At 74.1% G+C, this 57,671-nt stretch carries 43 protein-coding genes (1 of these 43 running past the window's edge); 23 read left to right on the forward strand and 20 right to left on the reverse strand.

The window, feature by feature from the left end; genetic code table 11:
* Window positions 1-122: 122 nt before the first annotated feature.
* Window positions 123-530: a hypothetical protein gene (locus ABZ806_RS15825; RefSeq protein ID WP_500218087.1), complete on the forward strand. Its 408-nt coding sequence runs from the start codon at window positions 123-125 to the stop codon at window positions 528-530.
* A gap of 41 nt (window positions 531-571) precedes the next feature.
* On the opposite strand, the gene ABZ806_RS15830 is transcribed toward ABZ806_RS15825, so the two are convergent.
* Complete coding sequence (locus tag ABZ806_RS15830; RefSeq protein ID WP_500218004.1) at window positions 572-1,159, reverse strand: nuclease-related domain-containing protein; 588 nt, start codon at window positions 1,157-1,159, stop codon at window positions 572-574.
* A 454-nt stretch (window positions 1,160-1,613) separates the two neighbouring features.
* Here ABZ806_RS15830 and hrpB point away from each other — a divergent pair, with 454 nt between their 5' ends.
* Window positions 1,614-4,148 (forward strand): ATP-dependent helicase HrpB, encoded by a 2,535-nt coding sequence (gene hrpB, locus ABZ806_RS15835; protein ID WP_500218005.1) that lies wholly within the window; start codon window positions 1,614-1,616, stop codon window positions 4,146-4,148.
* Here hrpB and ABZ806_RS15840 read toward each other — a convergent pair.
* Window positions 4,135-4,884: a TetR/AcrR family transcriptional regulator gene (locus tag ABZ806_RS15840; protein WP_500218006.1), complete on the reverse strand. Its 750-nt coding sequence runs from the start codon at window positions 4,882-4,884 to the stop codon at window positions 4,135-4,137. The two genes, hrpB and ABZ806_RS15840, sit on opposite strands and share 14 nt — an antisense overlap.
* Window positions 4,885-4,976: 92 nt before the next feature.
* On the opposite strand from ABZ806_RS15840, the gene ABZ806_RS15845 reads away from it, so the two are divergent.
* Window positions 4,977-5,942, forward strand: a complete 966-nt coding sequence (locus tag ABZ806_RS15845; RefSeq protein ID WP_500218007.1) for an ATP-binding cassette domain-containing protein — start codon at window positions 4,977-4,979, stop codon at window positions 5,940-5,942.
* Entirely contained in the window at window positions 5,939-6,733 is a 795-nt protein-coding gene (locus ABZ806_RS15850; protein ID WP_500218008.1) for an ABC transporter permease, read from the forward strand. Before ABZ806_RS15845 ends, ABZ806_RS15850 begins: the two co-directional genes overlap by 4 nt.
* A 3-nt stretch (window positions 6,734-6,736) precedes the next feature.
* On the opposite strand, the gene ABZ806_RS15855 is transcribed toward ABZ806_RS15850, so the two are convergent.
* From ABZ806_RS15855 to ABZ806_RS15865, 3 genes are all read right to left on the reverse strand, one after another.
* The gene (locus tag ABZ806_RS15855) at window positions 6,737-7,486 is read right to left on the reverse strand and encodes a hypothetical protein (RefSeq protein ID WP_500218009.1); all 750 of its coding nucleotides are present in this window, start codon (window positions 7,484-7,486) and stop codon (window positions 6,737-6,739) included.
* A gap of 125 nt (window positions 7,487-7,611) precedes the next feature.
* Window positions 7,612-8,343, reverse strand: coding sequence for an anti-sigma factor family protein (locus ABZ806_RS15860; RefSeq protein ID WP_500218010.1), 732 nt, complete (start codon window positions 8,341-8,343; stop codon window positions 7,612-7,614).
* Entirely contained in the window at window positions 8,340-8,936 is a 597-nt protein-coding gene (locus tag ABZ806_RS15865; RefSeq protein ID WP_443098412.1) for a sigma-70 family RNA polymerase sigma factor, read from the reverse strand. The genes ABZ806_RS15860 and ABZ806_RS15865 overlap by 4 nt, the downstream gene beginning before the upstream one ends.
* Window positions 8,937-9,272: 336 nt before the next feature.
* On the opposite strand from ABZ806_RS15865, the gene ABZ806_RS15870 reads away from it, so the two are divergent.
* The 3 genes from ABZ806_RS15870 to ABZ806_RS15880 all read left to right on the forward strand — a co-directional run bounded on the left by ABZ806_RS15870 (window position 9,273) and on the right by ABZ806_RS15880 (window position 11,002).
* Window positions 9,273-9,977 (forward strand): hypothetical protein, encoded by a 705-nt coding sequence (locus tag ABZ806_RS15870; RefSeq protein WP_500218011.1) that lies wholly within the window; start codon window positions 9,273-9,275, stop codon window positions 9,975-9,977.
* Between the two features lie 67 nt (window positions 9,978-10,044).
* A complete protein-coding gene (locus ABZ806_RS15875; RefSeq protein WP_500218012.1) occupies window positions 10,045-10,470 on the forward strand; it encodes a PPOX class F420-dependent oxidoreductase in 426 nt (141 codons plus the stop codon).
* A gap of 82 nt (window positions 10,471-10,552) precedes the next feature.
* A complete protein-coding gene (locus ABZ806_RS15880) occupies window positions 10,553-11,002 on the forward strand; it encodes an SRPBCC family protein (protein ID WP_500218013.1) in 450 nt (149 codons plus the stop codon).
* Window positions 11,003-11,133: 131 nt separating this feature from the next.
* Here ABZ806_RS15880 and ABZ806_RS15885 read toward each other — a convergent pair whose 3' ends face one another.
* The 8 genes from ABZ806_RS15885 to ABZ806_RS15920 form a co-directional block, all read right to left on the reverse strand.
* Window positions 11,134-13,602, reverse strand: coding sequence for a GMC oxidoreductase (locus ABZ806_RS15885; protein WP_500218014.1), 2,469 nt, complete (start codon window positions 13,600-13,602; stop codon window positions 11,134-11,136).
* Between the two features lie 5 nt (window positions 13,603-13,607).
* The gene (locus ABZ806_RS15890; protein WP_500218015.1) at window positions 13,608-14,711 is read right to left on the reverse strand and encodes an alpha/beta fold hydrolase; all 1,104 of its coding nucleotides are present in this window, start codon (window positions 14,709-14,711) and stop codon (window positions 13,608-13,610) included.
* Between the two features lie 134 nt (window positions 14,712-14,845).
* Window positions 14,846-17,773 (reverse strand): ATP-binding protein, encoded by a 2,928-nt coding sequence (locus ABZ806_RS15895; protein ID WP_500218016.1) that lies wholly within the window; start codon window positions 17,771-17,773, stop codon window positions 14,846-14,848.
* Window positions 17,774-18,024: 251 nt separating this feature from the next.
* Window positions 18,025-19,458 carry a rhamnulokinase gene (locus ABZ806_RS15900; RefSeq protein WP_500218017.1) on the reverse strand — a complete coding sequence of 478 codons (1,434 nt, stop codon included), beginning with the start codon at window positions 19,456-19,458 and terminating at the stop codon, window positions 18,025-18,027.
* Window positions 19,455-20,075: a LutC/YkgG family protein gene (locus ABZ806_RS15905; RefSeq protein WP_500218018.1), complete on the reverse strand. Its 621-nt coding sequence runs from the start codon at window positions 20,073-20,075 to the stop codon at window positions 19,455-19,457. Before ABZ806_RS15905 ends, ABZ806_RS15900 begins: the two co-directional genes overlap by 4 nt.
* Window positions 20,072-21,544 (reverse strand): LutB/LldF family L-lactate oxidation iron-sulfur protein, encoded by a 1,473-nt coding sequence (locus ABZ806_RS15910; protein ID WP_500218019.1) that lies wholly within the window; start codon window positions 21,542-21,544, stop codon window positions 20,072-20,074. The genes ABZ806_RS15905 and ABZ806_RS15910 overlap by 4 nt, the downstream gene beginning before the upstream one ends.
* Window positions 21,541-22,254 carry a (Fe-S)-binding protein gene (locus tag ABZ806_RS15915; protein WP_500218020.1) on the reverse strand — a complete coding sequence of 238 codons (714 nt, stop codon included), beginning with the start codon at window positions 22,252-22,254 and terminating at the stop codon, window positions 21,541-21,543. Before ABZ806_RS15915 ends, ABZ806_RS15910 begins: the two co-directional genes overlap by 4 nt.
* A complete protein-coding gene (locus ABZ806_RS15920; protein ID WP_500218021.1) occupies window positions 22,251-23,318 on the reverse strand; it encodes a LacI family DNA-binding transcriptional regulator in 1,068 nt (355 codons plus the stop codon). The genes ABZ806_RS15915 and ABZ806_RS15920 overlap by 4 nt, the downstream gene beginning before the upstream one ends.
* Window positions 23,319-23,620: 302 nt before the next feature.
* Here ABZ806_RS15920 and ABZ806_RS15925 point away from each other — a divergent pair, with 302 nt between their 5' ends.
* The 13 genes from ABZ806_RS15925 (at window position 23,621) to ABZ806_RS15985 (ending at window position 45,194) form a co-directional block, all read left to right on the forward strand.
* Window positions 23,621-25,168 (forward strand): sugar ABC transporter ATP-binding protein, encoded by a 1,548-nt coding sequence (locus tag ABZ806_RS15925; RefSeq protein WP_500218022.1) that lies wholly within the window; start codon window positions 23,621-23,623, stop codon window positions 25,166-25,168.
* Window positions 25,168-26,259, forward strand: coding sequence for an ABC transporter permease (locus ABZ806_RS15930; protein ID WP_500218023.1), 1,092 nt, complete (start codon window positions 25,168-25,170; stop codon window positions 26,257-26,259). Before ABZ806_RS15925 ends, ABZ806_RS15930 begins: the two co-directional genes overlap by 1 nt.
* Window positions 26,256-27,251 carry an ABC transporter permease gene (locus tag ABZ806_RS15935; RefSeq protein ID WP_500218024.1) on the forward strand — a complete coding sequence of 332 codons (996 nt, stop codon included), beginning with the start codon at window positions 26,256-26,258 and terminating at the stop codon, window positions 27,249-27,251. Before ABZ806_RS15930 ends, ABZ806_RS15935 begins: the two co-directional genes overlap by 4 nt.
* A 49-nt stretch (window positions 27,252-27,300) precedes the next feature.
* Complete coding sequence (gene rhaS, locus ABZ806_RS15940; protein WP_500218025.1) at window positions 27,301-28,386, forward strand: rhamnose ABC transporter substrate-binding protein; 1,086 nt, start codon at window positions 27,301-27,303, stop codon at window positions 28,384-28,386.
* Between the two features lie 4 nt (window positions 28,387-28,390).
* The gene (locus tag ABZ806_RS15945) at window positions 28,391-28,708 is read left to right on the forward strand and encodes an L-rhamnose mutarotase (RefSeq protein ID WP_500218026.1); all 318 of its coding nucleotides are present in this window, start codon (window positions 28,391-28,393) and stop codon (window positions 28,706-28,708) included.
* 11 nt (window positions 28,709-28,719) lie between these two features.
* Window positions 28,720-29,886, forward strand: coding sequence for an L-rhamnose isomerase (gene rhaI, locus ABZ806_RS15950; protein WP_500218027.1), 1,167 nt, complete (start codon window positions 28,720-28,722; stop codon window positions 29,884-29,886).
* 23 nt (window positions 29,887-29,909) lie between these two features.
* Complete coding sequence (locus ABZ806_RS15955; protein WP_500218028.1) at window positions 29,910-31,961, forward strand: bifunctional aldolase/short-chain dehydrogenase; 2,052 nt, start codon at window positions 29,910-29,912, stop codon at window positions 31,959-31,961.
* A gap of 136 nt (window positions 31,962-32,097) precedes the next feature.
* A complete protein-coding gene (locus ABZ806_RS15960) occupies window positions 32,098-34,629 on the forward strand; it encodes an alpha-L-rhamnosidase-related protein (RefSeq protein WP_500218029.1) in 2,532 nt (843 codons plus the stop codon).
* Window positions 34,630-34,638: 9 nt separating this feature from the next.
* Window positions 34,639-36,849 carry an alpha-L-rhamnosidase C-terminal domain-containing protein gene (locus ABZ806_RS15965; RefSeq protein ID WP_500218030.1) on the forward strand — a complete coding sequence of 737 codons (2,211 nt, stop codon included), beginning with the start codon at window positions 34,639-34,641 and terminating at the stop codon, window positions 36,847-36,849.
* 18 nt (window positions 36,850-36,867) lie between these two features.
* Window positions 36,868-38,295, forward strand: a complete 1,428-nt coding sequence (locus ABZ806_RS15970; RefSeq protein ID WP_500218031.1) for an arabinose isomerase — start codon at window positions 36,868-36,870, stop codon at window positions 38,293-38,295.
* 10 nt (window positions 38,296-38,305) lie between these two features.
* Window positions 38,306-41,500 carry a family 78 glycoside hydrolase catalytic domain gene (locus tag ABZ806_RS15975; protein ID WP_500218032.1) on the forward strand — a complete coding sequence of 1,065 codons (3,195 nt, stop codon included), beginning with the start codon at window positions 38,306-38,308 and terminating at the stop codon, window positions 41,498-41,500.
* A 5-nt stretch (window positions 41,501-41,505) separates the two neighbouring features.
* Window positions 41,506-44,673, forward strand: coding sequence for a family 78 glycoside hydrolase catalytic domain (locus ABZ806_RS15980; protein WP_500218033.1), 3,168 nt, complete (start codon window positions 41,506-41,508; stop codon window positions 44,671-44,673).
* A gap of 53 nt (window positions 44,674-44,726) precedes the next feature.
* The gene (locus ABZ806_RS15985; RefSeq protein WP_500218034.1) at window positions 44,727-45,194 is read left to right on the forward strand and encodes a MarR family winged helix-turn-helix transcriptional regulator; all 468 of its coding nucleotides are present in this window, start codon (window positions 44,727-44,729) and stop codon (window positions 45,192-45,194) included.
* A 344-nt stretch (window positions 45,195-45,538) separates the two neighbouring features.
* Here ABZ806_RS15985 and ABZ806_RS15990 read toward each other — a convergent pair whose 3' ends face one another.
* The gene (locus ABZ806_RS15990) at window positions 45,539-46,375 is read right to left on the reverse strand and encodes an SAM-dependent methyltransferase (RefSeq protein WP_500218035.1); all 837 of its coding nucleotides are present in this window, start codon (window positions 46,373-46,375) and stop codon (window positions 45,539-45,541) included.
* 92 nt (window positions 46,376-46,467) lie between these two features.
* On the opposite strand from ABZ806_RS15990, the gene ABZ806_RS15995 reads away from it, so the two are divergent.
* Both ABZ806_RS15995 and ABZ806_RS16000 read left to right on the forward strand, forming a co-directional pair.
* Entirely contained in the window at window positions 46,468-46,686 is a 219-nt protein-coding gene (locus tag ABZ806_RS15995; RefSeq protein ID WP_500218036.1) for a hypothetical protein, read from the forward strand.
* 48 nt (window positions 46,687-46,734) lie between these two features.
* The gene (locus tag ABZ806_RS16000; protein ID WP_500218037.1) at window positions 46,735-47,676 is read left to right on the forward strand and encodes a ribokinase; all 942 of its coding nucleotides are present in this window, start codon (window positions 46,735-46,737) and stop codon (window positions 47,674-47,676) included.
* Here the strand turns inward: ABZ806_RS16000 and ABZ806_RS16005 are convergent.
* Window positions 47,673-48,101, reverse strand: coding sequence for a PH domain-containing protein (locus ABZ806_RS16005; RefSeq protein ID WP_500218038.1), 429 nt, complete (start codon window positions 48,099-48,101; stop codon window positions 47,673-47,675). The two genes, ABZ806_RS16000 and ABZ806_RS16005, sit on opposite strands and share 4 nt — an antisense overlap.
* 75 nt (window positions 48,102-48,176) lie before the next feature.
* Here ABZ806_RS16005 and ABZ806_RS16010 point away from each other — a divergent pair, with 75 nt between their 5' ends.
* Window positions 48,177-49,106, forward strand: a complete 930-nt coding sequence (locus tag ABZ806_RS16010; protein ID WP_500218039.1) for a Ppx/GppA family phosphatase — start codon at window positions 48,177-48,179, stop codon at window positions 49,104-49,106.
* A gap of 36 nt (window positions 49,107-49,142) precedes the next feature.
* Here ABZ806_RS16010 and ABZ806_RS16015 read toward each other — a convergent pair whose 3' ends face one another.
* The 5 genes from ABZ806_RS16015 to ABZ806_RS16035 all read right to left on the reverse strand — a co-directional run.
* Window positions 49,143-51,218, reverse strand: coding sequence for a protein kinase domain-containing protein (locus tag ABZ806_RS16015; RefSeq protein WP_500218040.1), 2,076 nt, complete (start codon window positions 51,216-51,218; stop codon window positions 49,143-49,145).
* Between the two features lie 161 nt (window positions 51,219-51,379).
* The gene (locus ABZ806_RS16020) at window positions 51,380-52,396 is read right to left on the reverse strand and encodes an RNA-guided endonuclease InsQ/TnpB family protein (protein ID WP_500218041.1); all 1,017 of its coding nucleotides are present in this window, start codon (window positions 52,394-52,396) and stop codon (window positions 51,380-51,382) included.
* A complete protein-coding gene (gene tnpA, locus ABZ806_RS16025; RefSeq protein WP_500218042.1) occupies window positions 52,380-52,829 on the reverse strand; it encodes an IS200/IS605 family transposase in 450 nt (149 codons plus the stop codon). The genes ABZ806_RS16020 and tnpA overlap by 17 nt, the downstream gene beginning before the upstream one ends.
* 97 nt (window positions 52,830-52,926) lie before the next feature.
* Window positions 52,927-56,214 carry an error-prone DNA polymerase gene (locus ABZ806_RS16030; RefSeq protein ID WP_500218043.1) on the reverse strand — a complete coding sequence of 1,096 codons (3,288 nt, stop codon included), beginning with the start codon at window positions 56,212-56,214 and terminating at the stop codon, window positions 52,927-52,929.
* Window positions 56,207-57,671, reverse strand: the 3' portion of a protein-coding gene (locus ABZ806_RS16035; protein ID WP_500218044.1) for a DNA polymerase Y family protein. Its footprint extends 47 nt past the window's final position; the window shows 1,465 of its 1,512 coding nt (coding positions 48-1,512); its start codon lies off the right edge, out of view; the stop codon is at window positions 56,207-56,209. Before ABZ806_RS16035 ends, ABZ806_RS16030 begins: the two co-directional genes overlap by 8 nt.

A 57,671-nucleotide genomic window follows, 5' to 3' on the forward strand; every position in this document is an offset into this window, starting at 1 on the left:
CGTCCCGGGCTCGGTCGTGGCCCCCGGCGCCGGGGCCCGCTGGGGCGGCGGGCCCCGGCCGCCCCGCCGGCGTCCGCACGGGCGGCGGGACCCGCCCCGGCACCGCCGCCGGGCCGGGACGGCTGCTGGTCGCCGTCTACGCGATCTTCGCGCTCGCGGCCGGTGCGCGGGCGGCGGTGCAGATCGCCACCCAGTACTCCGAGGCGCCGCTCGCCTACGTCCTGTCGGCGTTCGCCGCGGCCGTCTACGTCCTGGCGACGGTCGCGCTGGCGCGCGGCGGCCGGACCTCGTTCCGGGTCGCGGTCGCCGCCTGCTCCACCGAACTGGCGGGGGTGCTGGTCGTGGGCGCGCTCAGCGTCGCCGACTCCGCGGCGTTCCCCGACGAGACCGTCTGGTCCATGTTCGGGCGCGGCTACGGCTTCGTCCCGCTGGTGCTGCCGGTCGTGGGACTGCTGTGGCTGCGCCGCACCGCCCGCGCGGCCGGCGGGAGCGCGGCGGGCGGTGGGCGCCCTGTGAGCGGCGGTGCGTGAGCCCTCCGGCCACAGGTGTCTCATGGTGGTGCCGTCCCCGGTCATGCGGCCGCGGACAGCGATCGGCCGCCGATCGGGAGGGCGTGCACGGCGGCCCGCGTGACCGCCTCGACCTCGTCCGGCGACAGGTCGGCGGTGGGGTTGCGGCGCATCCAGCGGATCAGCTTCAGCGGCGGCGCGAAGACGATGCCGTCGGCGGCGAACGGGGTGCGGACGAGTTCACCGCCGTGCACCGCCAGCACGGGCGTCACCCGCACCGGCACCTCGGCGACGCCGGAGATCGCCAGCGCGGCGGCCTCGGCCCGCGCGGTCAGCGCCCCCACCAGCTTGGACTGGGTGCGGCCGTCGATGAACAGCCTGCCGCCGTGGTGGGAGATCTCCGCGTCCGGGGGCCACGCCTCGTTGTGGACGAGCCACACCCCGCCGGGCCCGATCACGATCTCGTCGGCGATGCCGTGGCCGGGGACCGTCCGCGCGTACAGCACCCGGTGCCCGCGCCGCTCCAGCGTGTGGCGCAGCAGCCGGTTCGTGCGCTGCTCGCCGCGCAGCCCGAGCCGCCACACCCGGGTCGAGTGGTAGACGCGCCAATGGACGAACACGTCCGCCGCCGCCACCAGAATGCCCATCATGATTCCGAAAACGGCGTTGACGAGCAGCCCGCACAGTATGACCGTCGCCGTCGTGAGAAATATGCGGGTCCGCAATCTCCCTTTTCGGCCACGCTGCCAGAGCTCCTCGTACACCGCCTGAGGCGAACCGCCGGTGAACGCGGCCCTGTCCCTGAGGTAGATGGAGCTGCCGAACATGCCGAACCTCCCAGCACCTGCGATGACGCCATCATTATGGGGATACCCAAGGCATTGCCGCTACAGTTGCAAGGGTGACTTAAATCAAACTCCCAGGTCACTTCCTGGGCTTGAAATCATTGCTCACCTGGTCTTTCGCCGGGATTGGCGTAGGCTGTTCCGGGATGAAACGGGAACGCCGAATGAAAGGCTCGATGCAACTTCCACGGCAACATTCGAAGCCTTTTTCAGTGCAATGGATTTCCGTCGCGGCGGGCGGGCGCGGCAGACTGGGGCGATGCACCTCAGCGCCGCCGAGAACCTGCCCGTCCGCAGCGCCGTCCCCGCACTGCGCGCGGCCCTGGCCGGCGGCGGCGCGGACGGCGGGAGCGGCGGCGCGGCGGTGCTGGCGGCGCCGCCCGGCACCGGCAAGACCACGCTCGTGCCGCTCGCCCTCGCCGGGCTGGCCCTCGGCGGCCCGCCCGCCGCCGGGAAGGTCCTCGTGCTGGAGCCCCGCCGCCTCGCCGCCCGCGCCGCGGCCCGCCGCATGGCCTGGCTGCTCGGCGAGCGCGTCGGGGGGCGGGTCGGTGTCACCGTCCGGGGAGAGAACCGCCCCGGCACCCGCGTGGACGTCGTGACCACCGGGGTCGTCCTGCAGCGCCTGCAGTCCGACCCGGAACTGGCGGACGTCGGCACGGTGATCCTGGACGAATGCCACGAGCGGCACCTGGACGCCGACACCGCGCTGGCGTTCCTGCTGGACGTCCGCGCCGCGCTCCGCCCGGACCTGCGCCTCGTCGCGGCGTCGGCGACCGCCGACACCGGCCCGTGGGCCCGCCTCCTCGGGGACGCGCCCGTCGTGGAGACCGCGGCGGCGCTGCACCCGGTGGAGACGGTCTGGGCGCCGCCGGACCGTCCCGTCCCGCCGCCGCACGGCCTGCGCGTCGACCCGGCGTTCCTCGCGCACGTCGCGGCGACCGTGCGCCGCGCGGTGGCCGAACGCGACGGCGACGTCCTGTGCTTCCTGCCGGGCGTCGGCGAGATCTCTCGCGTCGCCGGGATGCTCGCTGGCCTGCCCGCCGACGTCCTGCAGATCCACGGCCAGGCGCCCCGCGCCGTGCAGGACGAGGTGCTCGCGCCGTCCTCCCGCCGCCGGATCGTCCTCGCCACGTCGGTCGCCGAGTCGAGCCTCACCGTGCCGGGCGTCCGCGCGGTCGTGGACTGCGGCCTCGCCCGCGAGCCGCGCACCGACCACGCCCGCGGGCTGGGGTCGCTCACCACCGTCCGCGCGTCCCGCGCCACCGCCGAGCAGCGCGCCGGGCGCGCCGGGCGCGAGGCGCCCGGCACCGTCTACCGCTGCTGGACGCAGGCCGAGCACGACCGCCTCCCCGCCCGTCCCCGCCCCGAGATCGAGCTGGCCGACCTGACCGGCTTCGCCCTCCAGGCGGCCTGCTGGGGCGACCCCGGCGCGACCGGCCTCGCCCTGCCCGACCCGCCCCCGCCCGCCGCGCTGGACGCCGCCCGCGCCACCCTGCGCGCCCTCGGCGCCGTCGCGGACGGCCGGGTCACCGGCCGGGGCCGCCGGCTGGCCGGCATCGGCCTGCACCCCCGGCTCGCGCGCGCCCTGCTCGACGGCGCCGCCGAGGTGGGCGCCCGCGCGGCGGCCGAGGTCGTCGCGCTGGTGTCGGAGCCCCCGCCCCGCGCCGCCGGCGACGACCTGACCGCCACCTGGCGCGCCCTCCGCCGCCAGAACCGCCCCGCCGACGCCCACGCCGCGCGCTGGCGCGACGAGGCCGCCCGCCTCCGCAGGTCCCTGGCCGCCCCGCCCGCCGCCGCCCGCCCGGCGGGTGGTGCGGGCGGGCGGGGGGACGACCGTGTGGCGGGGCTGGTGGTGGCGCTGGCGTTCCCGGAGCGGGTGGCGCGGGCCCGGCGGGGGAGCGGGTACCTGATGGCGTCGGGGACGGGGGCGGTGCTCGCGGACGGGTCGGCGCTGGCCGGGGCGCGGCCCGGGTGGCTGGCGGTCGCGGCGGCGGACCGTCCGGCCGGGTCGGCGTCGGCGCGGGTGCGGCAGGCCGTGGTGATCGACGAGGACGTGGCGCGGGCCGCGGCGGCGCCGCTGCTGGAGACGGCCGAGGAGGTCGCCTGGCGGGACGGGGACGTGGTGGCGCGCCGGGTCGAGCGGCTCGGCGCGATCGAGCTGGGCGCCCGCCCGCTGCGCGATCCCGACCCGGAGCTCGTGCGGGCCGCGCTGCTGGACGGGGTGCGCGCCGAGGGGCTGGGCCTGCTCGCCTGGACGCCCGGCGCGGTCGCGCTGCGGCGCCGGCTGGCGTTCCTGTGCGGCGCGCTCGGCGAGCCGTGGCCGGCCGTCGACGACGCGGCGCTGCTGGAGCGGGTTCCGGAGTGGCTGGCGGGCGCGCGGCGGCGCGCCGACCTCGCGAAGGTGGACGTGGCGGGGATGCTGCGCGGGCTGCTGCCCTGGGAGCAGGCCGAGCGGCTGGACGAGTACGCGCCCGAGCGGGTCGAGGTCCCGTCCGGGTCGCGGATCCGGGTCGACTACTCGGGGGAGCGGCCCGTCCTCGCGGTGAAGCTGCAGGAGCTGTTCGGGTGGGAGGCCGCGCCCCCGCTCGCGGGCGGCCGGGTGCCGCTGGTGGTGCATCTGCTGTCCCCGGCGGGGCGTCCCGCCGCCGTCACCGCCGACCTGGCCTCGTTCTGGCGGGAGGGCTACAAGGCGGTGCGGGCCGAGCTGCGCGGACGCTACCCCAGGCACCCCTGGCCGGAGGATCCCGCCACGGCCGTCCCGACGAAGCGGACCAAGCGGGCTAGCGGGAGCTGATCAGGACCTCGATGCCGTCCAGGACGCGGGCGAGGCCGAACTCGAACGCGCGGCTCGGCGCGGCGGGGGCGCCGTACTCCTGCCCGGCGGCGGTCCCGACCCGCGTCCCGAGCGGGTAGTCGGCCTCGTCCACGAGCGTGCCGAGCAGGGGGGCGACCGACTCCCACCACTGCTCGTCGCTCACGCCGGTGCGGCGCTCGGCCTCGGCGGCGTTGACCGAGACGCGGGCGGCGCTCTCGGCGAAGCCGGTGACGAGCGCGACGACCGAGTCCATCTCCAGGTCGGTGAGGCCGAGGCCGTCCACGGCGCGCAGCTCGTACTCGTACTTGCCGAGCGTGCTCGGGCCCATCGGCGGGCGCGCCATGGTGATCTGCAGCAGCCACGGGTGCCGGTGGAACAGGGCCCAGTTGTCGCGCGCGATGTGCTCCAGCCGCGCCCGCCAGTCCGCGTCGCCGGGCGGGGTCAGCTCGCCGAAGGCGCGGTCGACCATGACATCGATCAGCTCGGCCTTGCCGGGGACGTAGGTGTAGATCGACATCGGCGAGACGCCGAGCCCGTCGGCGATGCTGCGCATGGACAGCCCGTCCAGGCCCTCGGCGTCGGCCAGCGCGATCGCGGCGCGGACGATCTCCTCGGCGGTCAGCCGCGGCTTCGGCCCCCGCTTCGGCCGCTCCTGGACGCCCCACAGCAGCTCCAGGCTGCGCTTCGGGTCACCGCTCCCGCTGTACTCGGTCACCGCCCGATCCTCTCAGGGATGAAACTCTGTACGACGTACGTTATAGTGCCCGCGATGGAAAATCCGTACGACGTACATAGTTTGGAGGGCGCATGACCGAACCACGGCCGGCGGTCGTCGCCGAGGGGCTGCGCAAGCGCTACGGCGGCACCGAGGCCCTCGCCGGGCTCGACCTGCGCGTGCCCGCCGGCACCGTGCACGGGCTGCTCGGCCCGAACGGCGCCGGCAAGACCACCGCCGTCCGGGTCCTGACCACGCTGGCCAGGCCGGACGGCGGCACCGCCCGCGTCGCGGGGCACGACGTCGTCCGCGAGGCGGCGCGGGTGCGGCGGAGCATCGGGCTCGTCGGGCAGCACGCGGCGGTCGACGAGATCCTCGGCGGGCGGCAGAACCTCGTCATGTTCGGCCGCCTCTACCACCTCGGCGCCCGGGAGGCGCGGCGGCGGGCGGACGAGCTGCTGGAGCGCTTCGCCCTCACCGACGCGGCGGACCGGGCCGCGGGGGAGTACTCCGGCGGGATGCGGCGGCGGCTCGACCTGGCCGCGTCGATGATCCTCGCGCCGCCGGTGCTGTTCCTGGACGAGCCGACCACCGGCCTCGACCCGCGCAGCCGGGGCGAGGTCTGGGACGCGGTCCGCGCGCTGGTGGCCGGCGGCACGACCGTCCTGCTGACCACCCAGTACCTGGAGGAGGCCGACCGGCTCGCGGCGGGCGTCTCGGTGGTCGACCGCGGCCGCGTCATCGCCGAGGGCACCCCCGACCAGCTGAAGGAGCGGCTCGGCGGGGACCGGATCGAGGTCGTGGTGGACGATCCCGCCGCCCTCGCCGGCGCCGCCCGGATCGTCGGCCGGGTCGCGGCCGGGGAGGTCGACGTGGACGCCGACGCCCTGCGCGTCGGGGCGCCGGTGGCCGAGCGGGCCGCCGCCCTGACCGAGACCGTCCGCGCCCTGGACGAGGCGGGCCTCAAGGTCGCCGACATCGGCCTGCGCAGACCCACGCTGGACGAGGTGTTCCTGCACCTCACCGAGAAGAAGAAGAAGGAGGAGGTGCCCTCATGAGCGTCCAGGCGCTCCGCTGGGCGGTCGCCGACGGGCGGACGCTGACCGGCCGGGCCCTCGCGCACTGGGTGCGGCAGCCCGGCCAGATCGCCCTGGGGCTGCTGTTCCCCGTGATGGTCGTGCTGATGATGGGCTACCTGTTCGGCGGCCAGATGGACGTCCCCGGCGGGGGCGGCTACCGGGCGTTCATCGTCCCCGGCATGTTCGCGCTGACGATGGCGTTCGGCGTCGAGGAGACGTTCGTGCGCGTCGCGGGCGACGCGGCCAAGGGCGTGACCGACCGGTTCCGCACGATGCCGATGTCGCCGTCCGCCGTGGTCGTCGGGCGGGTCACCGCCGACATGATCCACTCGGTGGCCGGGCTGGCGGTGATGGCGGCCTGCGGCGTGCTGATCGGCTGGCGCGTCGAGGACGGCGCCGCCGGGGCCCTCGCCGGGTTCGGGCTCCTGCTGCTCCTGCGGTTCGCGCTCATCTGGATGGGCGTCTACCTCGGGCTGATGGCCAAGGGGCCCGAATCGGTGGCGGCCGTGCAGATCCTGGTGTGGCCGATCGGGTTCCTGTCCAGCGCGCTCGTCGCGCCGAGCACGATGCCCGGCTGGCTCGGCGCCATCGCCGAATGGAACCCGATGTCGGCGACGGTCACGGCGTGCCGCGAGCTGTTCGGCTCACCCGTCACCGGCGATTCGTGGGCGGCGCAGCACAGCCTGCTGATGGCCGTCGGGTGGCCGCTGGTGATCGCGGCGGTGTTCGTCCCGCTGTCGGTCCGCCGCTACCGCGCGATGGGCCGCTAGCCGCTAGAGGAGCGCGGCGCGGTGCCGGGCCAGCGGCAGCGCCGGGTAGCACGCCTCCGGGAGGGGCTCCGCGCCGTGCTCCCCGTGGGGGGACGACCCCCCGCGCCCCCCGGGAACCGCGCCGTTGAGCGCGGTGCGGAGCCGCGCCCCTACGGCCGAGGCGTCGTAGGGCTGGACGACGCACAGCTCGGCCTGCATCGCCTGCCGCGCCGCCGTCATCAGCGCCGCGACGTCCCCGACGATCACGACCTCGGACGGGGCGCCGCCGTAGGTCAGCCGGACGGCGAGGGCGTGCATCCCGGCGGTGCCGGCGCCCGCGTAGCGGAACTCGCAGACCAGGCGGTCGCCGTCCAGCGGCCCCTCCTGGATCAGCCACGCCTGGCCCGGCACGACCCGCCCGAGCGCCCCCTCGAAGGACGCCGCCGGGACGTCGCCGAGCGCGTCGGCCGCGCGCCCCGCCGCCGCACGACCCTTCACCGGCCCGATCGCGGCGATCGCCCGCAGGAACGCCCGCGCGCCCGGGGTCGCCGCCGCGCGCAGGCAGCCGATCAGGTCGCCGAGCGCGGCGAGCCTCCCCTGTTCGTGCGGGGCCGCCGCCTCCAGCGCGCCGAGCTGCGCCGACGCCCACACCTCCGCCTGCAGCGGGCCGGGCAGCGCCGGCAGGGCGTCCGCCTCCCGGACGTAGGCGGCGTACACCTCGCGGAGCCCCGGCAGCATCAGCTCGGGGCCTGTGGAAGACCGGCGCGCACTCACCCCTCCAGGGTAGGAGACCCCCAGACCCGCAGCGCACGGGGAGCACGGGGGAACGGCGCGTCCTGGGCGGCCGGTGTGCGGCCGGGCCGGCCAGGACGCGCCGGGGGCACTGCGCGGCGCGGGTCCTAGGCGGGGAGGGTCAGGAGTGTGCGGGACGTGCCGATCGTGCGTACCTCGAAGCGGCTGATCTCCCCGGGGCGCAGCGCCGTGCCGCCCTGCAGCGCCAGCGCCGGCTGCGGCGACCCCGGCAGTCCGTAGCCCTTGGCGGGGACGGACCAGCCGACGACGGTGTGCGCGTCGCCCCGCTCGTCCACCGCGACCAGCTCGCACTCCAGCGGCCCGCGGACCCGGCCGAGCTCCATCCCGATCCGGCTGCCCCACGCCTTCTGCTGCACGGCGACCGTGCCGGTGACGCCGGTGCCCGCGTCGGTGGCCGAGACCCGCTGCCCGTCCCGCAGCAGCGCGGCCGTGCCGTCGTCCTGGCGGGCGGGCGGGGACGCCGGCGCGCCGCGGTCGGCGCCGAGCGTGAACCCGGTGCCGAGCGCCCCGCCGAGCAGCACGACCCCGGCGGCGGCCGCGGCCAGCGCCCGCGCCGCCCGGTGCCGCCGCTCCCGGCCGGCCCGGTGCCGCAGCAGGTCCGACACCACGGCGGGCTCGGGCGGGACCGGCATCGCGTCGGCCGGCTCGGCGATCGGCGCGATGCCGTCCAGCGTCCGGGCGAGCCCGCGCAGCGTGCCGAGCTCGTCGTGGCAGGACGGGCACGCCGGCAGGTGCGCCTCGAACGCCCGGCGGTCGGGCTCCTCCAGCAGGCCGAGGGCGTAGGCGCCGACGTCGATGTGCGGCGGATCCGCGATCACGGCGTCACGCCCCTCTCCTCCAGGGCGACGCGCAGCGCCCTGAGCGCGTAGTAGACCCGGGACTTCACGGTGCCCACGGGGATGCCGAGGTGCCGGGCCGCCTCGTTGACCGAGCGGTCCCGGAAGAAGGTCTCGTTGAGGACCTCGCGGTGGGCGGGGGACAGCGCGAGGAGGGCCTCGGACACGACGACGGAGCGCAGCAGATCCTCCAACCCGTCGGGCACGCGCATCTTCTCCAGCGGGCCCTCGCCCGCCTCCTGCGGCCGTGCGTTCTTGCGGCGCTGGTCGTCGATGACGATCCGGCGGGCGACGGTCGCGAGCCACGGCAGTAGCGAGGCCGCGTTCTCGTCGAGCTGGTGCGCGCTGCGCCACGCGCGGATCATGGTCTCCTGCACCACGTCCTCGGCCCAGTGCCGGTCGCCGCCGGTGAGGCGCAGGACGAACGACAGCAGCGGGCGCCCGTACACCCGGTACAGCTCGGTCACGATCACCTGGTCGTCCACGCCGCCGGCGGGCTGCGGGCCGCGGAACCAGCTCCACGGTCCGGGCGGGCGTTCGCGGGTGGCCGAGGCGGCCGGTGATCTGTGGGCCATCGGGGTCTCCGGGCGGGTGCGGGGGCGGTGCGGGGCGGGACGACGCGGTGACCGTGTGTCGGGTGTCACGCTGGGAGGCAGTACGCGACGCCGGGGCCGCCCGGTTCAACCACGACCGGTTCGTGGTGGATTTTCCAGTTGAGTCCTTACTAGTTCGCCATGTTTTACTTACGTTCGGCGCGGACGGTCGCCGCGGCGCGTCCAAGGGGCGTGACAGACCGCGACACGATTCCGTTAACGGAGTCCTCCGCCGGGGCAACGCTCACTCCACGCTTGGAGCGAATGCGGGCATCGGGCCCATTTGCCCACACAGGACCGAGGGGCGGGATCGGCACAGTGGAAGGACGCGGGGAAGTACAGCTCAGCTACCGCCTGCTGCTGGCGGTGGACATCCAGGGGTACAGCAAGCGCGACACGCGCGAGCAGCTGCTCGCGCAGCGGCAGCTGTCGGACGCGCTCGACCGCGCGGCGCGCGGCGTCGGCCTCGACCGGGCCGGCTGGGCCAAGCAGGTCGGCGGGGACGGCGAGCTCGCCACCCTGCCGGAGGGGGTCGACCCCGCGCAGGTGGCCGGCGACTTCGTCGTCCTCCTCGACGAGGCGCTGCGCGAGACCAACCGCGACCCCGGCCGGTTCCGGCTGCGGGTGCGGCTCGCGCTGCACCACGGCACGCTCACCGCCGGGCCGTTCGGGCCCGCCGGCGACGCGCCCATCGTCGTGCAGCGGCTGCTGGACGCGATGCCGCTGCGCCGCCTGCTGACCGACGACCCGGGCCGCGACCTGGCCTACGTCGTCTCGGACTCGCTGTTCGACGACGTCGTGCGGACCGGGTTCTGCGCGCTGCCGCCGCACGAGTTCCAGGCGGTGAAGGTGGTCGCGAAGGGCGCCGCGTTCCGCGGCCACATCCACACCGGCCGCGCCGCCCGCCGCACGGCCCGCCACCAGGCCCGCGAGGGCGACGCCGGCGGCGAGCGGGGCGGCCCGGCCTCCGGACCGCCCCCGCACGCCCGCGTCCTGACCCTCCCGACCGCCGCGGCGCGGTAGCCGGGAAGGGATCGGGGAACGGCGTGGTTGTGGCCGGGAAGGCTGATCTCTTCCAAGGAGGCCGACGATGGCGGACGACGCGGCGCTGGTGCAGCTGCTGAAGGACCGGGACCTCGGGGTGCTGGCCACGCTGAAACGCGACGGGCGGCCGCAGCTGTCCAACATCAACTACCACTTCGACGCGGACCGCCGGCTCGTCCGGATCTCGGTCACCGCCGCCCGCGCCAAGGCCCGCAACCTGGCCCGCGACCCGCGCGCCAGCCTGCACGTCAGCGCGCCGGACGGCTGGTCGTGGGCGGTCGCCGAGGGCACCGCCGAGCTGTCGGCCGTTGCCGCCGACCCCGGCGACGCGGCCGTCGAGGAGCTGATCGAGGTGTACCGCGACATCCGCGGCGAGCACCCCGACTGGGACGACTACCGGCGCGCCATGGTCGCCGAGGGCCGCGTTGTCATCCGCCTCCGCGTCGAACGCCTCTACGGCCAGGCGGGCTGAGGCCGGGCGGGCTGAAGCCGGGCGGGGGCCGCCCGGCCCGCCGGTCTTGTGAGGGTGGTGGGCGGGTGGCTACGGTTCGGTCATGATCCAGGCCACCGCCACCACCAGCGCCACACCCGAAGAGGTGTTCCGGCACCTGGCCGTCCCGGAGGCGTGGGGCGCATGGGGGAAGTTCCCCATGCCCGCCAGGCAGGCGCGCAAGGGCGACACCACCACCTACGGCGTCGGGACGGTCAAGAAGATCTGGCCCGCCAGCGAGCAGACCGTCGCCTACGACCCGTACTCGCACTTCGGCTACATCGCCCTGGCGGGGCTGCCCGTGCGCCGCTACCGCTCCGACGTGTACCTGGAGGCCCGCGACGGCGGCACCGCCATCCGCTGGGAGGCGGTGTTCGAGCCGCTGATCCCCGGCACCCGCCCGCTGCTGCGGTTCGCGCTGGGCCTGATGCTGAAGACGTTCGTCCGCTGGCTCCCCGCGCACGTCGAGCACTGCCCTGGCACCTGCCCCGCCCGCAGCGCCGGCGACATCTGACCCGCACGCGCGGGGAGAATGCGGGCCGGAGGCCGCGCGACCCCCCGCGCGACCTCCGGCGAAAAGGTGCAGGCCGAGAGCACCCCGCAGTTCCCTCGGCCTGCACGTCCTTGGCCCCCCTCGGATCCCGGTCAGACGGGATCCGGGCCGTACACCTCCCACAGCTCCCCGGCGAAGAACCGGCCGAAGTCGAGCAGCGTGCCCGCCCCGTCCGGGCCCGACGTGCGGAACGTCGTGAGCTGCCGCGCGAAGTCCGTCAGCTGGATGTGCAGCACCCCCGCCGCGACGACCTCCGCGTCGTCCTCCCCGTCCTCGCCGACGTGGCCGTCCAGCAGCCGCACGTAGAGCGTGGACGTGTCCGGCCAGATCCGCGTCGGCGGCCCGTGCAGGACGTTCTTGTGCCCGCTCAGCGTCCGCCGCCGGTCCTCGCCGTCGGTGTAGAACAGCCGGTACTTCATCAGCCGCCGGTCCTGCGCGCCGTCGGCGACGAACAGGTTGAACGAGCCCCGCTCGACCGGGCAGCGGCCCCCGTGCCCGCCGGCGTCGACCCACCCCTCGGCCTTCGCCTCGTGGTCGGGGTCGGCGAGGAACCGGTCGGCGTCGTCCGCGGTGATCGTCAGCCGGAACGCCAGGGGCCGGCGCCCCTCGGCCAGCTCGCCGATCCGCGCGTCGCCCTCCCCGTAGGTGACGAACCCCTTCATCTCCTCGGTGAACGACAGCGACGTGCGGCCCGCGGCCGCGGCGGACGGTCCCCGTGTCCCGCCGCGGCCGTCCGGAACCGGGCCGGTCCGCTGCGCGGAGGCGCCCCCCGGCGCCCCCGCGGACGGACCGCTCGCCGAGCCGTTCGCCGCCCCGCCGAGCGAGCCGGCCCCCCCGGCCGGCTCGGCCCCCGTGGCAGACGGGGCGGTGCCGGGCCCGGCCGCACGCCCCCGTGCGGACGAGCCCTCCAGCAGCCGCGTCGCCATCCGGTCGGCGTGCGCGGCGATGGTGAGCGAGGGATTCGGGCCCACCGGACCCGGCATCGCCGCCCCGTCGGCGATGTAGAGGCCCGGGAACCCGAACACCTCGCCGAAGGCGTCGCAGACGCCCTCGCCCTGATGGCCCCCCATGGGGGCGCCGCCCAGCGGGTGGACGGTGATGATGCGCTTGCGGAACCACATCGGGTTGTCGTGGTAGTCGGCGCCGAGCACGTCCGCGATGCCCTGCATCGTCTTGCGGACGCGGTTGAACAGCGCCTCGCTGGTCTCGGCGTCCCAGTCGGCGGCGAGCCGGCCGCCCTTCAGGCGCAGCCGCCCGTCGGCGCTGTCGCGGCCCATGCCGAGCAGCGGCAGCGAGCTGACCGTGAGGGCGCCGTCGCCGATCAGGTCGGCGATCTCCTTGGACAGGTTCGTGTCCGGCGCGTCCTTGAAGAACTCGGTGAACCGGTTCCACAGGAACTTCACGGCGCGCTCGAAGTCGTTGCCGAGGTCGAGGCTGTCGACGATCCAGTCGGTGAAGCCGGGGTAGCCGCCGTCCTGGATGTAGGCGCCGCGGCCCGCGCCGGGCACGCCGTCCAGCTCGTCCGGCAGCCGGATCGCGGTGGTGATCACCGGCCCGCGGCTGGCGTTCAGCGGCCGGACCCGGTTGCGGTCCTTGGCGCGCAGCAGGAACGTCAGCAGGTCGCCGTTGCCGCTGAACCGGGTGCCGAGCGCCTCCGACAGGCCCGGGAACGACTCCCGCGACTTCAGCAGCAGGAACGTGGTGCCGTAGGTGCCGGCGCCGAGGACCAGCCGGTCGCAGGAGATCGTCCGGACGGGCGGGCGGCTCTTCCTGGCCGTCAGGTCGGCGTGGTGGACGTAGTCGACCTCGTACCCGCCGCCCGGCCGCGGCCGGATCGCCTTCACCTCGTGGGAGGTGCGGATGTCGGCGCCGTGGTGCGCCGCCGCCGACAGGTAGGTGTGGTCGAGGCTGTTCTTGGCGCCCTCGTTGCAGCCGATGTCGCACTCGCCGCACAGCTTGCACGTGCGCCGCTCGGCGCCGTGGATGTTGCCGTAGCCGGCGTCGGCGATCGGCAGGCTCAGGCCGGGCGTGCCGCCGGGACGGGACGCGAAGCTGACCGCGAGCGGCGGCAGCGAGATCTCCAGCCCCAGTTCGGCCGCCGCGTCCTGCATCGCGTGCGACTTCGGGGTGTCGTCGAACGGGACCTGCTCCAGCGGGTAGGGGGTCGCGCCCAGCATCTCCTCGACCGCGTCGTAGTGCGGGTCGAGGTCGGCGCGGGTGACCGGCCACGGGTCGTGCCCGCCGTCCGGGCGGTCGTTGACGAACCACCGCTCGTCCTTGCGCAGCAGCACGTTCGCGTAGATCAGCGACCCGCCGCCGAGCCCGGACGACACGACCGAGTCGCAGCCCTTGAAGCTCCAGACGTCGAACATCCCGTACAGGCCCTCGGCCGGGTCCCAGAACGCCCGGCCCATCTCGGCGGGCGAGCGGGGGAAGTCGCCGGGCGCGTACGGCCGCCCGCGCTCCAGCAGGACGACCGACTCGCCGGCCTCCGCCAGCCGGTACGCGGCGACGGACCCGCCGAACCCGGACCCGACCACGACCACGTCCGCATGCTCCATCGGGATCAGCCCGCCTTCCGCTTGAGGAAGTCGACGACCTGAGGGAACACCTCGGTGTCGGCGTACCGGCCCATGAACGGGTCCTGGTGGCCGTAACCGGGCAGGATCGCCAGCTCGTGGCGGCCGGGTGCGGCCTCCTCGAGCGCGCGGTGGCAGACGATGTTGGAATCGGTGAACACGTGGTTGCGGTCTCCGGTGAGGAACAGGATCGGCGTCGTGACGGCGGCGGCGCGCGCGAGGTAGTCGTCGGGGAGGGCGGCGAAGCGCGGGTCGCGCCGGTCGTACTTCACCGCGCGGCCGGCCTTCACCATCGCGTGGATGTGCCGGTAGTAGTCGACGTTGCAGGCCCCGAACAGGTCGGGCAGCCGGCCGTGCGTGACCGGCGACATCTTCTCGTGCGTGAAGATCGGTTTGCCGCCGCCCCACATGAAGCTGAGCATGTGGCAGGCGGGTTCGGCGCACCCGCGGTGGAACGGCGCGACCGCCTTGGCGAGCATCCAGCCGCGCGTCATGACCGGGGCGACTCCGAACCGCGGGTCGAGGTGGCACGGTCCGACGACGTACTCCATCAGCGCCGGACCGTAGCCGAGCTTGATCCTCGACCAGGCCGGGGTCCGCGGGGTCAGCGAGACGCTGTTGCAGACCAGGCTGGTGACACCGGTGACGGTGCCGGCGGCCAGCGCCATCGAGAACGAGATCGAGCCCACGCAGTGCGCGACCACGTGGAGGCGCTTGTCGCCGATGTGGCGCCGCAGCTCGGCGATCGCCGCCGGGTGGTCCCACAGCGCGAGGGCGTCGAGGCTGTGCCGCCCCATCTCGGAGTTGTAGGGGAACCGGCCGCTGATGCGCAGGTCGACCGCCCACACGTCGCCGAAGCCGGCGTCGTGCAGGAAGTTCACCAGGTTCGTGTGCTCCGGCATGATGTACATGTCGCTGGACGTCGTCAGGCCGTGCACGAGCAGGACGGCGTCGCCGCCCCCGTCGGCCGCGGCGCGGCGGAACCGGGTCAGGTTCAGGCCCAGCCCGTCGCCGGTCGGAAAGGGATGCACGGACACCTCGGCGTCGGCGACGCCCGCGTGCGTGAAGCGCGCGATCCGCTGCTCGTCCATGTCCGTCTCCTCCGCTTCCTGACGCTCCAACCTTGCCAAACGCGGATATCGGCGCGGCATCGTGGAGAACCCGTACTTACGTGCGCGGCCCGGCCACCGGTACGTACGGGACGTACGTGAACTATGACTCGGATCTACTTGGAACGGTTCATCGCGGTCGCGACGCCGACCCGCGAGGACACGCCGATCTTGGCGAAGACGCGGGACAGGTGGGTCTCCACCGTCCGGACGCTGAGGTAGAGGCGCTCGGCGATCTGCTGGTTGGCCAGGCCCTCGGCGACCAGCAGCGCGATCTCGTGCTCGCGCGGCGACAGCGCGTACGGCAGGTCCCGCTTGCCCTTGCCGCCTCCCGCGGCGGTGCCGGCGGCGGGCACCCGCACGCCGAGGCGGCGCTGCTCGCGGGCGGCCTGGGCGTGCAGCCCCTTCATCCCGCAGGACTCGAAGATCTCCGCCGCGGCGCGCAGCCGCTCGCGGGCCGGGGTGCGGTCGCTGGCGGCGGCGTGCGCGAGCCCGGCGGCCAGTTCGGCGCGGCCCGCCTCGGGCCGCCGCCCGGCCTTGGTGAGCAGGTCGGCGGCGTCCGCCGCCAGCGCCGCCGACGCGGCGGGGTCGGCGGCCCGCAGCGCGTGCGCGCGGGTCAGCCGCGCGAGCCCGACGTCGCCGGTCAGCGCCGGGGCGGCGATCGCCTCGGCGATGTCGGCCCAGTTCGCCGCGTCGTCGTCGTCCTGCGCCGCTCGGACGCAGGCGAGCGCCTCGGCGCAGCTGCCGAGGGTGCCGAAGTCCAGGCCCTGGTCGCCGGTGCCGCACGCCGCGATCAGCGCGGTGGCGCCCTCCTCCAGCCGGCCCTCGTTGATCACGGCGATGGCGCGGGCGACGTGCGCCATGTGCGTCCACCACTCGCCCGAGCCGGTGTCGTTGGCGACGGCCTCGTCCCCGGCCCGCAGCGCCCGCTCGTGGTCGCCGGTCCAGGACGCGGTCAGGCACTGCTGGATCAGCCCGTAGGCCAGGACCTCCTGCGAGCGCAGGTCGCGGCCGACCGCGGTGGCCTCGTCGGCGACGGCGGCGGCCTCCTCCAGCCGGCCGAGCTGCGCCAGCACGCGGGACTGCCCGGCCAGCATGTAGCCGAGCACGAACGTCTGCCCGGTCGCCCGGGTGATCGCCACCAGCCGCTCGGAGTGCCGCAGCGCCTCGTCGTACATGCCGAGGAAGCACTCGGCGAACACCAGCCAGGCGAAGCAGTCCAGGCAGTCGGCGAAGTCGGTGTCGGACGCGGCCGAGAACAGCCGGTCGGCGGTCTGCGCGAAGCCGATCGCCTGCTCGACCTCGCCGCGCCCGTAGGCGACCATCGGGCGCATCGCCGCGACCGCCGCCGTCAGCCCCGGGCTCCAGCCGGGCGCGCTGTCCGGGATCGTCTGCAGGATCGCGTGCGATCCGCGCGTGTCGATCTTCTGGATGCGGTCGGCGACGAGCCGGATCCGCAGCAGCACCGCCTCGGGGGTCTGCCGGTCGGTGATGCGGCGCAGCTCGTCCAGCACCAGGGCGCGGGCCTCGTGGATGCGGCCGAGCTGCCGCTCCATGATCGCGCACATGTGCACGGTGCGGGCGCGCCGGACGATGTCGCCGGGCGGCAGCAGCCCGAGCAGCGTGCGGGCGGTCTCCCGGCCCTCCTCGGCGTGCCCGCTGACGGCCTGCACGTGGGTCAGCTCGACCAGCAGGCCGATCCGGTCGGGGTAGGCGCCGCCGTCGGTGTCGGGCATCAGGTCGAGCGCGGCGCGCAGCCAGTACGCGGCGGTGCCGGGCGCCTGCTGCGCGACGACGCGGGCGGCCTCCACCAGCGTCCGGATCGCCTCGGCGTCGCCGAACCGCGCCGACCGCACCACGTGGTGGGCGCGCACGGCCGCGGGGGCGCCGAGGTCGGCGAGCCGCGCCGCGACCCGCGAGTGCGCGGCGATCCGCCAGCCCGCCGCCGTCGAGGCGTAGGCGACGTGCCGGACGAGGGGGTGCCGGAACCGGAACCGGCCGTCCGGCGCGGACCGCACCACGTCGTGGCCGGTCAGCACGTCCAGCGTGGCGAGCGCCTCGCCGGGCTCCATCTCCGCGGCCACCGCCGCCAGCTCGGGCTCGAACACGTCGGCCGCCACCGCGGCGCCCCGCGCCATCCGCAGCGCCTGCGGCGGCAGGGCGCTCAGCTCCACCTGCAGCGCCGCGCGCACCGCCGGCGGCACCTCGGTCAGGTTCGCGACGCCCTTCTCCCAGTGCGAGGCGCTGTTCAAGGCCACCGGCGCGGCGCCGCCCGCCATCTTGGCCAGCGCCTCGAGGTAGAACGGGTTGCCGCCGCTGGCCTTGAACAGCGCCTCGCACTGGGCGTGGCTCATGTCCGGGCCGAGGAGCTCGCGGACCTCGCTCTGCGTGAGCGGGTCGACGGTGACCCGCACGCCCTGCGGGCCGGCCGCGTCCACCAGCGCCATCAGCCGCGGCGACGCCTGCGCGGGCCGGTAGGCGACCGCGACCAGCACCCGGGCGCGCGGCGGATGCCGGACGAGGTGGTCCAGCAGCTCGATCGTCGCGTCGTCGGCCCAATGCAGGTCGTCCAGGATCAGCACCAGCCCGGACGGCTCGGCCAGCTCCTCCAGCAGGTGCCGGACCGTGCGGTGCAGCTGGTACCGCGCGACATGGGAGTCGGGGGAGGCGGCGGGCGGGGCGCCGGTCAGGTCGGCGAGCGCGGGGAACACCGTGCCGAGCAGGCGCAGCGCGCCCGCCGGCAGGCCCAGGGTGTGCTCTTCGAGCCGGTCGTCGAGCGCGTCGACCACGGCGCCGAACGGCATCTCCTGCTCGAACTCGGCCGCGCGGCCCGCCACGAACGGCAGCTTGCGCGCGATCGCGCCGTCGGCCAGCTCGTTCAGCAGCCGCGTCTTGCCGGCGCCGGGCTCGCCGACCATCGCCAGGAAGCCGTAGCCGCCCGCGGCCGCGTCCAGGACGCGGCCGATCTCCTGCAGCGCGTCCCGTCGGCCGACCAGCGGAGCGTTGCCGGAGCCCCCGGCTCGGCGCGCCGCACGACCCTGCATGTCCACATCCCAACAGCGACAGGCGGTCGATACGCCGTGATCATGCTTCTCGTTGTGGTCCCGGAGAATTGCGGGATCACCTTATCGGGTGGAACGTCAATAAGGCGGGGCAACACGCCCCCGCCTGGGCGTGCCCCCCACCGGACGGCCTCCTCGTGACCGTATGTACATAGCTATGAACGGCCCTCGGGCGTCCCATGTCAACCTCGGGTGCGTAAACCGTCGCGGCGCCGTGACATCCGGAGGCCGGCTCAGGTTTCCAGGCCGAGGCGGAGCGCGGCCTCCCGCCACCGGGAGCCGTCGCCCGACGGGCTGTGGCGGCGGACGTGCTGGGTGGCGGCGACCAGGGCGCGGGCCTCGGCGAGGTCCCCGACGGCGCCGTGCGCGCGGGCCTGGGCCAGCACGTTGCCGAGGGCGGTCGCCTCGACCGGGCCCGCCAGGACCGGCAGGCCGGCGGCGTCGGCGGTCAGCCGGCACAGCAGGTCGTTGCGGCTGCCGCCGCCCACCAGGTGCACGACCTCGATGTCGACGCCGGACAGCGCCGCGGCCCGGCGCAGCGCGACGCGGTGCGCCAGGGCGAGGCTGTCCAGAACGCAGCGGACCGTCGCGGCGCGGCCGGCCGGCTCGGGGAACCCGCGGCGGCGGCAGTGCGCGGCGATGCGGGACGGCATGTCGCCGGGCGGGAGGAACTCCGGGTCGTCCGGATCGATCAGCGAGCGCAGGCCCGGGACCCGCCCGGCCTCGGAGAGCAGGGCGGGCAGGTCGGGGTTCCCCCAGGCCCGCAGGCACTCCTGGAGCAGCCACAGGCCCATCACGTTGCGCAGGTAGCGGACCGTCCCGTCGACTCCGCCCTCGTTGGTGAAGTTGGCCTCCCGGCTCGCCTCGGTCAGCACGGGGGCGTCCAGTTCGACGCCGACCAGCGACCAGGTGCCGCAGGAGATGTAGGCGAACCTGTCGGTCGTGGCGGGCACGGCGGCGACGGCGGACGCGGTGTCGTGGGAGCCCACGGCGGTGACGGTGAGGCCGCCGTGGCCGGTCTCGGCCGCGACGTCGGGGCGGAGCGCGCCGATCACCGACCCCGGCTCGCGCAGCGGCGGGAGGATCTTCGCGGGGAGGCCCAGGCGGTCCAGCAGTTCCCGCGACCAGGTGCCGTCGCGCACGTCCAGGAGGCCGGTGGTGGACGCGTTGGTGCGCTCCGCGCCGATCTCGCCGGTGAGCCAGTAGGCCAGCAGGTCGGGGATGAGCAGCAGCGTGCCCGCCCCGGACAGGTCGTCCGCCACGAGCTGGTAGATCGTGTTGAACGGCAGGAACTGCAGCCCGGACGCCCGGTAGAGGAGGTCGTCGCCCAGTTCGGCGCGGACGCGTTCCATCACGCCGCCGGTGCGGGCGTCGCGGTAGTGGACGGGGTTGCCGAGCAGCGCGCCGTTCGCGCCGAGCAGCCCGTAGTCGACCGCCCAGGAGTCGATCCCGGCCGACGCCAGCCCGGGCGGCGCGTCGCGCAGCCCGTCCAGGACGTTGCCGTAGAGGCCGAGGATGTCCCAGTGCAGGGTGCCGCCGACGCGGACGGGCCGGTTCGGGAACCGGCGGATCTCGTCCAGTTCGAGGACGCCGGGCCCGACGCGCCCGGCCATCACGCGGCCGCTGGACGCCCCCAGGTCGACGGCCGCGAACATCGCTTCGCTCATTGCAGGATCAGGACCTCCAGCGTGCGGGGGCCGTGCACGCCCTCCACGCGGGACAGCTCGATGTCGCTCGTCGCCGACGGCCCCGACACGAACGTCAGCGGGCGGGACGGGTCCAGCCGTTCGAGCGCCTCCGGCACGTCCGGCGCGACCTGCCCGGCGAGCACGACGATCAGGTGGTAGTCGGGCACGAGCGACAGGGCCCGCGGCCCCTGCGCGGCACCGTGGTCCAGGACGATCGTGCCGGTCTCCGCGATCGCGGCGGCGCAGCCGGTGACCGCGCCCGCCAGCCGGTCGAGGGACGCCACCGAGAAGTCGCGGACGAGCGGCGCGTCCGTCGCCGACGTCCACTCCGGAGGAAGATCGGCGGGAACGCCGTAGGAACCGGAGCGGGCCGACAATCGCTCGGCGACCGCCTGGGCCGCCGCCGCCGCGGGCACCCGCAGCACCGTCGCGCGGTAGTCGGCGACCCGCTCGGCGAACAGGTCCAGGACGCCGTCCTCGTGGTGGCGGCGCAGGTAGGACCGGTCGATCCGGTCGTAGGAGGCCGCGATCTCGGCGGCCGGGCGGGTGGGCACGATGCCCTCGACGCGGCGCAGGATCTCCTCGCGGGCGTTCACTCGCCGTCCTCCTCGCGGCCGCCGTCGGTGCGGGCCCACCAGGCGCGGAACGACTCCGGCGGCGGGGCGGGCGCGTCCCGCGTCTCGGTCCAGGCGCCCAGCGGCCCCGGCAGCCGCCGGATCCGGCCGCCGCGCGCCACGAGCCGGCGGCTCGCGGACGCGCCGCGCTGCGCGAGCGCGAGCCGGGTGGGGGAGCGCAGCGTCCACCCGGCCGCCGCCATCGCGACCCGTTCGAGGGGATGCCGCGGGCCCTTCTCCACCGCCCGCGCCCGCAGATGCACGAGCACCTCGGGGATGTCGATCGCGACCGGGCACGCCTCGAAGCACGCGCCGCACAGCGACGACGCGTAGGGGAGGGACGCGTCCACGTCCGACCCGATGCCCCTGATCTGCGGCGACAGGATCGCGCCGATCGGCCCCGGGTACGGCGACCCGTAGGCGTGGCCGCCCGCGCGCTGGTAGACCGGGCACACGTTCAGGCACGCCGAGCAGCGGATGCAGCGCAGCGCCTGCCGGCCCACCTCGTCGGCGAGGGTGTCCGTGCGGCCGTTGTCCAGCAGGACGAGGTGGAAGTCGCGCGGGCCGTCGCCGGGGGACACGCCCGTCCAGGCGGAGGTGTAGGGGTTCATCCGCTCGGCGGTGGACGAGCGGGGCAGCAGCTGCAGGAACACCTCCAGGTCCCGCCAGCTCGGCACGATCTTCTCCACGCCCATCACCGAGATCAGCGTCTCGGGGAGCGTCAGGCACATCCGGCCGTTGCCCTCCGACTCCAGGACGACGAGCGTGCCGGTGTCGGCGACCGCGAAGTTCACCCCCGACACCCCGACCTTCGCCGACAGGAACTTGGCGCGCAGGTGCCGCCGCGCCGCCTCCGCCAGCGCGGCGGGGGAGTCGGTCAGGTCCGCCGGGGCGTCCTCCATCGCGCGCAGGAAGATGTCGCGGATGTCGGACCGGTTCCGGTGGATGGCCGGGACGAGGATGTGCGACGGCCGGTCGTCGCCGAGCTGCACGATCAGCTCGGCGAGGTCGGTCTCGTAGGCGGTGATCCCCTCCTCGGCGAGGAACTCGTTGAGGCCGATCTCCTGCGTGGCCATCGACTTGACCTTGACGACCTCGGTCTCGCCGGTCGCCTTCACCAGATCGGCGACGATCCGGTTGGCCTCGGCGGCGTCCCGCGCCCAGTGCACCGTCCCGCCCGCCTCGGTGACCTTCTGCTCCAGCAGCCGCAGGTAGTGGCCGAGGTTGGCGAGGACGTGGTCCTTGATCTGCTTGCCCGCCTCGCGCAGCGCCGGCCAGTCGTCCAGCTCGGCGACCGCGGCGGCGCGCTTGGTGCGGATCGTGGTGGTCGCGTGCGCGAGGTTGCCGCGCAGCCGCGCGTCGGCCACGGCCTCCCGCGCCGCGTCCGGGAACGACGGCATCCCGACATAGGTGGGCATCGCGGAAGAGCCGGATGAGGCGGAAGGGGTCATGACGGGTCCTCCTCGGTCGACGCGAGGATCTCGGCCAGATGGAGCGTTCTTACCCCCGCGCGGGTGCGCGACAGCGCGCCGCCGATGTGCATCAGGCACGAGTTGTCGGCCGCGCACAGCACCTCGGCCCGCGTCTCCCGGACGGCGGTGACCTTGTCGGCGCACATCGCCGCCGACACCTCGGAGTTCTTCAGCGCGAACGTCCCGCCGAACCCGCAGCACTCGGCCGCGTCCGGCAGGTCGACCAGGTCGATGCCGCCGACGTCGCGCAGCAGCCGCAGCGGGCGGTCGCCGACGTGCAGCATCCGCAGCGAGTGGCAGGTCGGGTGGTAGGTGACGCGGTGCGGGAAGTGGGCGCCGACGTCGGTGACGCCGAGCACGTCCACCAGGAACTCCGACAGCTCGTGGACGCGGGAGGCGACCCCGGCGGTGCGCGGCGCCAGCCTCGGATGCCAGTCGCGGACCATCGCCGCGCAGGACGCCGACGGCGCCACGATCGCGTCGTAGGGCTCGAACGTCTCCGCGAACCCCTTCACCAGGCGCAGCGCCTCCCGCCGGTACCCGGTGTTGAGGTGCATCTGCCCGCAGCAGGTCTGCGACTCCGGGAACTCGACGTCGTGGCCGAGGCGCCGCAGCAGCCGCACCATCGCCCTGCCCGTCCCCGGGTACATCGTGTCGTTGACGCAGGTGAGGAACAGCGCGACCTTCATGGGGCGCCTCCGGACGCTGACCGGCTGGACTCGCGGACGACCAGCTCGGGCTGGAACATGACCTGCTGGTGGGCGTGCCCGCCCGCGGTGTCGCACTCCTCCAGCAGCAGCTCGGTCGCGATCCGGCCGAGCTGGTAGGTGGGCTGCCGCACCGAGCTGAGGGGGACGGCCGCGGCGGCGGAGAACTCGATGTCGTCGTACCCGATCAGCGCCACGTCAGTCGGCACCTTGATCCCGGCCTGCAGCAGCACGCGCAGCACGCCGAGCGCGAGCAGGTCGTTCGCGCAGAAGATCGCGTCCGGCAGCGGCGGGCCGGCCTCCAGCAGCCGCCGCGCCGCCTCCTGCCCCGACCGGGCGTTCATCGCGCCGACCGCGACCTCGCGCAGCGCGTCCCGGCCGAGCCCGGCCGCGCGCAGCGCCCGCAGCGCGCCCTTGCGGCGGTCGGCGCACTGCCGCAGCACCATCGGCCCGGTGACGAACGCCAGCGTGCGGGCCCCGCCGGCCAGCAGCTCGCCGGCCGCGAGCTCGCCGCCCGCGACATCGTCCACGGCGACCGAGCACTGGCTGGCGCGCGGCGTCGGATGGTCGAGCAGCACCACCGGGACGCCGCGCTCGCGCAGCCGGTCGCAGGCGTCGCTGTCGTCGCCGACCGGGGTCAGCAGCACGCCGCGGACCCGCTGCTCGGCGAACACCCGCAGGTTGCGCCGCTCCCGCTCGTCCGACTCGCCCGACGAGGACAGGATGACCGCGTAGCCGCGCTCGCTGGCGATGTCCTCCACGCCGCGCGCCACGTCGGTGAAGAAGGGGTTGGCGAGGTCCAGGACCATCAGCCCGATCGTGCTGCTGTGCCCGGCGCGCAGCGTGGACGCCGACCCGTTGCGGACGAACCCGAGCTCGCGGATCGCCTTCTCGACGCGCGCGCGGGTCGCCTCGGCCACCCGCTCGGGCCGGTTGAGCACGTTGGACACGGTGCCGGGCGAGACGCCGGCGTGCGCGGCGACCTGCTTGATGCCGACCGTCCTGCTCAGGTTGGCGGGGCGCCCGCTGTCGTCGTCTGCGCTCAATCGGTGTGCCCCCGGTCCGTCCGCCGCCTGTGTCGCCGCTCACTTTGGGTCATCGTATTAAAACGTGTCAACCCCAGAGCCGGACGCGAGGCGCCTCAAACCCGGCTGGCCGGTCCCGGCCGGGACGACTTCGAAAACCTCTCCGGCCCTTGCCTGCACGCGGTTTTCGTCGCGTGGCGCCGCGTCGGCGGGCAGGTTCCCTCTTGACGGGTGCTCCGGGTCACATCTAGCGTCCACCGCAACATCCAGTTAAAACGTTTTTCATCCACGGGTCACCGACGTCCCCCGCGAGGAAGGTCGCCATGAGCGCAGCCGGCCGGTCGGCACCGCCGACATTGGCGCTGGTCAACGTGAGCAAGTCGTTCGGCGCCGTGCGCGCCCTGCAGGGCGTCACGCTGGAGCTGCGCGCGGGCGAGGTGCACGCTCTCGCCGGCGAGAACGGCGCCGGCAAGTCCACGGTCGTAAAAACGTTCGCAGGCGTGCACCGTCCCGACGCGGGCGAGGTGCGGGTGGACGGCGAGCCGGCGGTCTTCGGCGGCCCCGCCGACGCGCAGGCCGCCGGCGTCGCGGTCATCTACCAGGAGCCCACGCTGTTCCCCGACCTGTCGGTCGCCGAGAACATCTTCATGGGCCGCCAGCCCCGCGCCCGTGGCCTGCTGACAGGTCTCGGCCGCATCGACCGCCGCACCATGCACGCCGAGACCGCGCGGCTCTTCCAGCGGCTCGGCGTCGCGCTCGACCCGCAGCAGCCCGCCCGCGGCCTGTCGATCGCCGACCAGCAGGTCGTCGAGATCGCCAAGGCCATCTCCCGGGACGCGCGGGTCCTCATCATGGACGAGCCCACCGCCGCGCTCACCGGCCAGGAGGTCGCCCGGCTGTTCGCGGTGACCCGCACGCTGCGCGAGCAGGGCTGCGCGGTGCTGTTCATCTCGCACCGCCTGGAGGAGATCTTCGAGCTGTGCCAGCGCGTCACCACGCTGCGCGACGGCACCTACATCGCCACCGACCGCGTCGCGGACATCACCCCCGACGACCTCGTCCGCCGGATGGTCGGCCGCGACCTCGACGCGCTCTACCCCAAGCAGGACGTGACGCCCGGCGAGGTCGCGCTGAAGGTGAGCCGGCTGACCCGCGAGGGCGCCTTCACCGACGTCTCCTTCGAGGTCCGCCGCGGCGAGATCGTCGCGCTGGCCGGGCTGGTCGGCGCCGGCCGCAGCGAGGTCGCCCGCGCGATCTTCGGGGTGGACCGCTGGGACGTCGGCGCCGTCGAGGTGCGGGGCCGCACGCTGGTCGCGGGCAGCCCCACCGCCGCGATGTCGGCCGGGCTGGCGCTCGTCCCCGAGGACCGCCGCCAGCAGGGCCTGGTCATGGACATGTCCATCGAGCGGAACATGGGCCTCACCCAGCTGAAGTCGCTGCGCCGCGCCACCGGCCGCGGCGGCCTCATCTCCCGGCGGGTGGAGCGCGACCGCGCCGCCGACTGGGGGCTGCGGCTCCGGCTCAAGTACGCCCGGCTCAGCGACGGCGTCGGCGTCCTGTCCGGCGGCAACCAGCAGAAGGTCGTGCTCGCCAAGTGGCTCGCCACCGAGCCCACCGTGCTGATCGTGGACGAGCCGACCCGCGGCATCGACGTCGGCACCAAGGCCGAGGTGCACCGGCTGCTGTCGGAGCTGGCCGCGCAGGACCTCGCGGTGCTGATGATCTCCTCCGACCTGCCGGAGGTGCTCGGCATGGCCGACCGCGTCCTGGTCATGCACGAGGGCCGGCTCACCGCCGAGATCGCCCGCGCCGACGCGACCGAGGAAACCGTGATGGCCGCCGCGACCGGCCGGGTGGGGAGGGCGGCCTGATGACCGTGCTTACCGAGAGCCCGGCGCGGCCGGGGGGTGCGGGCGGGCCGGGCGGCGGGGGGCGGCGGCTGGTCGAGGTGGTGCTGCGGGCCCGGGAGATGAGCATCCTCGGCGGCCTCGTCGTGCTCGTCGTCGGCACGACGATCGCGAACCCGCGGTTCCTGTCCGGGCAGGGCGTGGAGGACATCTTCCTCAACGCCTCGATCCTGGTGCTGCTCGCCGTCGGGCAGACGGTGGTCGTCGTCACCCGCAACATCGACCTGTCGGTCGGGTCCGTCGTCGGGCTCGTCGCGTTCAGCGCCGGCAAGTTCGCCGCCGACGGCGGCCACGGCGTCGTGCTCGTGCTGCTCTTCGGCGTCGCGATCGGGCTCGTGTGCGGGCTGCTCAACGGGCTGCTCGTCAGCTTCTGCCGGGTCCCGTCCCTGGTCGTCACGCTCGGCACCCTGTACGTGATCCAGGGGCTGGACTACCGCATCGCGCACGGCGACCAGATCGGCGCCGCCGAACTGCCGTCCTCGGTGCTGGCGCTCGGCAACGAGGGGATCCTCGGCGTCCCCTACCTGCCGATCATCACCGTGGCCGTGATGCTGGCGGTCGGCTACTACCTGCGCTCCTACTCGTCCGGGCGCGAGTTCTACGCGATCGGGTCCAGCCCGGAGGCGGCGCGCCTGGCCGGCGTGCCGATCCGCCGCCGCGTCCTCACCGCCTACCTGGTCAGCGGCGCGCTCGCCGGCCTCGCCGGGGTGCTGTGGCTCGGCCGGTTCGGCACCGTCGTCGCCGACGCCGCGCACGGCTGGGAGCTGACGGTCGTCGCCGCCGTCGTCGTCGGCGGCGTCGCCATCACCGGCGGCGTCGGGACGGTGTGGGGCGCGGCGCTCGGCGGCCTGCTGCTCACCACCATCGGCAGCGTGCTGGTGGTGCTGAAGGTCAACTCGTTCTGGCAGGACGCGATCACCGGCGTCCTGCTGCTGCTGGCCATCAGCGTCGACCGGCTGCTGGCGCTGCGCGTCACCCGGAGGCTGAGGCAGCGGTCGCTCGAATCGGCCGCGCACCGCGACGCCGCTCCGGACACGAAGGAGGGACGGTCATGAGCCGCCTCGGTGGGCTGATCCGGTGGGAGACCGCCGTCACCGCCCTGCTGATCGTGGTGTTCGCCGGCGGCGCCGGGTTCTCGCCCGACTTCGCGAGCAACGACAACCTGTCCTTCGCCCTCGACGACCTGTCGGAGATCGCGCTGATCGCGCTGCCGATGACGCTGCTGGTCGTGTGCGGGCAGGTGGACCTGTCGGTCGCCTCGATCCTCGGCCTGTGCAGCGCGCTGACCGGCAAGATGTGGGACGGCGGCATGGCCATCGAGACGATCATCCCGATCGTGCTCGTCGTCGGGATCGTCTGCGGCCTGGTGAACGGGCTGCTCGTGACGAAGCTCGGGCTGCCGTCACTCGCCGTGACGATCGGCACGATGACCCTCTACCGGGGGCTCGCGTACGTGACGCTCGGGACCGGGGCCGTGTCGGAGTTCCCGTCGGCCTACACCGACCTCGCCACCTCGTCCGTCCCGGGCACGCCGATCCCGTACCCGGTCGCGCTGTTCGCCGTGCTCGCCGTCGCCACCGGGATCGTCCTGCACGCCACCGGCATCGGGCGGTCGCTGTTCGCGATCGGCGCGCAGGAGGACGCCGCCTACTTCGCCGGCATCCGGGTCAAGCGCATCAAGCTGATCCTGTTCACGGTGTCCGGCCTGGTCGCCGGGTTCGCCGGGATCGTCTACACGCTCCGCTACGGCAGCGCCCGCGCCGACAACGGCCTCGGCCTGGAGCTCACCGTGATCGCGGCGGTGCTGCTCGGCGGCATCGACTTCGACGGCGGCAAGGGCACCCTCGGCGGCGTCATCGCGGCCGTGCTGCTCATCGGCCTGCTCCGCAACCTGCTGATGCTCAACGACGTCTCCACCGAGGTCCAGTCGATCGTCACCGGGCTGCTGCTCATCATCAGCGTCCTCACGCCGCGGCTGATCGCCGTGGCGCGCGAGACCCGAGGACGGCGGCGGGGCGCGAGACCCGCGACCCCCGCCGCGCCCTGACCCCGGATAACGCCCCCCGCCTCGTCCACCCCCATCCGAAAGGCAAGTGATGACCATTCGTCTGCGCGCCCCGCGCCGGCTGGCGGCCGTCGCCACGGCGAGCGTCCTGGCCCTCGGCCTGGCCGCCTGCGGCGGTACCACCAAGAACGACTCCGACTCCGGGGAGGCCAAGGCGGCCGGTGGCAACGCCACGGCGAATCCGAACGCGCCGCTGAAGAAGGGCCTGAAGCTGGCCTTCCTCCCCAAGCAGGTCAACAACCCCTACGAGACGATCGTGGACGACGCCGGCATCGCGGCGGCCAAGGAGTTCGGCGGGGAGGCCAAGGAGGTCGGCCCGTCCGACGCGTCCGCGTCCTCGCAGGTCTCCTACATCAACACGCTCATCCAGCAGCGGCACGACGCGATCCTCATCGCCGCGAACGACCCGAACGCGGTGTGCGGGCCGCTCAAGCAGGCGATGTCGAAGAACATCAAGATCGTCGCCTACGACTCCGACACCAACCCCGACTGCCGGGACGTGTTCATCAACCAGGCCAGCTCCGAGGAGATCGGCCGCAGCGAGGTCAAGCTGCTCGCCGAGCAGATCGGCCACGAGGGCGAGATCGCGATCCTGTCGGCGACGGCGAACGCCACGAACCAGAACACCTGGATCAAGTTCATGCAGGACGAGCTCAAGAAGCCCGAGTACGCGAAGATGAAGCTCGTCAAGATCGCCTACGGCGACGACGACGACCAGAAGTCGTTCCAGCAGACGCAGGGCCTCCTGCAGGCGTACCCGAACCTCAAGGGCATCATCTCGCCGACCACGGTCGGCATCGCCGCCGCGGCCCGCTACATCTCCGGCTCCAAGTACAAGGGCAAGGTCGTCCTGACCGGCCTCGGCACCCCGGACCAGATGCGCAAGTTCATCAAGAACGGCACCGTCGAGTCGTTCGAGCTGTGGGACCCGAAGAACCTCGGCTACCTGGCCGCCTACGCGGCGGCGGCGCTGTCGTCCGGCCAGATCACCGGCGCGCAGGGCGAGAAGTTCACCGCCGGCAAACTCGGCGAGCGCACGATCGGCGCCAACGGAGAGGTCATCCTCGGCCCGCCGACGGTCTTCGACGGCAAGAACATCGACGACTACCACTTCTGACCGCATGAAGCGTGTCTGCTTCCTTTTGAAGGTCAGGCAGGACCGCCTGGAGGAGTACAAGCTGCGCCACCAGGCGGTCTGGCCCGACATGCTGAGCGCCCTGCGCGACACCGGCTGGCACAACTACTCGCTGTTCCTGCGGGAGGACGGCCTCCTCGTCGGCTACCTGGAGACCGACGACTTCGAGGCAGCCCAGGCGGCGATGGCCCGCACCGGGGTCAACGCCCGGTGGCAGTCGGAGATGGCGCAGTACTTCGAGGATCTCGACGGCCGCCCCGACGAGGGGATGCGGCCGCTGACCGAGGTCTTCCACCTGGATTGAGAGAGGCAACCGTGAACGACACCAGCGCGGTGAAGGACGCCCTGCGCCGCCAGCAGATCGAGACTCCCTCGTGGGCGTACGGGAACTCGGGGACCCGGTTCAAGGTCTTCGCCCAGCGGGGCGTGCCGCGCACCCCGCAGGAGAAGATCGACGACGCCGCGCAGGTGCACCGCTTCACCGGCGTCGCGCCCAGCGTGGCCCTCCACATCCCCTGGGACAGGGTGGACGACTACGCCGCGCTGGCCGCGCACGCCGAGGAGCACGGGCTGCGGATCGGCGCGGTGAACACCAACGTGTTCCAGGACGACGACTACATGCTCGGCAGCGTCACCAACCCCGACGCCGCCGTCCGCCGCAAGGCCCTCGACCACCTGCTCGAAGCGGTCGACATCATGGACCAGACGGGGTCGCGCGACCTGAAGCTGTGGTTCTCCGACGGGACGAACTACCCCGGGCAGGACGACATCCGCGACCGCCAGGACCGGATGGCCGAGGCCCTCGCCGCCGTGTACGAGCGGCTCGGCGACGACCAGCGGTTCCTGCTGGAGTACAAGCTGTTCGAGCCCGCCTTCTACATGACCGACGTGCCGGACTGGGGCACCTCCTACGCCCACTGCCTCAAGCTCGGCCCGAAGGCGCAGGTCGTGGTGGACACCGGGCACCACGCGCCCGGCACCAACATCGAGTTCATCGTGGCCTTCCTGCTCCGCGAGGGGAAGCTCGGCGGGTTCGACTTCAACTCCCGCTTCTACGCCGACGACGACCTGATGGTGGGCGCCGCCGACCCGTTCCAGCTGTTCCGGATCATGTACGAGGTGGTGCGCGGCGGCGGCTACGACGCGGCGACCGGCGTGGCGTTCATGCTCGACCAGTGCCACAACGTCGAACCGAAGATCCAGGGCCAGATCCGCTCGGTGATGAACGTCCAGGAGGCCACCGCGAAGGCGCTGCTGGTGGACGCGGACGCGCTGCGCGCCGCGCAGCGGTCCGGTGACGTCCTCGAGGCGAACGCCGTGTTCATGGACGCCTACAACACCGACGTCCGCCCCCTGCTCGCCGAACTGCGCGAGGAGATGGGCCTGCACCCGGACCCGGTCGCCGCCTACAAGGCGTCCGGCTACTACGAGCGGGTGGCCGAGGAGCGCAAGGACGGCCAGGCCGCCGGCTGGGGCGCCTGACACACGTGAAGGAGACGGAACCGATGACGTCCACCCCGCGCGCGGTGGAGCAGCTGCTGGAACGCGCCAACACCCTCGGCTCGGACCCGCGCAACACCAACTACGCGGGCGGCAACGCGTCCGCGAAGGGCACGGTCACCGACCCCGTGACGGCCCGCGACGTCGAGCTGATGTGGGTGAAGGGCTCCGGCGGCGACCTCGGCACCCTCACCGAGAAGGGCCTGGCCGTGCTGCGGCTGGACCGGATGCGCGCCCTCGCCGGCGTCTACCCGGGCGTCGAGCGCGAGGACGAGATGGTCGCCGCGTTCGACTACTGCCTGCACGGCAAGGGCGGCGCGGCGCCGTCCATCGACACCGCCATGCACGGCCTGGTCGAGGCCGCGCACGTCGACCACCTGCACCCCGACTCCGGCATCGCGATCGCGACCGCCGCCGACGGGGCGGAGCTGACCCGGCGGATCTTCGGCGACCGGGTCGCGTGGGTGCCGTGGCGGCGCCCCGGCTTCCAGCTCGGCCTGGACATCGCCGCGATCAAGCGGGCGAACCCGCGGGCGATCGGGGTGGTCCTCGGCGGGCATGGCATCACCGCGTGGGGCGACACGAGCGAGGAGTGCGAGGCCAACTCGCTCGACATCATCCGCACCGCCGAGCAGTACATCGCCGAGCACGGCAAGGCCGATCCCTTCGGCGAGGTGATCCACCCCGCGCTGCCCGAGGAGGAGCGGCACGCCCGCGCCGCCGCGCTGTTCCCGCTGATCCGGGGGCTGGCGTCCACGGACCGGCCGCAGGTCGGGCACTACACCGACGGCGAGGCCGTCCTCGACTTCGTGTCCCGCGCCGAGCACCCGCGGCTCGCGGCGCTCGGCACGTCCTGCCCGGACCACTTCCTGCGCACCAAGGTCGCGCCGATGGTCCTGGACCTGCCGCCGGACGCCCCGCTCGACGACGCCAAGGCCCGCCTGCGTGAGCTCCACGCCGCTTACCGCGAGGAGTACGCGGCCTACTACGACCGGCACGCCACCGCCGGCTCCCCGGCGATGCGCGGCGCCGACCCGGCGATCGTCCTCGTGCCCGGCGTCGGCATGTTCTCCTTCGGCGCCAACAAGCAGACCGCGCGCGTCGCTGGCGAGTTCTACGTCAACGCGATCAACGTGATGCGCGGCGCGGAGGCGCTGTCGTCGTACGCGCCGATCGACGAGGCAGAGAAGTTCCGCATCGAGTACTGGGAGCTGGAGGAGGCCAAGCTCCGCCGGATGCCGAAGCCGAAGCCGCTCGCCACCCGGGTCGCGGTCGTCACCGGCGGCGGCTCGGGCATCGGCGCCGCCACCGCCCGCCGCCTCGCCGCCGAGGGTGCCTGCGTCGTCGTCGCCGACCGGGATCTGGGCGCCGCCGAGAAGGTCGCGGCCGAGATCGGCGCGAACGCCGCGCACCCCTCGGACACCGCGATCGCGGCCGGCGCCGACGTCACCTCCGAGGACGAGGTCGCCGCCGCCGTCCGGGCCGCGGTCCTGGCGTTCGGCGGCGTCGACCTCGTCGTCAACAACGCCGGCCTGTCGATCTCCAAGCCGCTGCTGGAGACGACCGCCGCCGACTGGGACCTGCAGCACGACGTCATGGCGCGCGGCTCGTTCCTGATGTCCCGCGAGACCGCGCGGGTGATGGTCGAGCAGGGGATGGGCGGCGACATCGTCTACATCGCGTCCAAGAACGGGGTGTTCGCCGGGCCGAACAACATCGCCTACGGCGCCACCAAAGCCGACCAGGCGCACCAGGTGCGGCTGCTGGCCGCCGAGCTCGGCGAGCACGGCATCCGCGTCAACGGCGTCAACCCCGACGGGGTGGTGCGCGGCTCCGGCATCTTCGCCGGCGGCTGGGGCGCCAAGCGCGCCGCCGTCTACGGGGTGGAGGAGGAGAAGCTCGGCGAGTTCTACGCCCAGCGGACGCTGCTGAAGCGCGAGGTGCTGCCCGAGCACGTCGCCGCCGCCGTCTTCGCCCTCACCGGCGGGGACCTGACCCACACCACCGGACTGCACATCCCCGTGGACGCCGGCGTCGCCGCCGCCTTCCTGCGCTGACCACCGCTAGCAAGGGCCGGCCGGCGGCCCGGACCAGACCGCCGCGGTGCTGACATCACCGCGGCGGCACCACCCGTCCGTGCCACCGGCCGTCCCGTCGGGCCCGCTCTACCAAGAGGAACCCGGAAGGATAACGATGTCACCAGCGAAAAGGTTCGCCCGTTCCCGCGTATCCGTCATCACCTCCCTGAGCCTGGGCGCCGCCGCCCTCGTCGCGGTCCCGTCCGGCGCCGCAGCCGCGGCCCCCCGCGACCCCTTGGGGCTCCCGTCCCTGTCCAGCGCCGACCGCTACATCCTCGCCCCCTCCAGCCGCACGGTCCGCCCCGTGAAGGCGGCGGAGTCGTCCGGGCTGAACGCCGACTATGTGACCGCCGCGTCCGGGACCTCGGAGACAGAGGGCCACGACCTGGACGCCGGATCGTCCACGACCGCCAAGGCCGACGGCGTCATGACCCGCCAGACGGGCGGCGAGGCGGGAGCGGGCTTCGGCTACCGCATGCGCGTCGCGCCCGGACACGGCCCCGTCACGCTCCGGGTGGAGGAGGCGGGCAGCGCCACCGCCCACTACGAGGTGCTGGTGAACGGCGAGGTCGTCCACGAGCGCAAGCCCGACCCCGCGCAGGCGGGCGTGTGGAGCGGCGACAAGGCCGGCCTCGTCCACTACGACGTCGCCGTGCCGGCGCGACTCGTCCGGTCCGCCGACGACATCAGGGTCACCTTCCGCAACACCGCGAAGCCGGGGCCGGGCGCCCGCATCCACGCCGTCTGGACGGTGCACAAGAGCGGCCGTGCCCCGGCGGCGCCCTACGGCGGGACGGTCCAGAACCCGTCCGGGGCCTTCCGCCACGGCGGCACCACGCTCACGTCCAACGAGTACGGCCGCCCCTACGTCGTCTACGACTTCGGCAAGGAGGTCGGCGGGCAGATCCAGGTCACGGCCGACGTCCGCAAGGGAACGCCCAGGCTCGGCCTGGCGTTCAGCGAGAGCGCGCAGTACCTCACAACCGCGTCCGACTACAGCCAGGACCCGGTCGGCCTCGCCACCGAGACCCACTACCTCGACACCGAGACCGGACGCTCGGCCATGACCGACCCGGTGATCCGGGGCGGGTTCCGCTACCTCATGGTGTTCCTGGACGGCCCCGGCGAGGTGAAGCTGTCCGACCTGCGGCTGAAGTTCACCGCCGACCCCGCCAACCCCGACCTGGACGGCTACAAGGGCGCGTTCCTGTCCAGCGACGACACCCTGAACCGGCTCTGGTACGCGGGCGCCTACACGGTGCAGATGTCGACGATCGACCCGACGACCGGGCGCCCCTACCCCGGCAAGGAGGGACCGGTCCGCAACGACGCCATCGTCGGCGAGGGCGACAGCATCATCAGCGACGGCGCCAAGCGCGACCGGATGATCTGGGGCGGCGACAACGCCGTCGCCGACGCCGTGTCGTACCTGACCACCGGGCAGTCGGCGCCGTCCGCCAACGCCGTCGCCTTCATGGCGAAGGGGCAGGCGGCCAACGGCCAGATCCCCGGGCTCTACCTGACCGACGCGCTCGGCTACAACATGAACTGGGGCGAGTACGCGGCCTGGTGGGTCCACAACTACTGGACGCACTACCTCTACACCGGCGACCAGAAGTTCCTCGGCGCGTGGTACGACGCGATGAAGAGGAACGTCGCCTGGCTGGAGTCCAACGCGGGCGACGACGGGCTCCTCACCATGAAGGGCGCGGGAGGGACCTGGGGCTACGGCAACGACGCCGGCGGCACCTACATCTCGTCCCTGTACGTCAAGGTGCTCGGGGAGGCGGCGCAGGCCGCCGAGGCCAAGGGCGAGCCCGAACTCGCCGAGACGTACCGCGCGCACGCGGCCCGCACCGCCAAGGCGGTCAACGACCACCTCTGGGACCCGGCCGCGGGCGCCTACAAGGTCAGCGGGTCCGACGGCAGCCACCCGCAGGACGGCAACGCCATGGCGGTCGTGGCGGGCGTCGCCACCGGTGACCGCGCCGCGGCGGTGCTGGAGTTCTTCGGCGACGGCCTCGCCAACCCGCACGGCGACCTGACCGTCGACAGGCCCGGTGGCGTCGTCCCGCAGTACATCAGCCCGTTCGTGTCCTCCCAGTCGCTGCTCGCGCACTCCGCCGAGCAGGACATGGCGGGCGCGATGTCGCTGCTGCGCCGCACCTGGTACCCGATGCTCGGCAGGACGCAGCCCGGCACGCTCTGGGAGAACGTCAGCCCGGCGGGCGCGCCGCAGCTCGGCGCGTACACGAGCCTGTCGCACGGGTGGGCCGCCGCGCCGACCTCGTTCCTGACGAACCAGGTCCTCGGCGTCGCACCGACGTCGGGCGGCTTCGGGACGTTCACCGTCCTGCCGCACCCGGCGAGCGGGCTGCGCTGGGCCGAGGGACGCGTCCCGACACCGCGCGGCGACATCACCGCCGCGTGGAAGCGGCACGGCGGGACGTTCACGCTCCGCGTCGCCGCGCCCGCCGGCTCCACCGCCACCGGAGGAGTCCCCGCGCAGGGCGCGTCCGAGGTCCGCGTCAACGGGAAGGTCGTCTGGCGCGACGGCCGCTCGGTGAAACCGGGCGTCACCGTCCGCGACGGCCTCGTGCAAGTCCCCGGACTGACCGGTACCTCCATTCTGACCGCCTCCCGCTGACCTGGAGTGATGATGGTTCCCCCCAAGACCGTCCGCCGTTCCGCCGTCCGCGCCGCCGTGGCCGCCGCCCTCACGATCACCAGCACCGCCTCGCTCGCACTGCCCGCCCTCGCCGCGCCGCACCCGAAGGGGCCCTGGCAGGACGCCTCCTACACCCCGCGCCCCGGGCAGTGGCGGCCCTACGTCCTCGCCCCGTCCGGCCGTGACGTCAAGCCCGTCACCGTGTTCAGGGCCGACCCCCGGCAGGGGGCCATCGAGGGCTCCCCGGAAGGGGCGCTGAAGAAGGGCGGGGCGTCGGTCCGGCTCACCGGCGCCGCCGAGCGGGCGGGCTCACCGCTGCTGATCGTCGACTTCGGCAAGGAGGTCGCCGGGCACCTGAAGGTCCGCGTGAAGGACGCGTCCGGGAGCCCGAAGCTGCGCGCCTGCTTCTCCGAATCAGTGCAGTACATGGCGCTGACCCCGGACGCCAACGGCGGCCAGGGCAAGATCGCGCCGGGCTGCGACACCGCCAACATCTGGAACGGCTTCCCCGGCCGGCCCTACACCGAGGACACCGACAGCCACGCCCTCCCGCTGGACGGCGTGAAGCTCCCCGGAACCGTCCGCGACGGGGTGCTGCGCGGCGGGTTCCGCTACGCGACCCTATTCCTCGACGGCCCCGGCAGCGTCGACGTCGACGCCGTCTCGCTGGACTTCACCGCCGCGCCCGACCAGCGCGACCTGGACGGCTACCGCGGCCACTTCCTGTCCAGCGACAACCTGCTCAACAAGGTCTGGTACGCGGGCGCCTACACCGTGCAGATCAACACCGGCGCGCCCGACACCGCGAAGAAGTGGCCGTACGTGCCGGGCGAGGGCGACCACGCCGACAGCGCGGTCCCGCACGCCGACCCGGAGACGTCCGTCATCTACGACGGAGGCAAGCGCGACCGGATCGTCTGGCAGGGCGACCTCGCCGTCCAGGCACCCGTCGTCTACGTCAGCACCTACGACATGGGCGCGGTCGACAACTCGCTGTCGTCGCTCGCCGCCCAGCAGCTCCCCGACGGCTACGTGCCCGCCGCCAGCCTCGTCGGCCAGCACAACCAGAACGAGCTGCGCACCTACGGCGAGTACGTGACCTGGTTCGTGACCGACATGTACGACCACTGGTGGTACACCGGCGACCGCGCCTACCTCGACAAGTGGTGGCCGCAGCTCACCAAGGCGACCGCCTGGCTGGAGTCGGTGCGCGCCGGGGACGACAAGGGCCTGATCGCGTTCCAGGAGTCGGGCTCGTGCGGCCACTACGGCTACTCCGACTGCGGCCACGAGACCTACGTCAACGCCCTGTACGCCCGCAACCTGCAGCAGATGTCGGCGATGGCGAAGGCGCGCGGCGACGCGTCCGCCGCGCGGACCTACGCCGCCCGGTCCGCCGAGGTGAAGAAGGCCGTCAACGACCAGCTGTGGGACGAGGAGGCCGGCGCCTACCGGCTGTCCCGCGAGATCCCCGGCGCCTATCCGCAGGACGGCAACGTCACCGCCGTCCTCACCGGCATCGCGCAGGGCGACCGCGCCGAGCGGGCGCTGGCCTACCTGCGCGCCAACAACTGGACGGGCATCGGGTCGCTCACGGTCTCGCAGTCCACCCCGAACGCGAGCCTCCCGCCGTTCTACGCGCCGCTGCCGAGCGGGTTCGAGGCCGACGCGCGGCTGGAGACCGGCGACGCGGCCGGCCTGCAGCTGATCCGCGACTACTGGGGCCACCAGCTACGGCAGGACCCGGGCTCCACGTTCTGGGAGCACATGCAGCCGGACGGCACCCCCAACCTGAAGCAGTTCTCCAGCCTCGCGCACGGCTGGGCGGCGCAGCCGACCGTCACGCTCAGCTCGAAGGTCCTCGGCGTGCGGCCCGCCGCGCCCGGATACGCGTCCTGGGCCGTGGTGCCGTTCACCGGGGACCTGGCCTGGGCCGAGGGCACCGTGCCGACCCCGCGCGGCGACATCGCGGCGTCCTGGCGCAGGACCGGGCACGGCTTCCGGCTGGAGGTCACCGCGCCGCGCGGCACGAAGGGCCGGCTGGCCGTCCCGGTCGACCGGTCCACCCGCCGCGTCACCTTCGACGGCCGGACGGTCTGGGCCGGCGGCAGGGCGACCGCGCGCGGCGTGTCCAGCGACGGCAGATACGTCTACGTGGACGGGGCGCCCGCCGGGCGCCACACCCTCACGGCCCGCTAGCCCGAGAGAAGGAGAGGCATGGCAGACACCACAGCGCCGCCCGTGAAGGTCGGCCTCGTCGCCGGGGGGCTCGGCGCGTACTGGCCGCAGTTCCCCGACCTGCTGCCGCAGCTGAAGCGGTCCGCCGAGCGCGTCTCCGCGCGGATGCGCGGCCTCGGCGCCGACGTCGTCGACGCCGGCTTCGTCTCCGACGCGCAGGAGGGCGCGGCGGCCGCCGAGCGGCTCCGCGCCGCCGGCTGCGACATCATCGTCGGCTTCCTCACCACCTACATGACCGCGTCGATGCTGGTCCCGGTCGCCCAGCGGGCGGACGCGCCGGTGCTGCTGATCAACCTGCAGCCGACCGAGTCGATGGACCACGCCACGTTCGACACCGGGCAGTGGCTCGCCTACTGCGGCGCCTGCCCGCTGCCGGAGATGGCCAACGCGTTCGAGCGCTGCGGCGTCCCGTTCCGGTCCGTCTCCGGCTACCTGGAGGACGAGCGGGCCTGGGCGAAGATCGGCCGCTGGGTCCGCGCCGCCGGGGTCCGGGCCGCGCTGCGCCGGGGCCGGCACGGCCTGATGGGCCACCTCTATCCCGGCATGCTGGACGTCTCCACCGACCTCACCCTCGTCAGCGCCAACTTCGGCGGGCACGTCGAGGTACTGGAGTTCGACGACCTGCGCGTCCGGGTCGAGAAGGTCACCGACGCCGAGACGGCCGCGAAGAAGGCCGAGGCGGAGGAGATCTTCGAGCTGGACGCGTCCGTCGTCGACGACGACCTCACCTGGGCGGCCCGCGTCGCGGTCGGGCTCGACCGGCTCGCCGAGGACTTCGGGCTGGACAGCCTCGCCTACTACCACCGCGGCCTGGACGGCGAGGTCCACGAGCGGCTCGGCGCCGGGATGATCCTCGGCGCCTCGCTGCTCACCGCCCGCGGCGTGCCCGCCGCGGGCGAGTACGAGCTGCGCACGTCCCTCGCCATGCTGATCGCCGACCGGCTCGGCGCGGGCGGCTCCTTCACCGAGCTGCAGGCCCTCGACTTCCACCGCGGCCACGTCGAGATGGGCCACGACGGGCCCGCCCACCTGGCGATCAGCGCCCGCCGCCCGCTGCTGCGCGGCCTCGGCGTCTACCACGGCAAGCGCGGCTACGGCGTGTCGGTGGAGTTCGACGTCAAGCACGGCCCGGTCACCGCGTTCGGGATCGTCCAGCGCCGCGACGGCCGCTTCGCGCTCGTCGCGTCCGAGGGCGAGACCGTCGACGGCCCGCTGCTGCGGATCGGCAACACCACGTCCCGCGTCGACTTCGGCTGCGACCCCGGCGAGTGGGTCGACGCCTGGTCGGCCACCGGCATCTCCCACCACTGGGCCCTCGGCACCGGCCACCTGACCGCCGACCTGAAGGCCCTCGCCGACCTCCTGGAGACCGACCTCGTCCACGTAGACCCCGCGAACCACGGCTGAGGAGCCTGCGATGAACGAGTTGTCCAGAAGAAGGTTCGTGCAGGCCGGCGGCGTCGCCGCGGCGGCGGTCACGGCGAGCGGCGCGATCGCGCTCCCCGCGTCGGCGGCGCCCGCCCCGGGACGGGCCCGGACGCTGCGTCCCGCCGACCCGCGAGTCGGCCACCTGCCGTCGCCGCTCGGGATCGACGCGGCGAAGCCGACGCTGAGCTGGCGGTTCGCGGCCGGGCCGCGCAACGCCGTCCAGTCCGCCTACCAGGTGCGGGCCGCGACCTCGGACGCGCGCCTGGCCCGCCCGGACCTGTGGGACTCCGGCAAGGTCGGCGGCGCCGCCGTGTCCGCCGTGTACGCCGGACGGGCGCTGAAGTCCCGCGAGCGGGCGTCATGGCAGGTCCGGGTGTGGGACGGGCACGGCCGCGCGTCCGCGTGGAGCGAGCCGTCCCACTTCGAGATGGGCCTGCTGGCCGCCGCCGACTGGACGGCCCAGTGGATCGGCAACGAGGCGTGGTCCGCCGAACCCGCGCCGGAGCCGGCGGCGATCACGTTCCCGGCCCGGTCGGCCCGCTACGTCCGGCTGGACGTGACGCGGCTCGGCCTGCCGATCAAGGAGGGCTGGCCGTACAAGGTGTCGCGGCTCCAGCTCGCCGAGATCCAGGTGCTGGACGGGGAGTCCGGCGCGAACGCGGCGTCCGGCGCGCCCGTGACGGCGTCCGAGAGCTACACGGTCGGCGGCCAGTGGGAACCGAAGGCCGTCACCGACGGATCGCTCACCAGCGACACCGCCCCCTTCGGCTACACCAGCATGGAACGGCAGGACCAGGACCTCGCCGAGCCCATCTGGATCCAGCTCGACCTCGGCGGGGAGAAGCGGTTCGACCGCGTCCTGCTCTACCCGCGCACGGACGTGACGACCGACGACGGCAGGACGGCCAACTTCCCCGAGGACTTCACCGTCCAGACGTCCGCCGACGGCGAGACGTTCGACACCGCCGCCACCGTCGAAGGGCAGGAGGCGCCCCCGCCGCTGCACCGGCAGCCCGAAGCGCTCCCCGTCTTCCAACGCGAGTTCGAGGTGGGCAGGCGCGTCCGCACGGCCCGCCTCTACGCGACGGCCCTCGGCGTCCTGGACATCACGGTGAACGGGCGCCCGGTCAGCGACGCCGTCCTCGAACCGCCCTACAGCGCGTACAAGGAGCGGCTCGTCTACTCCACCTACGACGTGACCGGGCTGCTCCATCGCGGCGGCAACCGCGTGCAGGTGGAGCTCGGCACCGGCATGGCGCACGTGCCGCCCACGCCCGGCCGCTACGAGAAGCTGACCCGGTCGGACGGCAAGCCCGTGTTCCTCGGCCAGCTCGAGATCACCTACACCGACGGGTCACGCGAGGTCATCGCGTCGGACGCGTCCTGGCGCACCGCCCTCGGCGCGACGACGTTCACGAACTGGTACGGCGGCGAGGACCACGACGCGCGCCGCACCCCGAAGGACTGGTCGGACGCGGTTAAGGTCGCCGCGCCGACGGCCCGGCTCGCCGCACGGACCGCGCCGCCGATCGTCCCGGTGGGCACCTTCCGCACCAAGAAGATCACGCAGCCGAAGGACGGCGTCCACGTCGTCGACCTCGGCACCAACTTCGCGGGCTGGCCGCAGCTGCGGGTCAGCGGACCGGCCGGGACGAAGGTCACGATGCGTCCCGGCGAGCTGCTCAACGACGACGGGACCGTCAGCCAGCACACCACCGGCTCGCCCATCTGGGACACCTACACCCTGTCCGGCCGGGGCACCGAGACGTGGCATCCGCGGTTCGTCTACCACGGCTTCCGCTACCTGCAGCTCGAAGGGCTGCCGTCCGCGCCGGACGAGGGCACGGTCACCGGGATCGTGCTGCGCGCGGGCAACGCGAAGGCGGGCTCGTTCACCAGCTCGCACAGCCTCCTCAACGACATCCACCGGATCATCGACCGGGCCGTGCAGAGCAACATGTACTCGGTCCTCACCGACTGCCCGCACCGCGAGAAGCTCGGCTGGCTGGAGCAGGCCAACCTGGTGTTCCCCGCCGTCGCCCGCAACTACGACGTCGCCGCCTACTACGGCGCGATCGTCCGCGACATCGCCGAGGCCCAGACGGCGGACGGTCTCGTCCCCGACATCGCGCCCGAGTTCACGGTGTTCTCCGGCGGGTTCAGGGACGACCCCAACTGGGGCAACGTCATCGTCTTCGCGCCCTGGCAGATGTACCGCGCCTACGGCGACACGGCCACGCTCCGCGCCTACTACCCGAACATGGTGCGCTACGTCGACTACCTGTCCGGCAAGGCGGACGGGCATCTGCTCGACTACGGCCTGGGCGACTGGATCACCTTCGACAACAGCACTCCCAAGGGCGTCACCGCCACGTTCGGCTACCACCGAGCCGTGTCCGCCCTCGCCCGCATCGCGAAGGTCATCGGCAAGGACGCCGACGCCGCCGGGTACGAGGCGCTCGCGGGGCAGATCGGGTCGGCGTTCAACGCCGAATACGCGACCGGCGACACCTACGGCTCCGGCAGCCAGGCCTGCGACGCGCTCGCGCTCGACATGGGCGTCGTCCCGGACGGCAGGAAGGACGCCGTCCTCGCGCACCTCGTGAACGGCATCAAGGCCAAGGGCTACCACCTCACCGTCGGTGAGATCGCGCTGCCGTCGGTGTTCCACGTCCTGTCGGCGGCCGGACGCGACGACGTCATCCACGCGTTCGCGACGCAGACCGGCAACCCCAGCTACGGCTACCAGGTCGTGCACGGCGCGACCTCGCTGACCGAGAACTGGGACGGGCCCACCTCCGGGAACTCGCAGAACCACTTCATGCTCGGCGCCATCGACGAGTGGTTCCACGCGGGGCTCGCCGGCCTCGGGCAGACCGACGACTCGATCGCCTACGAGACGCTGCTCGTCCGGCCGGCCGTGGTCGGCGACGTCACCCGCGCCGCCGCCGCCTACGAGACGCCGCGCGGGCACGCCGCGGCGTCCTGGCGCCGCACCGGCAGGAGGCTCCGACTGGACGTCACCGTCCCGCCCGGCACCACGGCGCGCGTGGAGTTCCCAGTATCGGGCGGCGCCGCCAGGCCCAGGGCGCCCCGGGACGCCCGCTGGATCGGCATGGCGAACGGCCGCGCCGTCTTCGAGATCGGTTCCGGCGACTGGACGTTCGGCGGGAGCCCCTCGTGAGCGGGATGAGCAGGCGGCACTTCCTCGGGGCGTCGGCGGCCGGTGTGACGGGCGCGGTCGTCCTCGGCTCGCCCGGCGCCGCCTCGGCGGCACCACCGGCGGCGCGCACACCGTCCGGGCTGCTGACGTCGCTGCTGCCGGACGCGCTCGGCGTCACGGCGCCCAGGCCGAGGCTGAGCTGGCAGGTCGCCGACCTCGGCCCCGGCACGGAGCAGACGCACTACCAGGTCCAGTTCGCCACCACCCCGGCCCGGCTGGAGCACGGGCCGCGCCACTGGGACAGCGGCCGGGTCGCGTCCGCCGCGTCGGTCGCCGTGGCCTACGGCGGCCCGGGACTGGCGCCGCAGACCGCGTACTGGTGGCGCGTCCGGACGTTCGACGGCCACCGGCCGTCCCGCTGGTCCGAGCCCGCCCTGCTCGCCACGGGCGTCGCCGGCTGGACGGCCGAACCGGTCTGGGTCCCGGCCGCCCCGGCGCCGGGTGACGGGGTCCTCGCGGCCCGCGTGCGGATCACCTCGGTCGCGGCGAGCCTGTGGTTCCGCGCGTCCGGGACGAGCGCGAACTACCTGTGGCAGCTCCGCGCCGGGACGCCCGGTGTGCTGAAGAAGCACGTCTGCGTCAACGGCGCCTACCGGGTGCTGGAGGAGAAGCGCCTCCCCATCCCCGTGGAGACGGGCCGCTGGTACGACGTGACCGTCGAGATGGCGGGCTCCACGTTCACGACGTCCATCGACGGAACCGAGGTCGACACCACGACCGACGCCACGTATCGCACCGGCACGGTCGGGATGCGCAACGGTTCCACCGAGGCGAACGTGTGGGACCGCGTCACCTTCACCGCCGCCGACGGCGCGACCGTCATCGACGACGACTTCACCAGTGGCCGGGGCACGTTCAACGCCGGAACGGTCGCGGACGGTGCGCTGACGCTCGGCAAGGGCCAGTCGACGCTGTCGTCGGCGGGGTCGGCCGATGACGACTGGGCGCTGCTGCGCACCGAGTTCACTCCGAGGCGCGAGCGCATCGCGGCGGCGATCCTGCACGTCGCCGCCCAGTCGCCGTCGCCGATCCGGCAGTATCCGGCGAAGGTCTGGGTCAACGGCGAGGTGGCCGGTTTCGCGTCCATGCGCGGCGGGGCGGGCGCGCCGCGCTACCACTCCTACGACATCACGGAGGCGCTGCGCCCGGGACGGCGCAACGCGCTGGCCGCCCTGGCGTTCACCACCGAGGACAAGCGCTTCCTCGCGCAACTCGTCATCACCTACGCCGACGGGTCGACCACCACCGTCGGCAGCGGCCCGGGATGGAAGGCGCGCCGCCAGGCCGGGCTCCTGCCCGACGGCGGGACGGTCGGGTCCGGATACTACGTCGGCCCCCAGGAGTACTGGGACATGCGGCGGGAACCAGTCGGATGGACGCGCCCCGGATTCGACGACTCCCGGTGGGCGCCGGCCGCGGTGAAGGCGGCCATCGACGGGCTGGAGCCCGCGCTGATCGAGCCGGTCGGGCTGTACGACGTGCGGCCGGCGTCCGTCCGGAGGGTCGCGCCCGGGACCTGGCTCGTCGACCTCGGACGGGAGATCGCGGGCGGCCTGCGGTTGTCGGTGCGCGGCAGGGCGGGGCAGACCGTCGAGGTCCGGCTCGGCGAGGAGCTGAACGGCGACGGGACGGTCCGGTACGCGCTCCGCGCCGGCATCACCTACCAGGAGACCTGGACGCTCCGCGACGGACGCCAGACCATCGAGCACTGGGGCTACCGCGGCTTCCGCTACGCGCAGCTCGTCTGCGACGACGACCTCGACCTTTCGGAGGCCGTCACCGGACGCGCCTGGCGGGCCGCCTGGCGCGACTCCGACGCGTCGTTCTCCAGCTCCAGCCGCGACCTCGACCGCGTGTACGAGCTGTGCCGGTACTCGATCGAGGCGACGCGCGGCGACCTCTACATCGACACGCCGACCCGCGAACGCGGCCCCTACGAGGGTGACGCGCTCATCAACCAGGCGTCGGAGTACGGGGTGCAGCGCTCGTTCGCGCTGGCCCGCGCGTCCGACGCGTACCTGGCGCGCAACCACACCTGGCCGACCGAGTACCGGCTGATGAACGTCATGTCGGCCTGGGAGGACTACCTGCACACCGGCGACCCCGGGCAGCTCGCCGCCGACTACGACATCCTCGCGGCCAAGCACCTGACGAGGTATCTCGGCGACGACGGGCTCGTCCACAAGGACCCCGGGTCGTCCAGCCGCGACCTCGGCGACCTGGTCGACTGGCCGGTGTCCAACCGCGACGGCTACGTGTTCACCGACGTCAACACCGTCGTGAACGCGTGCCAGTACGCCGCGTTCGCCGCCATGGCGAAGATCGCCGCCGTCCTCGGCAAGACCGGCGACGCGAAGACGTGGCAGGGGTACGCCGACAGGCTGGCCGCCGCGATGCGCGAGAAGCTCCTCGACGCGTCCAGCGGGCGGTTCGCCGACGGCATCGGAACCACCCACAGCGCGCAGCACGCGACCGCGTACCCGGTCGCGCTCGGCGTCGCGGGCCCCGGCACGGTCCCCGACCCCGTCCTCCGCGCCCTGGGCGCGACCCTGGCCGGCGGCGGGATGAAGGTCAGCGTCTACGGCGCGCAGTTCCTGCTGGACGCCCTGTTCGCGACCGGCCGGGCCGAGGCCGCGATCGGCCTGATGACGGCCGCTGGCATGAACTCCTGGCTGCACATGATGGACGACCTCGGCGCGACCATCGTGGCCGAGGCATGGGACCCGTCCCTCAAGTCCAACATGACGTTCTCGCACGCCTGGGGTTCGGCGCCCGCCAATGCCATCCCGCGCCACGTCCTCGGCGTGCGGGTCACCGCGCCGGGCGCCGCCGGGATCGAGATCCGGCCCCGCCCCGGCGGCCTGGCCCGGATGAGGGGCCGCGTCCCCACGATCCGCGGCCCGGTCTCCGTCGCGCTGAACCGGGAGGAGCGCTACCGCCTCGACGTGGACGTGCCGCCCAACACGTCCGCGCGCATCGTCGTCGAGCTGGGCGACGGCGACCCGCGCGCCCTCCGCGTCACCGGACCCCACGCCCGCGCGCCCCGCACCACGGGCCGGGACGCGACCGGCCGGCTCCTCACCATCGGCCCGGTCGGCTCCGGCCGCACCACGGTGATCGGGAGGGAGGCGTAGTGGTGCCGGGGGCGGCCTGACGTGCGGGCGCGGCCCCTGTATGGTCAATGTTCGTGACTAACGTGCAGGCGGAGGGCAGGGGGCGGGAGCCCGATCTCGGGATGCTGGCGGGCCGGCTGATGCGGGGACTGCAGGAGGAGCTGTTCGAGCGGCTCGCCGAGCAGGGGCATCCGGACGTCCGGCCCCGGCACGGCACCGTGCTGGCCTTCCTGGACGCCGAGGGGATGCGCGCCACCGAGCTGTCGGCCCGGTCGGGCCAGCACAAGCAGATCGTCGGCACGATCGTGGACGAGCTGGCCGGGCTCGGGTACGTCCGCCGCGAACCCGACCCCGCCGACCGCCGCGCCAAGCTGGTCGTGCCCACCGAGCACGGCCTGGACGAGATCGCCAAGGCCCGCGCCATCCTCGCCGCCATCGAGGCCCGCCACCGCCGGACGCTCGGCGGCGAGCGGTACACCGCCTTCAAGGACGCCTTCCAGCAGATCACCCGCGACCAGAGCGCCTGGCGGGGACAGCCGTAGTTTCGGCCGAAACCGCCTATCCGGACCGAAGCCGGACCGAGTGCGCCCTTGGTGCGGCTTCCCCAAGAGCGAGCCGGCCCTGGTGAACGACCCGCGGCTCACCCGCGCCGCCCGCGCGCTCGCGGAGCCGGCGGGCTTCGCGGTCGCCTTGACCCGCACGTCGGTGTTCTTCTGCAGCGCGTTGAACACCGGAGTGCGCGTCGAGGATCTGCCGGACGCCGCGGTGGAACTCGCCGCGGGCGCGGCGCAGCTCCCGGTGCCCGAGGCTGAGCAGGCCGTCCAGCAGGCGGCGCGGTCCCGCTTACCGCGGCATCGTCGGCGTGTTTCTAGGGCATGTGGCTCGTTCAGCGGCCGGTACCGGCCGCTTTCCCGGTGGACGGCGGGCGCAGTTCGGCCGTGCCGACCAGGCCGGCGAACTGCTCGCCGTCCGGGTCCGTGTCGCCCAGCCAGGCGCGGGGGCCGGTGAGGCCCGGCGGCAGCAGCTCGAACCCGTCGAAGAAGCGGCGGATCTCCGCGCTCGGGCGGGCGCCGAGCCGCGCGCTCGCGCCCTCGTAGACCCGCTCGGCCCGCGCCATCTGCTCGGGGAACGCGTCCGAGGCCAGGTGCGACAGGATCAGCCGGCTGCCGGGCGCCAGCACGTCCCGGTAGCGGGCGACCAGCGCGTGCGGGCCGTCGGCGTCGGCCACGAAGTGCAGCACCGACACCAGCAGCACCGCCACCGGCGCGGAGAAGTCGATCATGTCGCGGACGGCGGGCTGGCCGAGCACGTCGTCCGGGCGGCGCAGGTCGGCCTCGGCGAACCCCACGTTCGCGGTGCCCGCGAGGAGGGCCCGGCCGTGCGCGCAGACGACGGGGTCGTGGTCGACGTAGACGGTTCGCGCCTCCGGGGCCGCGGTCGCCGCGGCCTCGTGCACGTTCTCCCGCGTCGGCAGCCCCGAGCCGAGGTCGAGGAACTGGCGGACGCCGGCCTCGGCGGCGCCGCGCACCGCCGCCTGCAGGAACGCCCGGTTGAGGCGGACGCCGCGCACGACCCGCCCGCCGGAGATCTCCACGACGCGCTCGGCGGCCTCCCGGTCGGCGGCGAAGTTGTCCTTGCCGCCGAGCCAGTAGTCGTACATGCGCGCCACGTTGGGGGAGGCGGTGTCGAGGCCGGCGGTGGACCCGTCCGAGAAGTCGGTCACCGGGTCATGATCGTGCCACCGGCCGCGTGCGGGCAACACGAACGCCGAACCCGGACGCACTACGCAACGTGAGTGCACGTAACGTTCCGTGCATGGGGGATGATCGGGGGAGCTGGACGGGCCCCGGCGGGCTGCGCGTGACGGCGGTGCGGCTGACGGGCGCGCACCGGGTTCTGGCGGATCACGCGGGCGTGCGCGGGGACGGCGCGTTCCTGGTGACGCGGGGAGGGAGGCTGGTCGGACGCGGCTACTACCCGTCGGTGGAGGAACTCGCCGAGGTCGTCGACCTGGCCGAACTGGAACCGGTGTGACCGGGCGCGGTTGCGGAACCCGCCGCCGCACGTGTAGTGGGTGGGACCGTGGGTGAGCGCTGGGACGTCGTCGTGGTCGGGTCGGTCAACGCGGATCTGGTGGTCGGTGTCGACCGGCGGCCCGCGCCGGGGGAGACCGTCCTCGGCTCCGACCTCGCCGTCCATCCGGGCGGCAAGGGCGCCAACCAGGCGGTCGCGGCGGCGCGGCTCGGCGGCCGGGCCGCGATCGTCGGGCGGGTCGGCGACGACGGGCACGGCGCGCTGCTGCGCGGCGCGCTCGCCGCGGCCGGCGTGGACCTCGCCCACCTGGCCACGACGCCCGGGGTGCCGACCGGCGTCGCGCTGATCACGGTCGGCCCGGACGGCGACAACAGCATCATCGTCTCGCCCGGCGCCAACGCCCGGCTCGGCCCGGCCGACATCGCCGCCGCCCGCGCGATGATCGCCGGGGCGGCCGTCGTGTCGTTCCAGCTGGAGGTGCCGCTGCCCGCCGTGGCGGCCGCCGCCCGCGCCGCGGCCGGCGCCGGCGGGCGCGTCGTGCTCAACCTGTCGCCGCCCGCGCCCGTCCCGGACGCCCTGCTCGCCCGCTGCGACCCCCTGGTCGTCAACGAGCACGAGGCCGCGTTCCTGCTGGGCGGCGCCCGCGGCGACCCCCGCGGCGGTGCCCGCGGGACGGCCGCGGCGCTGGCGGAGTCGGGGCCCCGCTCCGTCGTCGTCACGCTCGGCGCCGGCGGCGTCGTGGTCGCCGACGGTGCGGGCACGACGGCGATCCCGTCCCCGCGGACCGAGGCGGTCGACACGACCGGCGCCGGCGACGCCTTCACCGCCGCGCTCTGCCTGCGCCTCGCCCGCGGCGACGCGCTGCGCGACGCCGCCCGGTACGCGACCCGGGCGGGCGCCGCGGCCGTCCGGGGGCGCGGCGCGCAGAGCTCCTTCCCGACCGAGGACGAGCTACCGGACGAGCTTCCGGACGAGCCCCCGGAGGGCTAGCGGTTCGTGCGGGCGCGCAGCCGGTACAGCTCGTCGGCCACGTCGTGGACGTCGGCGCCGAGGTCGAACGCGCTGAGCAGGTGCAGGTCGTCGGTGGTCTCGATCTCCAGCATCCGGGTGTTCAGCGTGAGCCGGCGCCGCTCGTCCACCCGGATCGTCCGCACCTCGTCCCAGCCGATGTGGTGGTGCCCCGCGTAGCCGGACACGACCGTGAGCCCGTCCCCGTCGGCGGCGAGCCGGACCGGGGCGACCAGGTCGCGCAGCGCGAGCGCGTTCAGCCCGAGCGCCGCGGCCGCCGCGAGGAGCAGGAACTGGGGGTCGTGGCTGTAGAGGACGATGAGCGCCGTGACGGCCGCCGCCGCGGCGCACTTGACCGCCACGTGACCTGGCGGTACACGCCATCGCCGCTGTGATCCCGGGTCCATGCCCGCCACCGTAGCCGGTACCGGCACCGGACGGCGCCCGGACCGCGCCGGAGGCCGTCGGGTAGCGTCACGCACATGCGACTCGGCGTGCTGGACGTGGGCTCGAACACCGTGCACCTGCTGGTGGTCGACGCCCACCGGGGGGCCCGGCCCCTGCCCGCATACTCCCACAAGGCCGAACTCCGGCTCGCCACCCACCTCGACGGCTCCGACCGCCTGTCGGAGGAGGGCGAGACGCTGCTGCGCGACTTCGTCGACGAGGCGCTGCGGGTCGCCGAGGACAAGGGCGTGGAGGACCTGGTCGCGTTCGCGACCTCCGCCGTCCGCGACGCCGCCAACGGCGAGGACGTCCTCGCCCGCATCCGGGACGGCCGCTCGATCGACATCCGCGCGCTGTCCGGCGAGGAGGAGGCGCGGCTGACGTTCCTCGCCGTCCGCCGCTGGTTCGGCTGGTCGTCGGGGCGGCTGCTCGTGGTGGACATCGGCGGCGGCTCGCTGGAGATCGCGACCGGCATCGACGAGGAGCCGGACGTGGCGATCTCGCTGCCGCTCGGCGCGGGCCGGCTCACCCGCGACCGGTTCACCGCCGACCCGCCGCCGCCCGAGGAGATCCGCGACCTGCGCCGGCACGTCCGGGCGGAGATCGCGCGGCACGTCGGGGACGTCGCCCGCTACGGGCCCGCCGACCACGCGGTGGCCACGTCCAAGACGTTCAAGCAGCTCGCCCGGATCGCCGGCGCCGCGCCGACCGCCGATGGACCGTACCAGCGCCGCAGCCTGGGCGACACCGACGTGACCGACTGGGCGGACAAGCTCGCCCCGATGCCGTCGGCGGAGCGCGCCGAGCTGCCCGGCGTGTCGGAGAGCCGCGCCCAGCAGCTGCTCGCGGGCGCGATCGTCGCGGACGCCGCGATGGACCTGTTCCAGCTCACCGAGCTGGAGATCTGCCCGTGGGCGCTGCGCGAGGGCGTCATCCTGCGCCGCCTCGACATGATCACCGGCTAGCGGCCGCGCCGCCCGGCCGGCACCCGCCGAAGCCGGTCAGGACCAGTCCGGGTGGCCGAGGACGAGGCCCCCGGGGGTGAGGACGCGGTCGCCGGTGCCGTCCGCCCGGACGGCGTGGATCACCGGGTCGGCGACGTCGCCGCGCACGTAGCACAGCCAGCGGCCGTCGCTGGACCAGGCCGGGTCCATGTCGTCGTCGGTGCCTGTGGTGACCGCGCGCAGCCCCGTCCCGTCCGCGTTCACGACCCAGATCGTGCTGTGCTCGTCGGGCCCCCGGGTGAAGGCGATCTTCGAGCCGTCGGGGGACCATTCGGGGTCGACCGACCGCACCCCGTCCGTCGTCACCCGCGTCCACGCGGACCCGGCGCTGCCCGGATCCATCGTGTAGATCTGCTCGGTGCCGTCGCGCCTGCTCCAGAAGACGAGCCGGCCGGCGGACGACCACATCGGGTCGTCCTTGAACGAGTCGTCGGTGGTGAGCTGGGTGACCGAGTGGCCGTCGAGGGTGGTGGTGAAGATCTGCCGCACGCCGTCCTTCTGCGCCATGAACGCGAGGCGGGTGCCGTCGGGGGACCAGGACACCCGGCTGCCGCGCTGGACGTCGGCGACCTTGCGGGCACCGCCGCCGTCGGCGTTCACCACCCACGCCTCGGCGGACTTGGCGCTCTGCCGGGTGAACGCGATGCTCTTCCCGTCCGGTGACCGCTCGGGCAGCATGTCGCAGTGCGGCCCGCCGACGAGCGTCTTCGCGGAGGCTTCGCCGGGCGTGTAGAGGCCGAGGTCGGCATGGCACTGCTTCGGCCAGCCCGGCGCCGTGTCGATGCGGACGACCATCGGCGCGGACGGGAACCCGGTGGCCGTGTTCTGCGCCTTCCCGGACGGCCGGCCGAAGTAGTAGATCCCGCCCGCGACGGCCCCGGCGGCGAGCACCGCCGCCGCCGCCGCGGACGCGACGAGCGCGGCGCGGCGGGACGGGCCGGAGCGCGCCGCCCGTCCGCCCGGCGCCGTCGGAAGCACGGGCGGCGGCACCGCGTACTCCCGCTCGGTCGGCTGCTCGTACACCGGTCGGGTTACCGGCTCCGACGGCACAGGCTGCGGCGTCGCCGGCTGCTGCTGCTGCGTGCGTTGCTGTTGCCCGCGTTGCTTTTGCCTGCTTTGCTGCGGGACGGGTTGCTGCGGCGTGGGTGGGGGTGAGGTGGAGACGTCGCGGGACGTGGTGCCCGGGTCGTCGGCGGGCGGGGACGTCCACGATTCGCCCAGTTCGGTCGTCACGGCGGCCTCGCCGCCGCCGCCGACCAGGGCGAGCAGCAGGTCGCGGGCGCTCGGCCGGGCACCGGGGTCCTTGCGCAGCGCCGCCTGGACGAGCCCGGACAGCGACGGCGGCAGGTCCCCGACCTCCGGTTCGGCGTGCACGGCGCGGGCCGCGAGCAGCTGGAACGAGCCCTGCCCGAACGGGTTGCGGCCGTTCGCCGCGTACGCGACCAGGCAGCCCCAGGCGAACACGTCCACGGCCGTGGTGACCTGCTGCGTGGTGATCTGCTCGGGCGCGATCCAGCCGGGCGTCCCGACGACCTGCCCGGTCCGGGTGTGGGAGGAGACCATGTCGAGCGCCCGCGCGATCCCGAAGTCGATCACCCGGGGGCCGGAGATGGACAGCAGGACGTTGCTCGGCTTGAGGTCGCGGTGCACCAGCCCGGCGCTGTGGATGGCGACGAGCGCGGCGGCGACGCCGACCGCGACGCCGTGCAGCATCCCGGGCGACAGCGCGCCGTTCTCGGCGACGTGGTCCAGCAGCGACGGCCCGTCGATGTACTCGGTCACCATGTAGGCGAGGCCGAGGTCCTCGCCGTGTTCGAGGACCTGCGCGGTGCAGAACGACGCGACCCGCTGCGCGTTGGCGGCCTCGTCGTGGAACCGGGCCAGGAACGTCCGGTCGCCGGCCAGCTCGGCGCGGACCACCTTCACCGCCACGGGACGCCCGTCCTCGCCGCGGCCGAGGTAGACGGCGCCCATCCCGCCCTCGCCGATCTTGGCCTCGATCCGGTACCGGCCGATCCGGGTGGGGTCGTCCGGCCGCAGCTCGCGCAGGGAGGAGGCTCGCGGCCCGTCCATGGGGATCACCTTTTCTCCGCGAGCCGCGTCTTGGCGGCCGCCCCCACGGCGGCACGCGGCCCCAGCTTTTCCTTACGATGACAGAGGGCGGCCCCAGGTTCTAGCGTCCGCGGATCAGTCACTCCTCCCCTGATAAATCCGGAGGCTTCTCCTGTCGGTGGCTAGGCCACGTCGGGAAGGACCAGCCCGGCCCTGAGCGCTACGTTCCAGGCGCCCACACGGTCAGCGTGGGCGATGTGCCCGCACACGGTGCACTGGAACTTTTCGCCGTTGCGGTTCTCGCCGGCCACGTGCCCGCATTCGGGGCAGGTGCGGGAGGTGTTGCGAGGGTCCACGGCGATCAATACACGACCGGCGCTTTCAGCCTTGTGCGCGAGGATGCCCAGGAACACCCCCCAACCCGCGTCAAGGATGCTTCGATTGAGCCCGGCCTTTGAGGCGGCGCCGTTCGCAAGGAACGCGCCCGGCTGTTCGGGGTCAGGCTTCGGCTTGGGTGCGCGGACCATGTTCGCAATGCTCAGGCGCTCGTGCCCGATCCGGTCGTGGTCGCGGACCAGCGCCAGCGCGGTCTTGTGCGCGTGGTCAGTGCGCTGCCTGCGTATCTTGCGGTGCAGCTTGGCGACCTTCTCCGACGCTCGGCGGTGCTTGGCCGTACGGTTCTCCCGCTTCCGGCGCGGGAACGCCTTGAGTGCCCGCTGCGCTTCGGCCAAGGCTTCGGCGTTGCGCTTTCCGTGCCGGGGGTTGGCCACGTGGGTGCCCTCGGACGTGGTGAGAAAGTGATTGACGCCCATGTCGATGCCGGTTACGGCGCCGGTGGGGGGTAGCGGTTCGGCGGGCACGTGGTCGCAGGCGAGGACCGCACGGTGCCGGTGCACACGGACGTGCCCGACACCTTGGAAGCGGACTCGGGTCACCGGGTCGTGCGGGGTGGAGTCCCAGCGGCAGCCGTCGCCGTCCTTGGGGAAGTCCACCGTGTCGAACCAGTTCACTCCCCGGAAGCGGGGATAGCCCGGCTTCTCTCCGGCCTTCTTGATGCTCGTCTTCGAGATGTGCCGGTAGGCATCGCGGCGTTCTTGCAACGCGCCGTTGTACAGGGAGCAGTGATCCCGCAGCATCTCTTCGAGTGCCTGGCGCTGACGGGCGGTGGGGCGCAGGAGGAACTTATACGCGCGGTGCACGCTTGGCCTCTTTCGCCTTATGCCCCTTAATCCGGGGGCGTTCCCACTGGGTGCTGATGTACTTCTCCACCGTGTCCGCCGAGACGGCGCCTACCGAGGCGACAAAGAAGGACGACGACCACAGGGTGGGCATCCGCGACTTCAGATGCGGGAACTCCTCCCGCAGCACACGCGAGGTGAACCCCTTGAACTGGTTGGCGACGTAGGAGGCGGAAGACTTCGGCCCGTGCTTGACGAACACGTGGATGTGATCCGGCGTCACCTCAAGGGTGATGATCTCCCAGCCCTTCTCGGTGGCCTTCTGCTCGATCAGCTCTCGCAGCCGGACCGCGACGCGTCCACCCAGAACCTGGCGGCGATATTTCGGGCACCACACCACATGCAGCCCCAAGTCATGCACGCCACCGGAGTACCGGCGAACCTTGCGCGTCACAAGGCCAACGTGCAGACTCACGGAGGCGGCCGAGGTCAGAGCAGCCCAGGGAAGCGATTCCCCCACGCCCAAAGGCGCGGCTCCCCCCGCTTACTAGTCAATGGAAATTGCGGGACTTGACGCGGCCGGGGACGGGGAGCCGGCGCAGCCGGGTCGCGCGGACGTTCGCGACGCCGTCGGCGCGCTCCAGCCGCCCGCCGACCAGCAGCGCCTGCGCGTCGACGGCGAGGCCCCGGTGCCGCTGGAACACCTGCGGCGGGCACACCACGTTGATGATCCCGGTCTCGTCCTCCAGCGTCATGAACACGATGCCGCCGGCGGTCGGGGGCCGCTGCCGGTGCGTGACGAGCCCGGCGACGACGACGTTGGTCTCGCCCGGTGTGGCGGCGAGCCGCGCGGACGACAGGGCGCCCAGCTCGTCGAGGGCCTCCCGGACGTGCGCGACGGGATGGACGCGGGAGACGCCGGTCGCCCACAGGTCGGCGAGGGTCTCCTCGATCGGCGTCATCGCGGGCAGCGCCGGCGCCGCCGCGCCCGGCGTCACGCTCTCCAGCTGCCCCGGCCCGGAACCGGCCAGCGCGCCCGCCGCCCACAGCGCCGCGCGCCGCGACAGGCCGAGCCCGTCGAACGCGCCCGCCGTCGCGAGCGCCTCCAGCGCTCCGCCCGACAGCGGCACGCGCCGGGCGAGGTCCTCCATGCTCGCGTAGGGACGTCCCGCCGCGATCGCCTCCGCCGCCTCGTCGCCCAGGTTCCGGATACCGGACAAGCCGAGCCGGATCGCCGGCTGGGGCTCGCCCGGCGCGTGCGGATGGTCGGAGACGACCTCGATGGCCTCCTCAAGGGTGGGGTGGACGTCGCTGGCGTTGATGTCCACACCCCTGACCACGACACCGTGGTGCCTGGCGTCCGAAAGAAGACTCTGCGGGCTGTAGAAGCCCATCGGCTGGTTCCGCACCAGGGCGGCGGTGAACGCGGCCGGATAGTGGCGCTTCAGGTAGGCGCTCGCGTAGACGAGGTGGGCGAAGCTCTGCGCGTGCGACTCGGGGAACCCGAACCCGGTGAAGCCGAGGATCTTCTCGTAGACGCTCTCCGCGATGTCGGACGGGATGCCGCGCCCGGCCATCCCGTCCAGCAGCCGGCGCCGCAGCCGCTCCACCCGCTCGGGGGCGCGCTTGGCGCCCATCGCCTGCCGGAGCTGGTCGGACTCCGCCGGCGTGAACCCGGCGCAGTCGACGGCGAGCTGCATCATCTGCTCCTGGAACAGCGGCACGCCGAGCGTCCGGGCGAGCGCGGGCTCCATCAGCGGATGCGGGCACACGGCGGGCTCCTCGCCCTTGCGGCGCCGCAGGTAGGGGTGGACGGACCCGCCCTGGATCGGCCCCGGCCGGATCAGCGCCACCTCCACCACCAGGTCGTAGAACTCCCGCGGCCGCAGCCGCGGCAGCGTCGCCATCTGCGCCCGCGACTCCACCTGGAACACCCCGACCGTGTCGGCGTCGCACAGCATGTCGTAGACCAGGGTGTCGTCCGGCGGGACGGACTGCAGGTCGTAGCGGCGGCCGTGGTGCTCGTCCACCAGGTCGAAGCAGTCGTGCAGCGCGGCGAGCATGCCGAGGCCGAGCAGGTCGAACTTCACCAGGCCGGCCGCCGCGCAGTCGTCCTTGTCCCACTGCAGGACGCTGCGGCCCGCCATCGCCGCCCACTCGATCGGGCAGATCTCCCCGACCGGCCGGTCGGCGATCACCATGCCGCCGGAGTGGATGCCGAGGTGCCGGGGCAGCTTCAGCATCCGGTCGGCCAGGTCGAGCACCGGCGCCGGGATGCCGGACTCCGGCCCGACCGGGTCGCGCGGGTCGATGCCCTTGGACCAGGCGTCCTGCTGGCCGGGGGAGAAGCCGAGCGCGCGGGCCGCGTCCCGGACGGCCATCCGCGGCCGGTAGCTGATGACGTTGGCGACCTGCGCCGTGCACTCCCGCCCGTACTTGGCGTAGACGTACTGGATGGCCTCCTCCCGGCGCCTGTGCTCGATGTCGAGGTCGATGTCGGGCGGCCCGTCCCGCCCGGGGGACAGGAACCGCTCGAACAGCAGCCCGTGCCGGACGGCGTCCACGCCCGTGATGCCGAGCGCGTAGCAGACCGCCGAGTTCGCCGCCGAGCCGCGCCCCTGGCAGAGGATGCCCGCGCGCCGGCAGAACTCGACGATGTCGTGGACGATCAGGAAGTAGCCGGGGAAGCGCAGCTGCTCGATGACGTCCAGCTCCTTGGCGATCTGCGCGTACGCGCCCGGCTCCCGCTCCCGCTCGGGCGGCCCGTACCGCTGGAGCGCGCCCTCCTGCACCAGGTGCCGCAGCCAGGTCGCCTCGGTGTGCCCGTCCGGGACGGGCCAGTCGGGCAGCCGGGGCGCGACCACGTCGAACCCGAACAGGCATTCGCGCGCGAGCGCGACGGTCCGCTCCCGGACGCCGCGGAACCGCGCCAGCCGCCGCGCCATCTCGGCGCCGGACCGCAGGTGCGCGGTGCCACCCGCCGGGAGCCAGCCGGCCATGTCGTCCAGGCCGCGGCGCGCGCGGACGGCGGCGAGCGCCTGCGCCAGCCGCGCGTCCGCCCCCGGCGCCGCGAAGTGCACGTTGTTGGACGCGACGACGTCGACGCCGACGCGTCCTGCCAGCGCGAAGAGGGCGTCGTTGCGGAGGTCGTCGTCCGGCTGGTCGTGGTCGATCAGCTCGACGAACACGTTGCCGCGGCCGAACATGGCGATCAGGTTCCGCAACTCGCGCTCGGCCGCGTCCGGGCCGCCCGCCTCCAGCGCCGCCGGGACCGGGCCCTTCCGGCAGCCGGTCAGCACCGCCCAGTGGCCGTCGTGCGCACCGGCCAGGGCGTCCAGGTCGTAGACGGGACGGCCCTTGCGCCCGCCCGCGAGCTGCGCCGACGTGATCGCCGAGCACAGCCGCGCGTACCCCTGGGCGCCGCGCGCCAGGACCAGCAGATGCCGCCCCGCCGGGTCGGGCTCCCCGGTCTGCGGGCCCGGCAGGCCGAGGCTCAACTCCGCGCCGAACACCGTCCCGATCCCGGCGTCGTGCGCGGCCTGCGCGAACTGCACCGCCCCGTACATGCCGTCGTGGTCGGTGACCGCCATCGCCTCCACGCCGAGCCGCGCCGCCTCCGCGACGAGCGACGCGGGGTCGCTGGCCCCGTCCAGGAAGCTGAACGACGAGTGGACGTGCAGCTCCGCCCACGGCACCTCGCCGTCGGCGCGGCGCGGCACCTCGGGTTCCGCTTGCGGTTCCGCCGGCGGCGGCTCGTCGGGCGCCCGCTCAGTCTTCCGCCACGACAGCCGCTCCTCGAACTCCCGCCACGAGATCGGCGGGTTGTGCCAGTTAGTCATAGACGGCCTCGACGTGCCATCGGCCGCCCTCGACGGCGAGGAGGTAGGCGGCGCCGTCGTCGGTGGTGACCTGGAACCGCGCCCGGCGCCGCGCCGCGTCCGCGTCCCACCAGCGCTCGTCGGCGGGCCACGGGCCCGTCCAGCCCGTCACGGCCGCGCGGCGGCCGCGGAGCACGAGCGCGGCGGGCGGCGCCGACACCTCGCAGCGCGCCGACACCACCACCGTCGCACCGGAGGCGTCGACCAGCTCGGCGGAGGGCGGCGCCCCGGGGACGACCGCCGGCGCCGGCCCCGTCACCCGTCCGGGCCACGGCTCCTCGGCCGGGCCGGACGGAGCCAGATCGCCGACCGGCACCCGGACGATCCGCTCACCGGGCCCGCGGCCGCCGACGAGCACCGGCCGGGTGATCCCGCGATGCCCGAGCAGCGCCTGGACGCGGTCGGCGGCCCGCGCGATCCGGTCGGTGACGGCCGTCCGGCCCCACAGCGACTCCTGGCGCCCCGCGTCCGGGACGATCTGGTCGGGCGCCAGCTCCAGCCATGTCACACCGCCCCAGACGGCCTCGTCCCCGGCCCCCTGCCGGGCCGACAGCTGCCACCGCACCCGCTCGGCGACCGCCAGCGCCGACAGGCCCTCGTGCCGCCACAGCCGCCGCAGCACCTGCCCGTCGGCGAACCCGGCCGCGACCTCCAGCCGGACGCACGCCAGCCCGCCCGCCGCGAGGCCCTCGTGCAGCTCGACCGCGAGCCGCTTCGCCGCGAACACCACCCGCTCGGCCTGCTCGGCGGGCGGGTCGAAGTCGCCGCGCACCGACAGGTCCACCGCGCCCCGGACGGGCGCGAGCGGCCGCGGCTCCTCGCCGCGCGCCAGCCGGTGCGCGAGGGCGCCGTCCGGTCCGAACCGCCCGGCGACGTGCCCGGACGGCAGCGCCGCGAAGTCGCCGAGCGTCCTGATCCCGAGGCGCCGCAGCAGGTCGGCCAGCTCCGGGCGATCGAGCACCGACAGGGGGTAGGGCGCGAGGAACGCCGCCGCGCCGCCCTCCGGCACCACCACGCCGCCGTCCCCGGACCGCGCGGCCAGCTCCGCCGCGAACAGCCCGTCCGCGACGCCGGAACCGCAGTCGTGCCCCGCCTCGACGACCGCGTCCTGCACCAGGACGCGCAGCGCCTCCTCGCCGCCGTAGAAGCGGGCCGGCCCGCGCGCCGCGATCGCGCACAGCCCCGGCCGCACGACCTCGACGCGCGGCGTCAGCTCCGCGACGGCCGCCACGACCTCCTCGAACAGCCGCCCCTCGGCGTCCGGCTCGCGGTCCCGGACGACCAGGTCGGGGCAGCGCCGCTGCGCGTCCCGGAGCCGCTGCCCGCGCCGCACCCCCGCCGCGCGCGCCGCCGCCGAGCACGCCGCGATCCGGCCCTGCGCGACCACGGCCCCGGCCGCCGCCGCGTCGATCCCGACG

It is taken from the genome of Spirillospora sp. NPDC047418 (assembly GCF_040643275.1).
Lineage (GTDB): Bacteria > Actinomycetota > Actinomycetes > Streptosporangiales > Streptosporangiaceae > Spirillospora.

Bases quoted from the DNA above. Each gene is read 5' to 3' on its own strand.
- ABZ806_RS15830 (WP_500218004.1), bottom strand. From the start codon at position 1,159: ATGATGGGCATTCTGGTGGCGGCGGCGGACGTGTTCGTCCATTGGCGC.
- ABZ806_RS15975 (WP_500218032.1), top strand. From the start codon at position 38,306: ATGAACGAGTTGTCCAGAAGAAGGTTCGTGCAGGCCGGCGGCGTCGCC.
- ABZ806_RS15935 (WP_500218024.1), top strand. From the start codon at position 26,256: ATGAGCCGCCTCGGTGGGCTGATCCGGTGGGAGACCGCCGTCACCGCC.
- ABZ806_RS15875 (WP_500218012.1), top strand. From the start codon at position 10,045: ATGGCGGACGACGCGGCGCTGGTGCAGCTGCTGAAGGACCGGGACCTC.
- ABZ806_RS15915 (WP_500218020.1), bottom strand. From the start codon at position 22,254: ATGAAGGTCGCGCTGTTCCTCACCTGCGTCAACGACACGATGTACCCG.
- ABZ806_RS16005 (WP_500218038.1), bottom strand. From the start codon at position 48,101: ATGGACCCGGGATCACAGCGGCGATGGCGTGTACCGCCAGGTCACGTG.
- ABZ806_RS15895 (WP_500218016.1), bottom strand. From the start codon at position 17,773: ATGCAGGGTCGTGCGGCGCGCCGAGCCGGGGGCTCCGGCAACGCTCCG.
- ABZ806_RS15930 (WP_500218023.1), top strand. From the start codon at position 25,168: ATGACCGTGCTTACCGAGAGCCCGGCGCGGCCGGGGGGTGCGGGCGGG.
- ABZ806_RS15890 (WP_500218015.1), bottom strand. From the start codon at position 14,711: ATGGACGAGCAGCGGATCGCGCGCTTCACGCACGCGGGCGTCGCCGAC.
- ABZ806_RS15925 (WP_500218022.1), top strand. From the start codon at position 23,621: ATGAGCGCAGCCGGCCGGTCGGCACCGCCGACATTGGCGCTGGTCAAC.
- ABZ806_RS16030 (WP_500218043.1), bottom strand. From the start codon at position 56,214: ATGACTAACTGGCACAACCCGCCGATCTCGTGGCGGGAGTTCGAGGAG.
- ABZ806_RS15845 (WP_500218007.1), top strand. From the start codon at position 4,977: ATGACCGAACCACGGCCGGCGGTCGTCGCCGAGGGGCTGCGCAAGCGC.
- ABZ806_RS16010 (WP_500218039.1), top strand. From the start codon at position 48,177: ATGCGACTCGGCGTGCTGGACGTGGGCTCGAACACCGTGCACCTGCTG.
- ABZ806_RS15960 (WP_500218029.1), top strand. From the start codon at position 32,098: ATGTCACCAGCGAAAAGGTTCGCCCGTTCCCGCGTATCCGTCATCACC.
- ABZ806_RS15865 (WP_443098412.1), bottom strand. From the start codon at position 8,936: ATGGCCCACAGATCACCGGCCGCCTCGGCCACCCGCGAACGCCCGCCC.
- ABZ806_RS15880 (WP_500218013.1), top strand. From the start codon at position 10,553: ATGATCCAGGCCACCGCCACCACCAGCGCCACACCCGAAGAGGTGTTC.
- ABZ806_RS15955 (WP_500218028.1), top strand. From the start codon at position 29,910: ATGACGTCCACCCCGCGCGCGGTGGAGCAGCTGCTGGAACGCGCCAAC.
- ABZ806_RS16015 (WP_500218040.1), bottom strand. From the start codon at position 51,218: ATGGACGGGCCGCGAGCCTCCTCCCTGCGCGAGCTGCGGCCGGACGAC.
- rhaS (WP_500218025.1), top strand. From the start codon at position 27,301: ATGACCATTCGTCTGCGCGCCCCGCGCCGGCTGGCGGCCGTCGCCACG.
- hrpB (WP_500218005.1), top strand. From the start codon at position 1,614: ATGCACCTCAGCGCCGCCGAGAACCTGCCCGTCCGCAGCGCCGTCCCC.
- ABZ806_RS15995 (WP_500218036.1), top strand. From the start codon at position 46,468: ATGGGGGATGATCGGGGGAGCTGGACGGGCCCCGGCGGGCTGCGCGTG.
- ABZ806_RS15850 (WP_500218008.1), top strand. From the start codon at position 5,939: ATGAGCGTCCAGGCGCTCCGCTGGGCGGTCGCCGACGGGCGGACGCTG.
- ABZ806_RS15970 (WP_500218031.1), top strand. From the start codon at position 36,868: ATGGCAGACACCACAGCGCCGCCCGTGAAGGTCGGCCTCGTCGCCGGG.
- ABZ806_RS15885 (WP_500218014.1), bottom strand. From the start codon at position 13,602: ATGGAGCATGCGGACGTGGTCGTGGTCGGGTCCGGGTTCGGCGGGTCC.
- ABZ806_RS15965 (WP_500218030.1), top strand. From the start codon at position 34,639: ATGATGGTTCCCCCCAAGACCGTCCGCCGTTCCGCCGTCCGCGCCGCC.
- ABZ806_RS15945 (WP_500218026.1), top strand. From the start codon at position 28,391: ATGAAGCGTGTCTGCTTCCTTTTGAAGGTCAGGCAGGACCGCCTGGAG.
- ABZ806_RS15980 (WP_500218033.1), top strand. From the start codon at position 41,506: ATGAGCAGGCGGCACTTCCTCGGGGCGTCGGCGGCCGGTGTGACGGGC.
- ABZ806_RS15900 (WP_500218017.1), bottom strand. From the start codon at position 19,458: ATGAGCGAAGCGATGTTCGCGGCCGTCGACCTGGGGGCGTCCAGCGGC.
- ABZ806_RS15910 (WP_500218019.1), bottom strand. From the start codon at position 21,544: ATGACCCCTTCCGCCTCATCCGGCTCTTCCGCGATGCCCACCTATGTC.